At 62.5% G+C, this 57,446-nt stretch carries 48 protein-coding genes and 2 pseudogenes (1 of these 50 running past the window's edge); 12 read left to right on the forward strand and 38 right to left on the reverse strand.

Features of this window, described 5'->3' with window-relative positions; translation table 11 throughout:
• Window positions 1-129 precede the first annotated feature (129 nt).
• Window positions 130-1,296, forward strand: coding sequence for an IS91 family transposase (locus ACQ4W6_RS23085; protein WP_436569584.1), 1,167 nt, complete (start codon window positions 130-132; stop codon window positions 1,294-1,296).
• Window positions 1,297-1,955: 659 nt separating this feature from the next.
• The gene (gene udk, locus ACQ4W6_RS23090) at window positions 1,956-2,597 is read left to right on the forward strand and encodes a uridine kinase (RefSeq protein ID WP_436569511.1); all 642 of its coding nucleotides are present in this window, start codon (window positions 1,956-1,958) and stop codon (window positions 2,595-2,597) included.
• A 256-nt stretch (window positions 2,598-2,853) separates the two neighbouring features.
• Here udk and ACQ4W6_RS23095 read toward each other — a convergent pair whose 3' ends face one another.
• From ACQ4W6_RS23095 to ACQ4W6_RS23150, 12 genes and pseudogenes are all read right to left on the reverse strand, one after another.
• Window positions 2,854-5,010, reverse strand: a complete 2,157-nt coding sequence (locus ACQ4W6_RS23095) for a S46 family peptidase (protein WP_436569512.1) — start codon at window positions 5,008-5,010, stop codon at window positions 2,854-2,856.
• Between the two features lie 87 nt (window positions 5,011-5,097).
• On the reverse strand, window positions 5,098-6,696 hold the full coding sequence (locus ACQ4W6_RS23100; protein WP_436569513.1) for a PAS domain-containing sensor histidine kinase: 1,599 nt from the start codon (window positions 6,694-6,696) through the stop codon (window positions 5,098-5,100).
• Window positions 6,687-6,935: a chemotaxis protein CheB gene (locus tag ACQ4W6_RS23105; RefSeq protein WP_436569514.1), complete on the reverse strand. Its 249-nt coding sequence runs from the start codon at window positions 6,933-6,935 to the stop codon at window positions 6,687-6,689. The genes ACQ4W6_RS23100 and ACQ4W6_RS23105 overlap by 10 nt, the downstream gene beginning before the upstream one ends.
• 144 nt (window positions 6,936-7,079) lie before the next feature.
• On the reverse strand, window positions 7,080-8,510 hold the full coding sequence (locus ACQ4W6_RS23110; RefSeq protein ID WP_436569515.1) for an efflux transporter outer membrane subunit: 1,431 nt from the start codon (window positions 8,508-8,510) through the stop codon (window positions 7,080-7,082).
• Window positions 8,507-11,752: an efflux RND transporter permease subunit gene (locus tag ACQ4W6_RS23115; RefSeq protein WP_436569516.1), complete on the reverse strand. Its 3,246-nt coding sequence runs from the start codon at window positions 11,750-11,752 to the stop codon at window positions 8,507-8,509. The genes ACQ4W6_RS23110 and ACQ4W6_RS23115 overlap by 4 nt, the downstream gene beginning before the upstream one ends.
• Window positions 11,749-14,877, reverse strand: coding sequence for an efflux RND transporter permease subunit (locus tag ACQ4W6_RS23120; RefSeq protein WP_436569517.1), 3,129 nt, complete (start codon window positions 14,875-14,877; stop codon window positions 11,749-11,751). Before ACQ4W6_RS23120 ends, ACQ4W6_RS23115 begins: the two co-directional genes overlap by 4 nt.
• Window positions 14,874-16,247, reverse strand: coding sequence for an efflux RND transporter periplasmic adaptor subunit (locus ACQ4W6_RS23125; protein ID WP_436569518.1), 1,374 nt, complete (start codon window positions 16,245-16,247; stop codon window positions 14,874-14,876). The genes ACQ4W6_RS23120 and ACQ4W6_RS23125 overlap by 4 nt, the downstream gene beginning before the upstream one ends.
• 574 nt (window positions 16,248-16,821) lie before the next feature.
• Window positions 16,822-18,696, reverse strand: coding sequence for a signal peptide peptidase SppA (gene sppA, locus ACQ4W6_RS23130; protein WP_436569519.1), 1,875 nt, complete (start codon window positions 18,694-18,696; stop codon window positions 16,822-16,824).
• 63 nt (window positions 18,697-18,759) lie between these two features.
• The gene (locus ACQ4W6_RS23135; RefSeq protein ID WP_436569520.1) at window positions 18,760-20,238 is read right to left on the reverse strand and encodes a sodium:solute symporter; all 1,479 of its coding nucleotides are present in this window, start codon (window positions 20,236-20,238) and stop codon (window positions 18,760-18,762) included.
• Window positions 20,239-20,308: 70 nt separating this feature from the next.
• Window positions 20,309-21,526, reverse strand: a complete 1,218-nt coding sequence (locus ACQ4W6_RS23140; RefSeq protein ID WP_436569521.1) for a YeeE/YedE family protein — start codon at window positions 21,524-21,526, stop codon at window positions 20,309-20,311.
• 137 nt (window positions 21,527-21,663) lie between these two features.
• Window positions 21,664-21,942 (reverse strand): annotated as a pseudogene (locus tag ACQ4W6_RS23145) (MFS transporter); the annotation flags it as partial.
• A pseudogene (locus ACQ4W6_RS23150) lies at window positions 21,900-22,035 on the reverse strand (MFS transporter); the annotation flags it as partial. The pseudogenes ACQ4W6_RS23145 and ACQ4W6_RS23150, both read right to left, overlap by 43 nt.
• Window positions 22,036-22,178: 143 nt before the next feature.
• On the opposite strand from ACQ4W6_RS23150, the gene ACQ4W6_RS23155 reads away from it, so the two are divergent.
• Window positions 22,179-22,415, forward strand: coding sequence for a DUF3820 family protein (locus ACQ4W6_RS23155; protein ID WP_034749909.1), 237 nt, complete (start codon window positions 22,179-22,181; stop codon window positions 22,413-22,415).
• Window positions 22,416-22,439: 24 nt separating this feature from the next.
• Here ACQ4W6_RS23155 and ACQ4W6_RS23160 read toward each other — a convergent pair whose 3' ends face one another.
• The gene (locus tag ACQ4W6_RS23160; protein WP_436569522.1) at window positions 22,440-22,823 is read right to left on the reverse strand and encodes a glutaredoxin; all 384 of its coding nucleotides are present in this window, start codon (window positions 22,821-22,823) and stop codon (window positions 22,440-22,442) included.
• Window positions 22,824-22,972: 149 nt separating this feature from the next.
• A complete protein-coding gene (locus tag ACQ4W6_RS23165) occupies window positions 22,973-24,064 on the reverse strand; it encodes an NAD(P)H-dependent flavin oxidoreductase (protein WP_436569523.1) in 1,092 nt (363 codons plus the stop codon).
• A gap of 97 nt (window positions 24,065-24,161) precedes the next feature.
• On the opposite strand from ACQ4W6_RS23165, the gene ACQ4W6_RS23170 reads away from it, so the two are divergent.
• A complete protein-coding gene (locus ACQ4W6_RS23170; protein ID WP_436569524.1) occupies window positions 24,162-25,037 on the forward strand; it encodes a LysR substrate-binding domain-containing protein in 876 nt (291 codons plus the stop codon).
• A 48-nt stretch (window positions 25,038-25,085) separates the two neighbouring features.
• Here ACQ4W6_RS23170 and ACQ4W6_RS23175 read toward each other — a convergent pair whose 3' ends face one another.
• Window positions 25,086-25,595, reverse strand: a complete 510-nt coding sequence (locus ACQ4W6_RS23175) for an Lrp/AsnC family transcriptional regulator (RefSeq protein WP_436569525.1) — start codon at window positions 25,593-25,595, stop codon at window positions 25,086-25,088.
• An 83-nt stretch (window positions 25,596-25,678) separates the two neighbouring features.
• On the opposite strand from ACQ4W6_RS23175, the gene ACQ4W6_RS23180 reads away from it, so the two are divergent.
• Window positions 25,679-26,623 carry an EamA family transporter gene (locus ACQ4W6_RS23180; protein ID WP_436569526.1) on the forward strand — a complete coding sequence of 315 codons (945 nt, stop codon included), beginning with the start codon at window positions 25,679-25,681 and terminating at the stop codon, window positions 26,621-26,623.
• 25 nt (window positions 26,624-26,648) lie between these two features.
• On the opposite strand, the gene ACQ4W6_RS23185 is transcribed toward ACQ4W6_RS23180, so the two are convergent.
• Entirely contained in the window at window positions 26,649-28,808 is a 2,160-nt protein-coding gene (locus tag ACQ4W6_RS23185) for a putative bifunctional diguanylate cyclase/phosphodiesterase (protein WP_436569527.1), read from the reverse strand.
• Window positions 28,809-29,008: 200 nt separating this feature from the next.
• The gene (locus tag ACQ4W6_RS23190; RefSeq protein ID WP_436569528.1) at window positions 29,009-29,932 is read right to left on the reverse strand and encodes a LysR family transcriptional regulator; all 924 of its coding nucleotides are present in this window, start codon (window positions 29,930-29,932) and stop codon (window positions 29,009-29,011) included.
• A 167-nt stretch (window positions 29,933-30,099) separates the two neighbouring features.
• Between ACQ4W6_RS23190 and ACQ4W6_RS23195 the strand changes: the two genes are divergently transcribed.
• The 6 genes from ACQ4W6_RS23195 (at window position 30,100) to ACQ4W6_RS23220 (ending at window position 36,943) form a co-directional block, all read left to right on the forward strand.
• Window positions 30,100-30,801, forward strand: a complete 702-nt coding sequence (locus tag ACQ4W6_RS23195) for a pirin family protein (RefSeq protein WP_436569529.1) — start codon at window positions 30,100-30,102, stop codon at window positions 30,799-30,801.
• Window positions 30,802-30,835: 34 nt separating this feature from the next.
• The gene (locus tag ACQ4W6_RS23200) at window positions 30,836-31,222 is read left to right on the forward strand and encodes a DoxX family protein (RefSeq protein WP_436569530.1); all 387 of its coding nucleotides are present in this window, start codon (window positions 30,836-30,838) and stop codon (window positions 31,220-31,222) included.
• 157 nt (window positions 31,223-31,379) lie between these two features.
• Window positions 31,380-33,611 carry a PhoX family protein gene (locus ACQ4W6_RS23205; protein WP_436569531.1) on the forward strand — a complete coding sequence of 744 codons (2,232 nt, stop codon included), beginning with the start codon at window positions 31,380-31,382 and terminating at the stop codon, window positions 33,609-33,611.
• A 251-nt stretch (window positions 33,612-33,862) separates the two neighbouring features.
• Entirely contained in the window at window positions 33,863-34,516 is a 654-nt protein-coding gene (gene ribA / locus ACQ4W6_RS23210; RefSeq protein WP_436569532.1) for a GTP cyclohydrolase II, read from the forward strand.
• A gap of 61 nt (window positions 34,517-34,577) precedes the next feature.
• Complete coding sequence (locus ACQ4W6_RS23215; RefSeq protein WP_436569533.1) at window positions 34,578-35,969, forward strand: S1 family peptidase; 1,392 nt, start codon at window positions 34,578-34,580, stop codon at window positions 35,967-35,969.
• The gene (locus ACQ4W6_RS23220; protein ID WP_436569534.1) at window positions 35,966-36,943 is read left to right on the forward strand and encodes an FHA domain-containing protein; all 978 of its coding nucleotides are present in this window, start codon (window positions 35,966-35,968) and stop codon (window positions 36,941-36,943) included. Before ACQ4W6_RS23215 ends, ACQ4W6_RS23220 begins: the two co-directional genes overlap by 4 nt.
• Before the next feature lie 93 nt (window positions 36,944-37,036).
• Here ACQ4W6_RS23220 and ACQ4W6_RS23225 read toward each other — a convergent pair whose 3' ends face one another.
• Window positions 37,037-37,693, reverse strand: a complete 657-nt coding sequence (locus ACQ4W6_RS23225) for a CCXG family PEP-CTERM protein (RefSeq protein WP_436569535.1) — start codon at window positions 37,691-37,693, stop codon at window positions 37,037-37,039.
• A 524-nt stretch (window positions 37,694-38,217) separates the two neighbouring features.
• On the opposite strand from ACQ4W6_RS23225, the gene ACQ4W6_RS23230 reads away from it, so the two are divergent.
• Window positions 38,218-38,556 carry an MmcQ/YjbR family DNA-binding protein gene (locus ACQ4W6_RS23230; protein ID WP_436569536.1) on the forward strand — a complete coding sequence of 113 codons (339 nt, stop codon included), beginning with the start codon at window positions 38,218-38,220 and terminating at the stop codon, window positions 38,554-38,556.
• Between the two features lie 9 nt (window positions 38,557-38,565).
• Here ACQ4W6_RS23230 and ACQ4W6_RS23235 read toward each other — a convergent pair whose 3' ends face one another.
• From ACQ4W6_RS23235 to ACQ4W6_RS23330, 20 genes are all read right to left on the reverse strand, one after another.
• Window positions 38,566-39,186 (reverse strand): TetR/AcrR family transcriptional regulator, encoded by a 621-nt coding sequence (locus ACQ4W6_RS23235; RefSeq protein ID WP_436569537.1) that lies wholly within the window; start codon window positions 39,184-39,186, stop codon window positions 38,566-38,568.
• A 158-nt stretch (window positions 39,187-39,344) separates the two neighbouring features.
• On the reverse strand, window positions 39,345-39,647 hold the full coding sequence (locus ACQ4W6_RS23240) for a hypothetical protein (RefSeq protein ID WP_436569538.1): 303 nt from the start codon (window positions 39,645-39,647) through the stop codon (window positions 39,345-39,347).
• Between the two features lie 57 nt (window positions 39,648-39,704).
• Window positions 39,705-40,862, reverse strand: a complete 1,158-nt coding sequence (locus ACQ4W6_RS23245) for a PQQ-dependent sugar dehydrogenase (RefSeq protein ID WP_436569539.1) — start codon at window positions 40,860-40,862, stop codon at window positions 39,705-39,707.
• A 63-nt stretch (window positions 40,863-40,925) separates the two neighbouring features.
• Window positions 40,926-41,426 carry a 2-C-methyl-D-erythritol 2,4-cyclodiphosphate synthase gene (gene ispF, locus ACQ4W6_RS23250; RefSeq protein WP_436569540.1) on the reverse strand — a complete coding sequence of 167 codons (501 nt, stop codon included), beginning with the start codon at window positions 41,424-41,426 and terminating at the stop codon, window positions 40,926-40,928.
• Entirely contained in the window at window positions 41,423-42,169 is a 747-nt protein-coding gene (ispD, locus tag ACQ4W6_RS23255) for a 2-C-methyl-D-erythritol 4-phosphate cytidylyltransferase (RefSeq protein WP_436569541.1), read from the reverse strand. The genes ispF and ispD overlap by 4 nt, the downstream gene beginning before the upstream one ends.
• Window positions 42,170-42,181: 12 nt before the next feature.
• Window positions 42,182-42,883, reverse strand: coding sequence for a hypothetical protein (locus ACQ4W6_RS23260; RefSeq protein WP_436569542.1), 702 nt, complete (start codon window positions 42,881-42,883; stop codon window positions 42,182-42,184).
• A 10-nt stretch (window positions 42,884-42,893) separates the two neighbouring features.
• A complete protein-coding gene (locus ACQ4W6_RS23265) occupies window positions 42,894-43,451 on the reverse strand; it encodes an NUDIX domain-containing protein (protein ID WP_436569543.1) in 558 nt (185 codons plus the stop codon).
• Window positions 43,452-43,626: 175 nt separating this feature from the next.
• Entirely contained in the window at window positions 43,627-43,950 is a 324-nt protein-coding gene (locus tag ACQ4W6_RS23270; RefSeq protein WP_436569544.1) for a DUF2818 family protein, read from the reverse strand.
• A gap of 3 nt (window positions 43,951-43,953) precedes the next feature.
• Window positions 43,954-45,456 carry an NADH-quinone oxidoreductase subunit NuoN gene (gene nuoN, locus ACQ4W6_RS23275; protein WP_436569545.1) on the reverse strand — a complete coding sequence of 501 codons (1,503 nt, stop codon included), beginning with the start codon at window positions 45,454-45,456 and terminating at the stop codon, window positions 43,954-43,956.
• A gap of 16 nt (window positions 45,457-45,472) precedes the next feature.
• A complete protein-coding gene (locus ACQ4W6_RS23280; RefSeq protein ID WP_436569546.1) occupies window positions 45,473-46,972 on the reverse strand; it encodes an NADH-quinone oxidoreductase subunit M in 1,500 nt (499 codons plus the stop codon).
• 29 nt (window positions 46,973-47,001) lie between these two features.
• Window positions 47,002-49,080 carry an NADH-quinone oxidoreductase subunit L gene (nuoL, locus tag ACQ4W6_RS23285; protein WP_436569547.1) on the reverse strand — a complete coding sequence of 693 codons (2,079 nt, stop codon included), beginning with the start codon at window positions 49,078-49,080 and terminating at the stop codon, window positions 47,002-47,004.
• Window positions 49,081-49,126: 46 nt separating this feature from the next.
• Window positions 49,127-49,435: an NADH-quinone oxidoreductase subunit NuoK gene (nuoK, locus tag ACQ4W6_RS23290; RefSeq protein ID WP_010399724.1), complete on the reverse strand. Its 309-nt coding sequence runs from the start codon at window positions 49,433-49,435 to the stop codon at window positions 49,127-49,129.
• Window positions 49,432-50,064, reverse strand: a complete 633-nt coding sequence (locus ACQ4W6_RS23295) for an NADH-quinone oxidoreductase subunit J (RefSeq protein WP_436569548.1) — start codon at window positions 50,062-50,064, stop codon at window positions 49,432-49,434. Before ACQ4W6_RS23295 ends, nuoK begins: the two co-directional genes overlap by 4 nt.
• A 66-nt stretch (window positions 50,065-50,130) precedes the next feature.
• Window positions 50,131-50,619, reverse strand: a complete 489-nt coding sequence (gene nuoI, locus ACQ4W6_RS23300) for an NADH-quinone oxidoreductase subunit NuoI (RefSeq protein ID WP_096236664.1) — start codon at window positions 50,617-50,619, stop codon at window positions 50,131-50,133.
• Window positions 50,620-50,633: 14 nt separating this feature from the next.
• Window positions 50,634-51,716 (reverse strand): NADH-quinone oxidoreductase subunit NuoH, encoded by a 1,083-nt coding sequence (gene nuoH, locus ACQ4W6_RS23305; RefSeq protein ID WP_436569549.1) that lies wholly within the window; start codon window positions 51,714-51,716, stop codon window positions 50,634-50,636.
• Window positions 51,716-54,049: an NADH-quinone oxidoreductase subunit NuoG gene (nuoG, locus tag ACQ4W6_RS23310; protein ID WP_436569550.1), complete on the reverse strand. Its 2,334-nt coding sequence runs from the start codon at window positions 54,047-54,049 to the stop codon at window positions 51,716-51,718. Before nuoG ends, nuoH begins: the two co-directional genes overlap by 1 nt.
• A 22-nt stretch (window positions 54,050-54,071) precedes the next feature.
• Complete coding sequence (gene nuoF, locus ACQ4W6_RS23315) at window positions 54,072-55,367, reverse strand: NADH-quinone oxidoreductase subunit NuoF (protein WP_436569551.1); 1,296 nt, start codon at window positions 55,365-55,367, stop codon at window positions 54,072-54,074.
• Entirely contained in the window at window positions 55,364-55,843 is a 480-nt protein-coding gene (gene nuoE, locus ACQ4W6_RS23320) for an NADH-quinone oxidoreductase subunit NuoE (RefSeq protein ID WP_034749989.1), read from the reverse strand. Before nuoE ends, nuoF begins: the two co-directional genes overlap by 4 nt.
• A gap of 12 nt (window positions 55,844-55,855) precedes the next feature.
• Window positions 55,856-57,109, reverse strand: a complete 1,254-nt coding sequence (locus ACQ4W6_RS23325) for an NADH-quinone oxidoreductase subunit D (RefSeq protein ID WP_436569552.1) — start codon at window positions 57,107-57,109, stop codon at window positions 55,856-55,858.
• Window positions 57,109-57,446, reverse strand: the 3' portion of a protein-coding gene (locus ACQ4W6_RS23330) for an NADH-quinone oxidoreductase subunit C (RefSeq protein ID WP_436569553.1). It continues 256 nt past the right edge of the window; only the last 338 of its 594 coding nucleotides appear in the window; its start codon lies off the right edge, out of view; the stop codon is at window positions 57,109-57,111. The genes ACQ4W6_RS23325 and ACQ4W6_RS23330 overlap by 1 nt, the downstream gene beginning before the upstream one ends.

Consider the following 57,446-nt stretch of genomic DNA (forward strand, 5'->3'; position numbering starts at 1 on the left):
GACCAGTTTTACCGCTTCTTCCCGAAGCTCTGGTGTGTATGTTGTTGAGCGTTTCATAAGTTCTCCAGTTGGTGAAGTTTACCAAACAAGAGTGTCCGAAAAAGTCAGGGTACCTCAGAGCGCTTCAGCCTGGAAGTCGCGGACATCTTCCGCGTCCACGGCCCGGCTTGGCGGCACGCACAGCGTGGCCACTTAAGCCTGGGCCAGCTCAAGGTCATGTCGGCCATCGAGCAGTGCCGCAGCGCGGCGCTGGGAGGACACGCGCTGCGCTGCGACGCCTGCGAACACGTCGACATCGCCTACAACTCCTGCCGTAACCGGCACTGCCCAAAGTGCCAGGCCAACGCTGCTCGCCGCTGGCTCGAAGCCCGCCAGAACGAGTTGCTGCCGGTCGAGTACTACCACGTCGTTTTCACCCTGCCGGCACCGGTCGCCGCGCTCGCCTGGTACAACAAGGCGCTCATTTACCGCCTGCTATTCGAGACGGCGGCGCAGACGCTGTGCACCATCGCCGCCGATCCGAAGCACCTGGGCGCCCGCATCGGCGCCACGCTGGTGTTGCACACATGGGGATCGGCACTGACCCACCATCCGCATGTGCACGGGATCGTCCCTGGCGGCGGCCTGTCGCCCGACGGTGCGCGCTGGATCGCCTGCAAACACGGATTCTTCCTGCCGGTGCGGGTGCTCTCGCGCTTGTTCCGGCGCCGCTTTCTGGACGCGCTGGCTACCGCCCATCGCGCCGGCCAGATGCGCTTGTTCGGGGAGTTTTCGGCGCTGGCGCAACCCAGCGCCTTCACGCGTTGGGTGGCTTCGCTGCGGCGCTGCGAGTGGGTGGTCTACGCCAAGCGCCCGTTCGCTGGGCCCGAGGCTGTGCTAGCCTACCTGTCGCGCTACACGCACCGGGTCGCCATCTCGAACCGGCGTCTGGTGGCCATGGACGAACGTGGCGTGACGTTTCGCTGGAAAGACTACCGCGCCAAGGACGCGATGCACAAGACGATGACGCTCGACGTTGGCGAGTTCATGCGCCGCTTCCTGCTGCATGTCCTGCCCACAGGTTTCCACCGGATCCGGCACTACGGGATCTTTGCCAACGCCGGACGCAAGGCCAACCTGGCGCTGACGCGCGCACTGCTGCATGTACCGCCCCCCCCCACCAAGGCACAAGCTACCGGACAGATTGCGCCAACGTTCACCTGCCGGCATTGTGGTGCGCCGGTGGCGATCACCGCCATCTTCTTGCCGATCCACCCGATTCACGCGCCGCCACGACACCAAGGTGCTCCGCCATGAACAACTTCGCATCCACAATTTGTTCGCACGAGCTGCGCCCAGAACGTCGGTCATGGCCGATACGGGGACGCGTTGCCTACCGCATCAAGAAGGCTCGATTGCAAGCGCGTGATCGTGGCCCGGCGCTCATTTCACGATCGTTAAAAGCCACTTGGGCGCTATCGACACCAGATCGGACGCCTCAATCGGCACCTACCAAGGCAACCGCACCATTCAAATCGCCATAGCCGGTGGCACATGCTGACGACAACGATATGGCCCGCGGTTTCCTCCTTCGCGGCTTGCCCAACGCCGGCCGGAGACGCTTGCGTGCATCAGTTCGGGCCTGTGACGGCGGCCGGCATCGGACAACCCTTAACCAAAGCGGAAGCTCACTTCTCCACTAACTTAATCACTCACCATACGACGGCAAGCAGGAAATGAACAGCGGCCCTTCCCTTTGCGCAGCTTGCTCCAGCGCCGGCCCCTCCCACACGCCGCCACAATGATCAAATCAGACAGCATTGCTGATGCAGATGCCTGCTGATTAACATTTCCGATGCCCGCCAGAGGCAGCCGCTCACGGGCAATCATCAGGCAGGCGTCACAGGATTGCCGAATGCTGCATTTTGGATCAGCCGCTCCCTGTCAGTTCGGTCGCGGTTCCGGTATCATTCGGCATGAATAAGATTTCTTTCCAACCGTTTGTCATTGGTGTCGCTGGCGGAAGCGGCAGTGGCAAGTCAACGGTATCCCAGCAAGTGCAAGCGTCGTTTGGCGCTGATATGGTCTCGGTCGTGATGCAGGACGACTACTATTGCGACCAATCCCATCTCACCCCTGAAGTCCGCAGCCAGCAGAATTACGACCATCCGCAGGCTTTCGAGTGGCCATTACTGGTACAGCACGTCCAAGCCTTGTGCAACGGCGAAGCGATCGAGATGCCGGAGTACGACTTCACGCTCCACAATCGCTCCAACAGGACCATTCCAGTCAAGCCAGCCCCGGTTATCGTGATCGAAGGCCTGTTTGCCTTGTATGACGCGGACTTGCGCAACATGATGTCGCTGAAGATCTTTGTCGACACCGCCTCCGACGTCCGCTTCATCCGCCGCATGCAAAGAGATATTACCGAACGCGGCCGCTCGGTAGAAAGCGTCGTCGAGCAGTATCTGGAAACAGTACGCCCGATGCACAAGCAATTCATCGAGCCAACCAAGCGCAATGCCGATGTCATTTTGCCGCATGGCGCCAATGGCCCCGCGGTCGATATGATTACCGCCAAGGTGGCGAGCGTTATCGGCCAGTTGAAGCGGCCCTGATTTTACCCGGTGAGATGCGGCCATACCGGGCCGAGATCAACCGAGCATTGGCAACCGAATCGCAGCTTCGGGGCGAAATTGAAAATTCGCTTCTCTCCTGGCTTAATTACTCACTGCACGACGCCGACCAGGAAATCAGCAGCAATCCTTCCCCTGGCGCAGTTTGATCAGGCGCCTCTTCATCCCACACGCCGCCACAAAAAAGCCGCATCCGCCAGTCAGGCGGATGCGGCTTTGTGCTAGCGCAAAGAAAAACTTACTTCTTGACTGTCTTGGCTGGCTTCGGATACTTGACCGTCATTTCCTGCAGCAAGTTGTCGGCGTGGTCCACTTCCTTCATCACCCACAGCATGTAGCGGATGTCGAGGTGGATGGCGCGCGTGATGGCGGTGTCGAAGTACCAGTCCTTGGTGATCGATTCATAGGTCGAATCGAAGTTCAGGCCGATCAGTTCGCCGCGCTTGTTCATCACGGCCGAGCCGGAATTGCCGCCCGTGGTGTCGGCGCTGGTGAGGAAGTTGACGGGAACGGTGCCCAGCGCCGGATCGCGGAACTGGCCGTAGCGTTTTTCCTTGACGGCGTCGAGCAGCGCTTGCGGTGCCTCGAATGGCGCCTTGCCCGTGACTTTCTCGACGATGCCTTCCACGGTCGTGAATGGCCCCTTGCTCAGCCCATCGCGCGGCGAGTATGGCGCTACCGTGCCGTAGGTTACGCGCAGGGTCGAGTTGGCGTCAGGATACACCGGCTTGCCTTGCGATTTCTTCCAGGCAATCACCGCTTGCATGTATTGCGGAATCACGCGCTCCAGGTTGCCGTCGATTTCCTTGCGGCGCTCTTCCAGCACCAGGTCGACTGGCAGCAAGCTGATGGCCAGCAACATGAAGGCGTCGTCGGACTGGGCCAGTGCAGCCTGGTCCTTTTCCAGCCAGGCCAGGCGCTTGGCCGTGTCAAACAGTTGCGTCTGCTGGTACAGGGCCGCCACGGCACTTGGCGCCGGCAGCAGCGCGTCCAGGCCTTGCGGGTGGCTCTTCGCCGCCAATTGCGCGTAACGCTTCAGGCCAGCCTCAAAACGCGCCTGGTCAACCTTGTTGACGTAGGACTGCTCCAGGCGCGCCAGACGGGCCTTGATGAAGGCCAGGTCGCGCTGCTGGTAGCCCGATTCGCGCTCGGCGTCCGGTTTCTGGCGCTCTTGCGACAAACGGTACAGCGAGCGTGCGCTCTTCAGCAGGTCGCTATTGGTCGCCACCGACCAGGCAAACTCTTCTTCGCTCAAGGCCATGTCGCTGGCGATCGCCGCGTCCAGTTCGGCCAGCAGGGTCGGCGAGACGTTCGGCTGCTTCGCGTACCAGGCGCGGAAGTCGGCATCTTGCACGTCCTTGATGGCGGCGATGTCCTTGCGCGCGAAGCCGTCGAGCAAGCCCTGGGTCTTCTTCAACACGTTATTGATGCTTTTTACCACGCTGGCATAGCGCACGGCGCCGGCAGGGTCGCCATTCGTCGCGTCGGCCATCACGGCCAGGTCTGCTTGCAGTTCTGCCACTTTCAGAGGGAATGCCGAGTCGCGCGCAAAGCGAATTTCCGCTGGCAGCTTGTAGCGGCTGGTGCGGCCGGGGTAGCCCGCCAGCAAGATGCCGTCGCCGGCCTTGATGCCTTCAGCCGATACCACCAGGAAATCTTTCGATTTGTAGGGCACGTTGTCCGGCGACGGGTCGGCCGGACGGCCATCCTTGCCTACGTAGGCGCGCAGGAACGAGTAGTCGCCCGTGTGGCGCGGCCATTCGTAGTTGTCGACGTCGCCGCCGAAGTTGCCGATCTTGTCCGACGGCGCGTACACCAGGCGCACGTCGCGTATCATCATCTGGCGGATGCGGTAGTACTCGAGGCCGCGGTGGAAGGCGGGCACGGAGCAGCGGTACATCTTGTCCGTTTCGCATTCGGCGATCAGGTCCTTGACGCGCTTTTCCACCGCTTCGTGGCGGGCGCGGCCCGTCATGTCGGCCGTCAAGCCTTGCAAGACACGCTCGCTGACGTTTTCCACTTTATCCGTCACATACACCAGGCTGTTCGGACCGCCCGGCAGCTCTGCGGCGCGCGTCTTGGCCAGGAAGCCGTTGGTGATGTAATTATGTTCCGGCGTCGAATTGCGCTGCACGGCGCCATACGCGCAGTGGTGGTTCGTCACCACCAGGCCCGCGTCGGACACAAACGCGGCCGAGCAGCCGCCCAGCGAGACGATGGCGCTCATCGGGTGCTTGCTCAGGTCTGCCAGTTTCTCGGCAGGAATTTCGATGCCCACGCGCTTCAATTCGGCTTTCAGCTGTGGCAGTTGGTGTGGTTGCCACTGCCCTTCGTCGGCGTGTGCGCCGGCGAACGCGCCCATCAAGGCGACTGGTAGTACGATTGTCTTGAACAAGATTTGCTCCTCCATAAAAAGCAGGCGAAAGTATAGCCTGTCCAGGCCGGCCGGGTCGGCAAAAATTATCCTGCTGCAACAGTTATCTCAGGCGGCCGGGCGTGGCGGCACCCGCAGGGGGATTTGCAAGGCCAGCCGGCAACCGGCGCCCGACGGCGGCGTACCCACCGCGAAGTGGCCACCCAGCGCCGTCACCCGCTCGGCGATGCCGATCAGGCCAAAGCAATGCTTCTTGTGCTGCTGCGGCGGCGTGATGCCGATGCCGTTGTCGCTGATGGCCACATGCACGGCGTAGGCGTCCGAACTGAATTCGATCTCCACCTGGCTGGCCTGGGCATGGCGCAGGACGTTGCTGAGCGCTTCCTGCACGATGCGAAACAGCACGATCTCGACCTTGCTGCCGATGGCGGCGAACAGCGCCTCGTCGCGTATCAGCAGGTGGCAAACGATGCCGCTGCGCTTGCGGAAGTCGCCCACCTGCCATTCGATGGCGGCCTGCAAGCCCAGGTCCAGCGCCATCGGACGTAGTTCGTTCATGATGCCGCGCACGCTCTTGATGGTGGTGTCGACATTGCTGAGTACGGCACCGACTCTGCGGTGCAGGCGTGGATGGGAACCCTCGGTGCGCGCACTGAGCATGGAAATATCGATGCGCAGCGCCAGCAGGTTTTGCCCCAGCTCATCGTGGATATCGCGCGAAATGCGCTTGCGCTCGTCTTCCTTGGCCGTTTCCAGGTGCAGCGCCAGCTGGCGCAGCTGGGCGTGCGACTGGCGCAGCGCGCCATCCATCAGCTTGCGCTCGGTGATATCCGTATGCGCCACCACCACGCGCAGCGGCCCTTCGCCACGGAAACGGCTGACCCTGGCCTGCGACCAGCGCGGGCCTGCGCGCGTACCAAATTCGTATTCCAGCGCAAACACGTCGATGCTGCCAGCGATGACGGCGCGGATGCCGGCGGCCAGCTCGTTGCCTGCACTGCGCTGCCAGCGCGCGTCCGTCTCGCAATACTCCAGGTAATGCAGCGGCCTGGGCGCTTGCCCGACAAAGGCCAGGCACGCCTGGTTGGCATGCACCACGCTGCCCGCCTGGTCCAGCACCAGCACCCGGTCCGTCAAGGAATCGATGGTGGCGTGAAAGAAGCGCTCGGCGTCGCGCAAGGCTTCCTGCGCCTGCTTGCGCTGCTGCACTTCCAGCTGCAGGTGCAAGTTGGCCCTCTCCAGCTCGGCCGTGCGCTCGATGACCCGCTGGTCCAGTTCGCGGTGCAGCTCGCGCCGCGCCGCCTCGGCCAGCTTGCGCTCGGTGATATCGGAAAACACGCCGACAAAATGGCCGATGGCGCCGTCCGGGGCGCGCATGGGCGTGATCGACAGCGATTCGACGAAGCGTTCGCCATTCTTGCGCCGGTTCACCAGTTCGCCACACCAGCTGCCGTCCTGGTGCAGGCTGCGCCACATGGCGGCATAAAACTGCGGCAGATGCGTGCCGCCGCCGAGGAAGGACGGGTCGCGCCCGATGGCCTCTTCCGCCTGGTAGCCCGTGATGGCCGTGAAGGCGGGGTTGACGGAAATGATGCGGTTGGCACTATCGGTGACCAGCACGCCTTCGCCAATGGTGTCGAGGATGACGAAGGCGCGCCGCAAGGCCGATGCGTGCGCCAGTTCGTCGCCCATATCCGTCACCAGCATGCGCGCCGTGGCGCCCGTGATGACGCCTGGTGCGTGATTTCCGTGACGGGGAAGCTGGTGGCGCGCTGCAGCAGTTCGGGCAGCATGGCCTTTTGCGCAGGATCAAGGTGCAAGGTCACCCCATGGGCGATGCCGCTTTCCTGTGGCACATTGGCCAGGCAAGCACCGATGGCCGCCACGGGGAAAAAGATGGCGGCCGCTTCAGGAACGGGAGCTTTGCTGTGTTTGCTGCGTGTCATCGTCTGCAAGAAACCAACCCGGGCTGGGCCATACGGCTGGCGGATGGATAATCTTGCATTCTAGCACTCAAGGCGCGCGGCAAAACGCGAATTTGGCGCAGGATTCGCACCCTGCGCACCTGCGCACCTGCCCGCCTACTGTGCCTACTGCGCCTGCGGCGTATGCCAGCCGCCGCCCAGGGCCTGGATCAGCGCCACGGCCGTGGTCTGGCGGTCCGCCTGCGCCTGCACCAGCGAGCGGCGCGCCGACAGCGCCGTCACTTGCGCCGTCACTACGTCCGTGTAGCCGACCTGGCCCGCGTTGTAGCGGTTCAGCATTTGCTGCTCGACCTGGTCGGCGGCCGACGATGCCTGCTTGCGCAAGGCGAGCTGCTCGGCCAGCGCGCGCGTGGCCGAGAGCTGGTCTTCCACGGCGCCAAAGGCGGACAGCACCGTCTGGCGGTAGCGCGCCACGGCCGCCTCATGCCCCGCCCTGGCCGCATCCACGCTGGCCGTGGTGGCGCCCGCGTTGAACAGCGTTTGCGCGGCCGACACGCCCAAGGACCACAGGCTGGACGATGCGTTGAACAGGTCCCCGACACGGCTGGCGCCGGAACCGTAGGACCCCGTCAGGTTCAGACTCGGGTAGTACGCCGAGCGGGCGATGCCGATCTGCTCGTTGGCCACGGCCACGCGGCGCTCGGCGGCGGCGATGTCGGGGCGGCGCTGCAGCAGGGTCGACGGCACGCCCAGTGGCACGTCGGGCACGGTCAGGGTCCATGGCGCCACGGCCAGGCTGAAGTCCGATGGCGCGCGGCCCAGCAAGATGGCGATCGCGTGTTCCAGCTGGGCGCGCTGACGCGTCAGGCTGGAGAGATCGATTTGCGCATTGGCCAGCTGCGTCTGCGCCTGCAGCAAGTCGGACTTGGCGGCGATGCCCGCATTAAAGCGGTTGCTGGTGATGTCGAGCACGCGCTGGTAGCCGGCGATGGTGGCATTCAAGAGCGCAATTTGCGCATCGCTCTGGCGCAGCGAAAAGTAATTCGTCGCCAGTTCGCCCTGCGCCGACAGGCGCGCTGCGGCCAGGTCGGCCGCGCTGGCGCTGGCACTGGCGTCCGCACCCGTCACGCCGGCGCGCAAGCGGCCCCAGATGTCCGGCTCCCACGAGGCGCCGATGGCGGCCTTGAAGTTGTTGTTCGTCTGCTGCTCGCCACCGCCGCCCGCGCGGGCGCCGCTGCCTGTCAGGCTCACGGTAGGAAACAGCGACGCGCGCTGTTCGCGCACCAGCGCGCGCGCCTGCTCGTACGAGGCGATGGCTTCTGCCACGTTCTGGTTCGATACTTCGATGCTGTCGGCCAGCAGATTCAATTGTGCGTCGCCGAACAAGGTCCACCATGGCCCCCGCTCCAGCGTATCGGCCGGCACGGCGGGCTGCCAGCCGGCTGCTTCCTTGAACGTTTGCGGCGCGGCGGCCGTGGGCACGTCATACGCGGGACTGACGGCGCAGCCGGCCAGGAGTACAAAGGCGGCGCTGGCGGCCAGCGCCAGCAGGCGGCGTGCAGGGACGGCGGAGTGGATGTGTTTTACTTGCTTCATGATTGTGTGCTCGGGTTATCTGGCCCAGGAATGCGGCTCAATTGCTGTTCGTCGGCGCTACGCGTGCGCAGCTTGTCGAGCAGGATGTAGACCACCGGGGTGGTCAGCAATGTGAGTAACTGGCTGGCAATCAGGCCGCCGATGATGGCAACCCCCAGGGGCTGGCGTAGCTCGGAGCCTTCGCCGAAACCGATCGCCAGCGGCAAGGCGCCAAGCGCCGCCGCCAGGGTGGTCATCAGGATGGGACGGAAACGCAGCAAACAAGCCTCGCGCACCGCTTCCACCGCGCTCAAGCCGCGCGAACGCTCGGCTTCCAGCGCGAAGTCGATGATCAATATGGCATTTTTCTTCACGATGCCGATCAACAGGAACACGCCGATCAGGGCGATGATGGAAAACTCCATGCCGAACAGCAGCAGCGCCAGCACGGCGCCCACACCCGCCGAGGGCAGGGTCGACAGCACGGTGATCGGATGGATCAGGCTTTCGTACAAGATGCCCAGCACGATATAGATCACCACGATGGCCGCCAGGATCAAGAGCGGCTGCTCCTTGTTGCTGTCCTGCGCGCTCTTCGCCGACCCCTGAAAGCTGCCGCGCACATTCACCGGCATGCCAATTTCCGACTCCGCCTGGGCCACGGCGGCTTGCCCGTCGCTGAGCGGATAGCCGTCGCTGAGGTTGAACGACACGGTGGTCGCCAGTTCGCCGCCCTGGTGGTTGATGGAGGTGGCCGTCGAACTTTCGGCAAAAGTGCTGAACGACGACAGCGGCACCATGCTCGCCAGGGTGGTGGACAGCGCCGAGCCGCTCGACGGGTCGCGCGCCGCCGTGTTGGCGCTGGACGCAGTGACGGTGGTAGTGGCCGTGGTGGCCGTGGTGGATCTGGTAGCGGCGACGGCGGCCGCGTTGGAGGCCGGCACATACACGGAGCGCAGCGCTTCCGGGCTTTGCGCATAACGGGGCGCCACTTCCATGATCACGTGGTACTGGTTCAGCTCACTGTAGATGGTCGCCACCTGGCGCTGGCCGAAGCTGTTGTAGAGCGCATTGTCGATATCCTTCACCTGCACGCCCAGTTGCGTGGCGCGGTCCTTGTCGATGGTGACAAAGGTTTCCACGCCGTTTTCCGCCTGGTCCGTGTCCACGTCGATCAGGGCCGGCTGCATCTTCATCTGGTCGGCCAGTTTCGCCGCCCATTTTTTCAGGTCCGCCTGGTTGTCGCTGATCAAGGTGTACTGGTAGGTCGAATTGCTGGAACGCCCGCCCATGCGCAAATCCTGCACCGGGTTGAGGAACAGCGAAATGCCCGTCACTTTGGCCAACTGCGGGCGCAATCGCGCGATCACGGCCTGTCCCTTGTCGGTGCGCTGCGAGGCCGGCTTCAGGTCGATGAACATGAAGCCGCCCCCTGCCCGTCCACCACCCGTGAAGCCAACGACGGTGGCGACCGCCGGATCATCCTTGATGATGTTGACCAGCTGGCGCAATTTGCCCTGCATGGCCTGGAACGAGATGCTCTGGTCGGCGCGCATGCCGCCGTTGATCTGGCCCGTATCCTGCTGCGGAAAGAAGCCCTTCGGCGCGGCCGCGAACAGGTACACGTTCAGGCCGACGACAAACACCAGGATCGTCATCACCAGCGCGGCGCTGGACAAGGCCCAGTCCAGGCAGTGCTCGTACACCTTCAGCATGCGCTCGAAACCCCGCTCGAACCAGCGCGCCACAAAACCCGGTGGTTTCTGCTGCGCGCCGCTTTTCAGCAGCCAGGCGCACATCATCGGCGTGGTGGTGAGCGAGATGACGAGCGAAATCATCACGGCGGCCGACAGGGTCACGGCAAATTCGCGGAACAGGCGCCCCACCTGCCCGCCCATGAACAGCAGCGGGATGAAGACGGCCACCAGCGACAGGCTGATCGACAGCACGGTAAAGCCCACTTCGCGCGCGCCCAGCAGGGCTGCCTTGAAGCGGTCCATGCCGGCCTCGATGTGGCGCTGCGTATTTTCCAGCACCACGATGGCATCATCGACGACAAAGCCGGTGGCCACCGTGAGCGCCATCAGGGAAAGGTTATTCAGGCTGAAACCGAGCATGTACATCACGCCAAAAGTGCCCAGCAGCGAGACGATGGTGGCCACCGCCGGGATGATGGTGGCGCGCACGCTGCGCAGGAAGGCGCTGACCACCAGCACCACCAGCACGATGGAGAGGATCAGGGTGAATTCGATCTCGTGCAAGGAGGAGCGGATGGAGTTGGTGCTGTCGGACGCCACTTGCAGCTTGATGTCGCCGGGCAGCTGCGCCTGCAATTGCGGCAGCAGCGCGCGCACGCCGTCCACCGTGGCGATCACGTTGGCGCCGGGCTGGCGCGTGATCAGCACGATGACGGCCGGTTCACCGTTGAACAGGCCCAGGGTATTGTTGTTTTCCACGCCGTCGACCACTTCGGCCACGTCGTCGAGACGGATGGCGGCGCCATCGCGCCAGGCCACCACCAGGCTGCGGTAGTCGGCAGCACTGCGCCCGCCCGACGCCGTATCGGCGCCCGAATAAATCTGCAGGCTGCGTTCGTCGCCGGAGATCGCCCCCTTGGGCCGGTTGGCGTTGCTGGCCTGGATGGCCGCGCGCACGTCTTCCATCGACACAGCGTATTGATTGAGCTGGTAAGGCAGCAGTTCCACGCGCACGGCCGGCAGCGAGCCGCCGCCCAGTTCCACGTCGCCCACGCCTTTGACTTGCGCCACTTTCTGCTGCACCAGGTTCGATACCGCGTCATAGATCTGGCCAGGCGTGCGCGTTTTCGACGTCAGCGCCAGGATGATCACGGGCGCGTCCGACGGATTGGCCTTGCGGTAGGTGGGGTTGCTGCGCAAGGTGGCCGGCAAGTCCACGCGCGAGGCGGAAATGGCCGCCTGTACTTCGCGCGCGGCCGCATCGATCTTGCGGTTCAGGTCAAACTGCAAATTGATGCGCGTCGAGCCCGTGCCCGAGGACGAGGTCATTTCATTCACCCCGGAAATGACTCCCAGGCGCCGTTCCAGCGGCGTGGCCACCGAAGTGGCCATGGTGGCGGGGCTGGCGCCGGGCAGGCTGGCGCTGACGGAAATAGTTGGATAGTCGACTTGCGGCAGCGGCGAGACGGGCAGCACGAAGAAGGCGCCGACGCCCGCCAGCGCGATGCCGATGGTCAGCAGCACGGTGGCAATGGGGCGCTTGACGAACGGTTCTGACAGGTTCACGCGGCGCTCCCAGGCTGAGGATGGTCGCCGGGCTTGTCCAGGCTCATGGCGCCGCCGGTCTTGCCGCCGAAGCGCTGTCCCAGGCGGTCGAAAGCCAGGTAGATGACGGGCGTGGTAAACAGGGTCAGCACCTGGCTGACGATCAGGCCACCGAAGATGGCCAGGCCCAGCGGACGGCGCAACTCGGCGCCCTCGCCCCAGCCCAGCATCAGCGGCACGGCCGCGAACAGGGCCGCCAGGGTGGTCATCAAAATCGGTCGGAAACGCAGCAGCGCCGCCTGGTGGATGGCTTCCTGCGGGCTTTTTCCTTCGTCGCGCTCGGCCTCGATGGCGAAGTCGATCATCATGATGGCGTTCTTCTTGACGATGCCGATCAACAGGATGATGCCGATGATGCCGATCACGCCCAGGTCCTGCCCGGACAGCATCAGCGCCAGCAAGGCGCCCACGCCGGCCGACGGCAAGGTCGACAGGATCGTCAGCGGGTGGACATAGCTTTCGTACAGCACGCCCAGCACGATATACACGCAGACGACGGCGGCGAGAATGAGCCACAGCTGGTTCGACAGCGAATTTTCATACGCGCCGGCCGCGCCGAGGAAGGTGAGCGTGACGGAAGACGGCAAGGCGATGTCCTTCGCCGCCGCGCGGATGGCGTCGACGGCGCTGCCCAGCGCCACGCCTTGCGTCGTATCAAAGCCCAGGGTGGTGGCCGGGTATTGCGCCACGTGCGTGATCTGCAGCGGCGCCTGTTTTTCGCTGACGCTGGCAAAGGCCGACAATGGCGTCGATTTTCCAGAACCCGTGCGCACCTGCAGGTCGGACAGGTCGGCTGGCGTGGTGACCATGCCCGGCTGCGCTTCGAGGATCACGCGGTACTGGTTGGTTTCCGTGAAGATCGTCGAGATGATGCGCTGGCCGAAGGCGTTGTACAGCGCGTCGTCGACGGTGGCGGTGGTGATCGACATGCGCGCGGCGCTGTCGCGGTCGATGGCCACGCTGACGGCGGCGCCCGTGGCGCCCGCATCCGTGACCACGTTGCGCAGCTGCGATTTTTCACGCATGCGCGCCGCCAGCTTGCCGGCCCACTCGGTGACGGTGGCCGTGTCGGCGCCTTCGAGCGAGACGCGGTACTGCGTGGGCCCCGATTCCGCATCGATGGTCAAGTCCTGCGTCGGCTGCAAGTACAGCGTCACGCCAGCCACCTTGGCCACGCGGCCGCGCAAACGCTCCATGATGTCATCCTGATTGCCGCTGCGCGGACGCTTGAGATTGATCAGCATGCTACCCGTGTGCAGCATGGTATTGTTGGCCGCGTCGACGCCCACCAAAGAACTCAGGGTATCGACAGCGGGGTCTTCCAGCAGCGCGGCAGCAGCCGCCTGCTGCAAGGTGGCCATGCGCTCATACGACACGGCTTGCGAGGTTTCGATGCGCGCCTGCAGCTGGCCCGTGTCCTGCGTGGGGAACAGGCCTTTCGGGATCGTGATGTACAGGATGACGGTGAGCACGAGGGTGGCCAGGGCGACGAGCAGGGTCAGGCCTTGGCGCTTCAGCACCCATACCAGCGCGTGGTCGTACTGCACGATGACACGGTCGAGGAAAGCCTGGATGCGCTGGCCCGTGGCGCTGACCTTTTCATCGGCGTGGCTTTTCAGCCAGCGCGCCGACATCATCGGCACCAGCGTCAGCGAGACGACCCCGGAAATCAGGATCGTGATGGCCAGCGTCATGGCAAATTCGCGGAACAAGCGGCCCACCACGTCGCCCATGAACAGCAGCGGGATCAGCACGGCGATCAGCGAGACCGTCAGCGAGATGATGGTAAAGCCGATCTGCGAGGCGCCTTTCAAGGCGGCCGCCATTGGCGTTTCGCCCTCTTCGATGTAGCGGGCGATGTTTTCGATCATGACGATGGCGTCATCGACGACGAAACCGGTGGCGATCGTCAGCGCCATCAAGGACAGGTTGTTCAAGCTGTAGCCGAGCAAATACATGGCGCCACAGGCGCCGATCAGCGAAATGGGCACGGACAGGCTGGCAATCACGGTGGCGCGCAGGCTGTGCAAAAAGGCGAAGATCACCAGCACCACCAGCAGCACGGACAGCAGCAATTCCATTTCCACGTGCTCGACCGAGGCGCGGATACCCGTGGTGCGGTCGCTCAGCACGTCGAGCTTCATGGCCGCCGGCAGGCTGGCCTGCAAGTCCGGCAGCAGGGCCTTGATGGCGTCAACCGTCTTGATGACGTTGGCGCCGGGCTGGCGCTGCACGTTCAGGATGATGGCCGGCTGCTTGCCCGACCAGGCGCCAAGGCGCGTATTTTCCGCGCTGTCGACCACGTTGGCCACGTCGGACAGCCGCACGGGCGCGCCATTTTTATAGGTGATGATCAGGCGCTTGTAGTCTTCCGCCGTGACCAGCTGGTCATTTGCATTGATGGTGAATGAGCGCGTGGGGCCGTCGAAACTGCCCTTGGCGCTGTTGACGTTGGCCGCCGCGATGGCCGTGCGCAGGCTGTCGAGGCCCAGGCCATACGAGGCCAGCAATTTGGTGTCGCCCTGGATGCGCACGGCAGGGCGCTGGCCGCCCGAGAGCGACACCAGGCCCACGCCGTTGACCTGGCTGATTTTCAGCGCCAAACGCGTGTTGACGATGTTTTGCACTTGCGTCAGCGGCATCGTGTCGGACGTAATGGCCAGCGTCAGCACGGGCGCATCGGCCGGGTTGATCTTGGCGTACACGGGCGGCGCCGGCAAGTCGGTGGGCAGCAGGGAGCCGCCCGCGTTAATCGCTGCCTGCACTTCCTGCTCGGCCACGTCCAGCGTCTGACCCAGGGTGAATTGCAGGGTGATCATGGAAACGCCGGCCGCGCTGGTGGAACTCATGCGCTGCAAGCCCGACATTTGCCCGAACTGGCGCTCCAGCGGCGCCGTCACGGTCTGCCCCATGACTTCAGGGCTGGCGCCCGGGTACAGTGTCTGCACCTGGATGGTGGGGAAGTCCACCTGCGGCAAGGCGGCCAGCGGCAGGAACTTGAAGCCGACCAGCCCCGCCAGCACGATGGCCAGCATCAGCAGCGCCGTGGCGACGGGGCGCTTGATGAAGGGAGTCGATGGACTCATTGCGCTGCGCCCTTCGCTGGCGCCGGTGCACTGGCTGGCGTGGATGCCGCCGCCGATGCTGCCGATGCGCCGGCCGCGCCGTCAACCTGCTGGCGGCGGTGGCGGCGTTCGCCACCGGCTGCGCCGGCACCACCGGCACCCGCAGCAGGCTTGTCGCCGGCCAGCGTGACTTTCGCGCCTTCCTTCAGGCGGTCGGCGCCTTCCGTGATGACTTGCTCGCCCGCTTCCAGGCCGGCGCGAATTTCCACCATGTCGGTGGTGGCCTGGCCGCGCGTGACGATCCGCACGGTGACGGTTTTATCGGCTTTCAGCACGTACACGAAATCGCCGTTATTGCTGTGGCGCAAGGCCGTCACGGGCACCAGCACGGCGCCCGTGATATTGCCCAGTTCCAGGCGCACGTTGACAAACTGGCTGGGGAACAGCGCCATCTTGTCATTCGTATAGCGGGCCTTGGCGCGCACAGTGCCCGTCTGCACGTCGACCTGGTTGTCCAGCGCCGTCAAGCTGCCCTTGTCCAGCGTATGCGTGCGCGTGCGGTCCAGCGCCAGCGCCGCCAGGGCCGAGCCGGAGTTCAGGCGCTCCTGGATGGTCTGCACCTTGTCCTGCGGCACGGCAAACTCCACGTCGATGGGCGAGAGCTGCGTCACCACCACCACGCCGCCCGTGTCGCTGGTGCTCACCAGGTTGCCGATATCGACCACTTTCAAGCCCGCGCGGCCACTGATCGGCGAGACCACCCTGGTGTAGCCCAGGTTCAGTTTTGCCGTGCCTTCGGCGGCGCGGTCCGTCAGCACCGTGCCTTCGAGCTGTTTCACCAATGCGGCCTGCGTATCGACGTCCTGGCGCGCGATGGAATCCTGGCCCAGCAAGGTTTGATAGCGTTTCAGGGTCAGGCGCGCGTTTTCCAGCTGCGCTTCGTCGCGCTGGCGCTGGCCCGTGGCCTGCATCAGCGCCATCTCGAATTGCGCCGGATCAATCTGCGCCACCACCTGGCCCGCCTTGACCATGCCGCCTTCCTTGAACTTCAATTCCTTCAAGATGCCCGACACTTGCGGGCGCACCGTCACCGTGGACGCCGCCGTCACCGTGCCCAGCGCATCGAGCACCACCGGCAAGTCCGACTTCACGGCCGTGGCCACGCCCACCGTAGTCGATGGCGCACCCCGGCGTCCGCCAGGGCCACCAGGGCCACCAGGGCCGCCCGGCCCGCCGGGGCCAGCCGCGCCAGCCGGCGCACTGGCGCCCGAATGGGTCAGGTACCAGGCACCGCCGCCCAGCGCGGCCATCACGGCCAGTGCGATGACGCTGCCGACGATTTTCGAACGGCGGCTGCGCCGTGGGGTATTGGGTGCTGTCTGCGAATCCATCGCTTATCCTTTTATAGGCCGCTGGCACGGCGAGTCTGTGGCGCCGGCCGAGGTGGAACACACTCTGGCCGGACGACCGTTTTTCGGGGTTATGTATCAAGCCGCAGGAAATCAAGAGCTGAAGATCAGCTGAAAAAACATCGTTTCCTAACGTGAAACGACTCTAGCATAGTCATGTATCTGTTTCATTTCCACTTGAAACAATTCGCCATGCCTGCGCCAGCGCCAGCTGGCCACCGGCACGGGCAGCGGCATGGGCGCGCAGGAAAATACTGGAAAAATCAGGCTTGGCGGACTGCGCAAGGCCGCCGCAGGGTGCTGCGGGCGACTGGCATGTCGATACAAACTCGCTACAAAATTCCCGCCAGCCGCCTTGACCGGGGCCGGCGCAGCGTATATTGAGCGAAAAACGGCAATACATCTTTACCTGGCTTTACAGGGGGAAATGACCAAAGCCGCCATGCCCTGCTCCTGAATGAAAACAAGCCGGGCGAAGCCGGCTTGGGTATTTACTGGTCCGTCATCTTAAAAACGGCGCACCTTACTTGCTGCTTACTTGCTGCTTACTTGCCGCTTACTTGCCGCCCAGTGGCACTTCGCACAGGCAGTGCGTGAGCGCCATGAAGGGTTTCCGCTCACGCGTGATGCCGGACAGCCAGCTCAGGTCCTGCGCCATGCCCAGCGCCGCATCGGCTGGCAAGCCCGTGCTGGCCAGACCCAGTTTCACATGCTCGCCCAGCCCCAGCGAGGCCATGGCCTTGGAACCAAACATGCCGATCAGGCGGTCCACGTTCGACGTTTCCTGCTCCAGGTAGGTGACGCGGTAGCCGGCGCCCAGTTTTGCGCGCTTTGCGGCGGACGCCAGCGCGTCGCCATAGCTGCCGATGCGGTCGACCAGGTTGCGCTCTTTCGCCTGCAGGCCGGTCCAGACACGGCCCTGCGCCACTTCATTGATTTTCTCCGGCGTGGTCTTGCGCGCCTTGGCGGCCAGGTTGAGGAAATCGCCATATACGTGGTTGATCGAGCCCTGGATCACTTGCGCAAAGCGCGGGTCGAGCGGACGCAATGGATTGCCCGCGTCGGCCAGCCAGGTGGTCGGCGAGCCGGCCGTGTGGATGCCCAGCTTTTCGACCACCTTGTCGGCCGTCGGCAGGATGGCGAACACGCCGATGGAGCCGGTAATGGTGGCCGCGTCGGCGATCACTTCATCGGACGAGGTGCTGATCCAGTAGCCGCCGGAAGCGGCCACGTTACCCATCGAGACGACTACCGGCTTGCCGGCGGCGCGCGTCAGTTCCAGTTCGCGGCGGATCAGTTCCGAGCCGAAGGCGCTGCCGCCCGGCGAATCGATGCGCAGCACGACAGCCTTGATCGACTTGTCTTCGCGTGCCTGGCGGATCAGGCGCGAGGTGGACAGGCCGCCGATGGCGCCTGGAGGCGCGATGCCGTCGCCGATTTCGCCCGAGGCGATGACCACGCCGACGGCGTCGCCAATATGCACGGGACGCAGGCGCGCCAGGTAGTCGCTGTAGTTAATCTGGCGGAAGTTCGTCCCTTCCGTGTTTTTGGCGCCGCGCGCCATGATGAACTGGCGCAGTTCATCGCGCGTTTTCAGGCCGTCGACCAGCTTGGCGTCGAGCGACAGCTTGGCCAGGTCGCCGCCGGCGGCCGTCATCAGCGCAGGCAGCGCATCGATCGACTGCATGATGGCGCCAGCGGGCAGCTTGCGCGCCTTTTCGACGTCGCTGGTATAGGTGCTCCACAGGCCGTTATTCAGGTAGCGGTCCGCTTCGGCCGCCGCTTCGGACGGGCCATTGGCGATGAAAGGCTCGGCTGCGCTCTTGTACGTGCCCACTTTGAGCAAGTTGACCGTCACGCCCACCTTGTCGAGCGCGTCGCGATAATAATTGCGGTAGCGGCCAAAGCCTTCGAGCATGACGCCGCCCATCGGGTGCACGAACACTTCGTCGGCCTTGGCCGCCACCAGGTACTGGCGCTGGTTATAGCTCGAACCCCAAGCCGTCACCTTCTTGCCCGTGGCGCGGAAGCGTTCCACGCCAGCGGCCACTTCGCGCAGCGACGCCAGGCCGCCGCTCTGCAACTCATCGAGCAGGATGACCATCGAGCCGATATTGCTGTCCTTGGACGCCGTGTCGAGCACCGCCAGTACGTCGCGCAGCTGCACGCTCTTCTTGACTTCGCCGCTGACATTGGCCAGCACCGCTTCGCGCACGCCGCCCGGGGTTTCTTCCACCAGCGGGCCTTGCAAGTCCAGCACCAGCGTGGTCTTGTCGGCCAGGGGCTTGACGCCGCCGCCGAAGATGGCGATCAGGATGGCGATGACGATGAGCAGGAAAATCAGATTGAATACCGCGCGGCGGGTGGCGTCCAGCGTGCGCCAGAATACGCCAAAACTGCGGCGCAGCGGCGGGAACGGGTTGAGTGACATGAAAGCTCCGTGAGGTGATTGACCTAAAGGAAACCAATATAACTGAAAAGCGCCCGAATCGTCTTATTTTGACAACGCTACAGTCCCCTTCCCATCCCCCGATGCTGGCGTGGAAATGAGGAACAGGCCGGCCAGCACCAGGCCACCGTTGAGTATCAGCAATTCCAGGCCGATGCGGTAATGTTCAAACAGCAGCGCCTGCTCCTGCTCGATCAGCGCGCACAGCAGCGGGCCGGCCACGGCCACCAAAGGCACCCAGCGGTCGCGCACGCCGCGCTGGCTCAATAATCCGAAGGAAAACAGGCCCAGCAGCGGGCCATAGGTGTAGCTAGCCAGTTTGAGGATCACGCCGATCATGCTGGGGTCGTCGAGCCACTTGAAGACCATGATCAGGATCAGGAATAGTGCGGAAAAACCCAGGTGCACGCGGCGGCGCCAGCGCACCTGCGCCTGTGGGCTTAGTTCCGGCCTGCGCTGCAGGCCCAAAATGTCGATGCAGAAGGTGGACGTCAGGGCCGTCAGGGCCCCATCGACGCTGGGAAACAGGGCCGAAATCAAGGCAATGAAGAAGATCAGCTGCACCACGGCCGGGAAATGCCCGAGCACCACGGCGGGGAACAGCTTGTCGCCCGTGGCCGTCACACCCGCCTGCGGCGCATACAGGTGCAGCAGGCCGCCCAAAAACAGGAACAGCAGCAGCACGCTGGTGAGCACCACCGTCAGGCTCAGCATGTTCTTTTGCGAATCGCGCAAGGTGCGCACGGAAATGTTCTTTTGCATCATTTCCTGGTCCATGCCCGTCATGGCGATGGTGATGAACATGCCGGCGATGATGTGCTTCCACACATAGGCGGGGCTGTCCGGGTCCGTGGTGAAGATGCGCGTGAGTCCCTGCGCGCGCATGCGTTCCAGGCTGTCGACGATGGACAGGTCCATTTCGCGCAGCAAAAACACGCTGCAGATGACGAGTCCCGCCAGCATGCACGCCGTTTGCAGGGTATCGGTCCAGACGATGGTCTTCACGCCCCCTTCATAGGTGTACAGCACGATCAGCAGCAGCACCACGCACGCCGTCAGCCAGAATGGCACGCCCAGGCTGTCGAGTATCGTTGCCTGCAGAATATTGACCACCAGATACAGCCGCGCCGTGGCGCCCAGCAGGCGCGACAGGATGAAAAATGCCGCCCCGCTCTGGTAGGAACGCCGCCCCAGGCGCAGTTCCAGGTAGCGGTAGATGGAAGTGAGCTGCAGCCGGTAGTACAGCGGCAGCAAGATGAAGGTGATGGCCAGGTAGCCCAGCACATAGCCGAGCATCAGCTGGATGTAGCCGAAGCCGTCGCGCCCCACGGCGCCCGGTACGCTGATGAAGGTGACGCCCGTCAGTGTGGTGCCCACCATGCCGAAGGCCACCAGCATCCAGTTGCTATCCTTGTTGCCGATAAAAAAGCTGTCATTGGTGGCATGGCGCGACGTCCGCCAGGCCACGCCCAGCAGGATCAGGAAATACGCGAGGACGACGGCAAACAGGATGGAGGGCGACATGGACGGCGCGCGGGCGGCAAAGATGAACAGGGGCAAGAATATACAGCAAAGTGCCCCATGCTAGCCGGCGTCAGCAGCCCGTCGGCTTCACGCGCTCCACTTCCAGGCCGAACCACGGGCGCAATCGCGTGCCGAGGACGTTGCCCAGGAAGGCGCAGACCAGCCACAGCCAGCCGTGCAAGCTGCCCGAGATGATGCCGCTGAAATACGCGCCGATGTTGCAGCCGTACGCCAGGCGCGCGCCATAGCCGAGCAGCAAGCCGCCCACGACGGCAGCAATGAGCGAGCGCTGCGGGATGCGCCACACGGGCGCATAGCGGCCAGCCAGCGCCGCCGCCAGCATGGCGCCCAGCACGATGCCGATATCCATTACCGACGTCTTGTCTTGCGTAATCGGCGCGGCCAGGGCGGCAGCGTTCGCTTTCGTGGACCAGTAGGCCCAGCTGGCCGTATCGACACCGATCAGCGACGCAGCCTTCGCGCCCCACAGGGCGAAGGCCGACGTCACGCCCCACGGACGGCCAGACAGCGCCAGGGTGGCAAAGTTGAGCACGACCAGCGCGATGGCGCCCGCCACCAGCGGCCACGGCCCATGCAGCCACGGCGACACGTGCGCAGGGCGCAGCGGCGCGGCGATGAGCTTTCCATGGCGGCGCTTTTCAACCAGCACGGTGATACCCGCGATCAGCGCAAAGACGGCCCAGTTCAGCGCCAGCGCGGGCGCCAGGCCCAGCGTGGTGACGAGGGAAATGGGTTTCAGTTGCGGCAGCGAGGTCCAGAAGGGCATGTGCGCCGTGCCGATCACCGAGCCGATGATGAAGGCGACCAGGGTGACAATCATGCGCGTGCTGCCCCCACCGATTGTATACAAGGTGCCGGATGCGCAGCCGCCACCGAGCTGCATGCCGATGCCGAAGATGAAGGCGCCGACGATGACGGAGGTGCCGGCCGGCGAGACGAGGCCCGCCACGGGCGTGCCGAACAAGGTGCCGGCCGACAGCACGGGGAAGAACAGCGCCACGCCGACGGCCAGCATGAGCATTTGCGCGCGCAGGCCGTCGCCGCGGCCATCGGCAATGAAGACGCGCCACGCGGAGGTGAAACCGAACGCCGCGTGATACAAAGTGACGCCAAGCAAGGCGCCGACCACGTACAGCGCGGCCTGGTTGATGCCGACGGTTTGCGCCAGATACCACGCACCGAGCAAAATGAGCAAAAGCGCAACGCCTAGCGGTTTCGGATTGATATCGGCCCGAAGGCGAAGGGAAGACGATGCTGAATCAGACATTGTGTGAGAGAGTGAGAAGAAGGGAAGCACTATTCTCCCCCGTTTTGTTGTTTTCTGCCAGGGAGTCGCCTTGCCGGCCAGGGCCGACGAGGAAGGCTACGCGCTACGCAGCTCTCCAGGCCGGCCCATCGAACATCTTAATGCCCTACCGCATGGATCGATTTCTCGCCGCCAGTGCGTACCAGGATCGGCTTCAAGCGGTCCAGGCGGCCACTCATGGCCGTCAATCCAAACGCACCGAGCACGACCAAGGCACCGATCCAGCCCGTGTGCACCAGGCCCAGGTGCTCGACGATCAGGCCGCCACCCCATGCGCCGCCGGCGATGCCCAGGTTGAAGGCGGCGATGTTCAGGCCCGAGGCCACGTCGACGGCAGGCTGACCAGCAGGCCGGCCGACGGCAAGTTGACGCCCAGGTCCGCAGCGATGGTGGGCAAGCCCGACAATGACAAACTCGGTGGTTCCGATGGCAAATGCGCTGAGGGTCAGTGCGAGCAAGGCAATGGGCATGAAAAACTCCGATAAAAGATGATGACATGCAGTATCGGGGTTTTCATTGTTTCGAAAAATAGCTCTACAGACAGAAGATAGTTGCGCACGGATCAATAATGCAGCAGTCTGCTACACTGCTTCGCTCAACACGAGGTTCAAGCATGAATTCAGAGAAACTGGCGCTGCTGGTCACGCGCGAAATGCCGTACGGAAAGTATCAGGGCCGCCTGCTGGCCGACTTGCCCGGCCATTACCTGGGCTGGTTCGCGCGCGAGGGGTTTCCCTCGGGCGAACTGGGCAGCCTGATCGCGCTGATGTACGAGCTCGACCACAATGATTTGCGCAGCCTGCTCGACCCCTTGCGCACGCGCAAGTCGCCGTGGCGGCCGGGAGAGTAACGCCGCTGGCGAAGGCAAGAGCGTTTAAAACTCGCGCACTTTCTTTGCCAGCATGGCGCTGAACTCGCCATTTTCCACCAGCTTTTGCAGCTCGCTGGCGCCACCGATCAGCACGCCATTGACAAAAATCATGGGAAACGTGGGCCAGCCCGTCCACATCTTGAGGGCATTGCGGCGGTGCCACTGGTTCAGATAACTGCCGTACTGCAAGTATTGATACGGCGTGCCCAGCACATCGAGGATCTTGCGCGCCTTGCGGGGAAACGGATTGAGCGCCATGCCAACGACGACGACTTGATGCGCGGCAATGGCCGCCTGCACTTCGCGCACGATAGCGCCATGCTTGCTGCCGATCAAAGGGCGGGCGGCGGGATGGATCTGGGCTTCGTCGAGAATGGCGCGGGTCATGAAAGTCCTGTCATCAGTAACACATGGGCACACGGGGTGCGGATCACGCATTGTGCCATGCCACGCCTGAAAGTGGCCCGGCGCCTGCTGCCAGCAGCAGCGCTGCCCTGTCCCTTCGGCCGCGCGCACAGGCGCGCCCCTTCCTGCGATCACATACTGGCGCCCTGGCGGGCCGTGCCGGGCACGCGCATCTCTTCTACCAGCCTGGCCACCAGGTCCGCTGCTGGCATATCGCGCACCAGGGGCGCGCCCTGGCCCGCCCAGTGGGCGGCAAAGCCATGGTTGCCAGCCTTGGCGGCGGCCGCGTGCAGTTGCTTGGCAGCATCGTAGGCCACCGGGTAAGCGGCGGGCGGCGGACTGCCTGGCGCGTCGCCGTGCTCGATCAATTGGTTCACGATGCCGCGCGCGAGGCGTCCCGACAGCGATGCCGTCAAGCGCGTGTGCTGCGCGCGGTCGCTTTGCAAATTTTCGCGGTAGGCGGCATTCGCTGCCGATTCCGGGCACAGGATGAACGCCGTGCCCAGCTGCGCGCCAGCCGCGCCCAAGTCGAGGGCGGCGCGGATGCCGGCCCCGTCCATGATGCCGCCGGCGGCAATGACGGGCAAGGTGCTGCGCTTGACGAGCAAACGCACCAGCACGGCCATGCTCAAGGCGTCATCCTGCGCCTCGGGATCGAACACGCCACGGTGGCCGCCCGCCTCCACGCCCTGGGCGACGATGGCATCGATGCCCGCCTGCTCGATCAGCACGGCTTCCTGCACGCTGGTGGCCGTCGCCATCGTGCGGATGCCCGCCTGGCGCAGCGCGGCCAGCTGTTCTGCCGGTGGCAGGCCGAAATGGAAACTGACGACGGCGGGACGCAGTGCCAGCAGCATGCGCAAGGCTTCCTCGTCATGCTTGAAGCTCGGGTAGATTTCCGCAAGCGCTGCCGGCACGGCGGTGCCAGCCTGCGCAAACAGGGGCGCCAGATGGGCCAGCCAGGCTGCTTCGCGGGCCGCATCGCGCCGCGCCGGCGCATGGCAAAACACATTCACATTGAAGCTCTTGCCTGTCAGGGCGCGCGTCTCTTCTATCATCTGGCGCGCCTGCGCCGGTGTGCTGGCGCCGATGCCGAGCGAACCCAGCGCACCGGCATTGGACACGGCGGCAACCAGGCGCGGCGTGGCTACGCCCGCCATCGGCGCCTGCACCAGTGGATGCTGTACGGACAACTGTTCAAAGAAATTCCGGGATGGGGACATGGTCTTTTCCTTCCAGTGACGATCATCGTTACTCTTAAACATCGTTATTCTCAAATTAAGAATCAATATATAATATCATTCTCACCAGGGAAATGATATGGATACAGAATCACTCAATATCTTTTGCACCGTCGCTGCAGAACTGAGCATGACCAACGCGGCCGCGCGGCTGGGACGGGTGCCGTCGAATGTCACCACGCGCATCCAGCAACTGGAAGCGGACATGGGCGTCGAGCTGTTCGTGCGCATGGGCAAGCGGATCGCCCTGTCCGGCGCCGGCGAGCGCTTTCTCGACTATGCCAGGCGCATGCTGGCGCTGGAAGAGGAAGCGCGCCACGTGGTGACGGGCGGACGCGACGGCGGCACGCTGCGCATCGGCAGCATGGAAAGCACAGCTGCCAGCCGCTTGCCGGCCGTGCTGGCCGCCTACCATGCGCAGCATCCGGCTACCCGGCTGGAACTGCAGACGGGGCCATCGCGCCAATTGATCGGGCAAGTGCGCACGGGCAAGCTGGATTGTGCCTTCGCCGCGCTGCCGCCAGGCACGGATGGCTTCGCTGACCTGGGCGACATGGGCTTGCAGGCCAGGGCCATCTGGACGGAAGAATTGCTGCTGCTACTGCCAGCTGGAAAGCCGGCGGTGGATACTGCGGGCGACATCGAGCCACGCTCGCTGGCCGCCTTCCCGCAAGGATGCACCTATCGCAGCGCGGCCGAGCACTGGCTGGGCATTGCCGGCAGCGGCGACTGGCAGATCCAGGAAATGAGCTCCTACCACGCCATGATCGCCTGCGTGGCCGCCGGCGCCAGCGTCACCGTGCTGCCAGCCAGCGTGCTGCAGTTGAGCGCCGCGACCACGGCACTACGGACCATTGCGCTGGGGCAAATGGACACCTGCCTGGTCTGGCGCCATGGCTTCGACGTGCCCGCGTTCCGGAACCTCGCCGGACAGCTGTGGCAGGCGCCAGCCTGACGCTTTGGCTGGCTCTGGCTGGCTTAGGCGACATCAGCACGGTAGCTACTAGCCACCCAGCGGCACGTGCAGGCCCATCTTGAGGCAGGTCAATGCCACCGAGGTGCGGTAGCGGCGGATATTGTCGTCGCCGCCGAACAGGCGCTCCGTCAGCGCCTCGTACTCGGCCATGGTGCTGGCCGTGATCACCAGCAAGTAATCGGCCTCACCCGTGATGCCATAGCACTGCTGGATGGCTGGCTCGGCCATGATGCGCGCGCGCATGCCAGCCGTGCGCAGCGGGTGTTCGTCGTGCAGATGCACTTCCACCGTCAGTGTCAGGGGCCGGCCCAGCCGGCTAGCGTCGAGCACAGCCACCTCGGCGCGGATCACGCCGCTCTCGCGCAGGCGCCGGATGCGCCGCTGCACGGCCGGCGCCGACAGGTGCACGGCGCGGGCGATCTCGCGCTGCGAGGTCGTGTTGTCACGCTGCAGTATCTCGAGGATGGCCAGGTCAAAGGCGTCGAGCGCGATGGCTGGCGTGGTGGATGCGGAATTGGTGAGCGAAAGTTGCGTCATGATGGCCAAAATGGAGTGCAAATACCGGATCAAACACAATAAACTTTCATGATTCCGATATCAAGCCCTTTCAAACCCTCACCATGTCATTGCACCGCTATTCCTCGTTTATTCCCTTGCTGGCCATCCTCGGCTCCGTCACCTGCCTGGGACTGGGCACCTCGTGGGCCAAGCACAGCCTGTTCCCGCTGGTGGGCGCACAGGGCACGACGGCCGTGCGCGTGGGCTTTTCAGCCCTCTTGCTGCTGCTGTTCTGGCGCCCCTGGCGCTGGCAGCTGAGCCGCGCTGACGTGCGCGCGGTGGCCCTGTATGGCGCGGCCCTGGGCTTGACCAACCTGAGTTTTTACATGGCCCTGCGCACGATTCCATTCGGCATCGCCGTGGCGATCGAGTTTTCCGGCCCGCTGGCCGTGGCGCTGCTGGCGTCGCGCCGTCCGCTCGACTTCGTCTGGGTGATCCTGGCCGTGGCGGGACTGGCGCTGCTGCTGCCGCTGGGGCACGACGTCAGCAATCTGGATCCGGCCGGCGTGCTGTTCGCGCTAGCGGCCGCCGTGTGCTGGGCCACGTATATCGTCTTCGGCAAGCGCGCCAGCCATTTGCATGCGGGCCATTCCGTGTCTTTGGGGCTGGCCATGGCCGCGCTGGTGGTAGTGCCCGTGGGCGTGGCGCATGCGGGCGCCGGCTTGCTCTCGCCCACTGTCCTGGCCGTCGGCCTGGGCGTGGCGCTCATTTCCAGCGCCATTCCCATCTCGCTGGAAATGGTGGCCCTGAAACGTTTGACGCCGCAGGCGTTCGGCATCATGAGCAGCATGGAGCCGGCCGTGGCCGCCATGCTGGCCTACATCCTGCTCGATGAACGCCTGGATGCGGCGCAATGGCTGGCCATCGCCATGATCATGGCGGCCTCGATGGGCAGCGCGTATATGGCGCAGCGGATGAAGGGCTCGGCCGTGGGCAGCATGCCGGCCCGCGTGCGCGTGATGCTCGATTATTTGCTGGAAAAGGTGAAACTTTCCCAGCGGGGCTAGTCCCTTCGGGTTTGCCCCCGGCTGGCTAGCAAACCGACTCTTCCAGCAATAAGCGCTTGCCCTCGCCCAGCATCAGCTCGAACTCGGCCGCCGGCACGGCCGGGCTGAACAGATAGCCTTGCAGCTGGTCGCAGCCGAGTTCGCGCAAGAAACGCATCTGCTCGGCCGTTTCCACGCCTTCGGCGACGATTTCCTGGCGCAGTTGCTGCGCCATGGTGACGATGGCGCGGGCGATGGCGCAATCGTTTTCCTCGAACGGCAAGCCGATGACGAACGAGCGGTCGATTTTCAGGGTAGTGATGGGGAATTTCTTTAAATACGCCAGGCTGGAATAGCCGGTGCCGAAATCGTCGAGCGCCAGCGCCAGGCCCATGGCCACCAGCTGGTTCATGATGTCGATCACCTTGTCGGCGCCGCGCATCAACAGGCTTTCCGTGATTTCCAGCATGATCTGCTCGGGCCGCACACCATAGCGCGCCAGCACGGCCGCTATGCGCGCCGGCAACTGTTCATCGAACTGGCGCGCCGACAAGTTGACGGCGATGGCCGGCATCTGCAGGCCCCGGTCTTCCCAGCTGCGGATCTGGCGGCACGCCTCGTCCAGCACCCAGGTGCCCAGCTCCAGGATCAAACTGGTTTCCTCGGCAACGGGAATGAAGACGCCGGGCGAGACCATGCCGCGCATCGGATGCTTCCAGCGCAGCAAGGCTTCCGCGCCCACGATGCGCCCGCTGGCCAGGCTCACTTTCGGCTGGTAATGCAGCTCCAGCTCCTTGTCGCCCAGCGCCAAGCGCATTTCGCTTTCCAGGCGCAAATGCTCCTTGGCGCGCTGGTTCATGTCTTCGCGGTAAAACAAAAAAGTCGATTCGATCGTCTGCGCCGCCTTGGCCACGGCCACGTCGGCAAAGCGGAACAGGGCCGGCGCTTCCAAACCGTCTTCCGGATACACGGTGATGCCGATGCTGGCGCCCACGTGCAGCGCGTGGGTGTCGATATTGATCGGCGCCTCGAGCAGATGGAGGAGTTTTTGCGCCACATTTGCCGCATGTTCGCGCTTTTCGATATGCAACAGGGCGACGACGAATTTGCTATTGTCGACACGCGCCAGGATGTCGGCGTCGCGCAGGGCGCCACGGAACAGCTGGCCGATGGCGATTACCAGCTGGTCGCCCACTTCGTGCCCCAGGGTATCGCTGATGGAACCGATGCGGCTGATGTCGATGACCATCAAGGCGCCATGCGTGTCCTGCCGCTTCGCTTCGGCCAGGCCCTGGTCCACCAGCTGGTTCAGCAGGCAGCGGTTGGGCAAGCCCGTCAGGCTGTCGTAGTTGGCCATGCGCTGCATACGCGCCTCGGCATCCTTGTGCACGCTGATGTCGGAAAACAGGGAAAACACATGGCTGATCTCGCCAAATTCGTCACGCACGACGCTGATGGTGACGTCTTGCGGGAACAGTTCGCCATTCTTGCGCCTGCCGATGATTTCGCCGCGCCAGGAACCGTGGCCGCGCATGGCGGCGCGCACCTTGGCGCGAAAATCAGGGTCGTGCACGCCCGAGCGCAGCAGGTCCGGCGTGCGGCCGATGGCCTCGGCAGGCGAATAACCGGTGATGCGGGAAAACGAACTGTTGACCGAGACGATGCGCTCTTCCGCATCCGTGATCAGGACAGCCTGCTCACTGTCTTCGATGATGCGTGCGTGCAACTTTACCTTGTCCACGTCGGACAGCGGTTCGCTCATGGCAGACAGGCGCACGGCCATGCCGCAAGCCTTGCCCGCCTTGTCGTGGATCACGTGGCGGTGCATGCGCAGCCACGTCACCATGCCCGACTTCTTGCGCCGGCGCACATCGGTGGCCACGTCGCCGGGGCCGGCATGCAGTTCCAGCACGCTCGCTTCCGCGTCGTCTTCCGGGTACAAGAACAGGATGTGCTGGCCCAGCGCTTCCAGTTCGGCATAGCCGAACATCTGTTCGGCGCCATGGTTCCAGCCAATCAGGAAACCATCGGCATCGATTTCCAGCAAGGCGTCCGCTGGCGCCACGCGCACCACGGGCCGGCTGGCGCCGCGCAGCCGCTCCAGCTCCTCTTGCAGGCGCGCCAGGGTAGCGACCTGCTGCGGCCCCGCCTGCGCACGGGCTTCCTCGGCTAAGCGCAGGCACAGCGCGATTTTCGCCTCAAGCACGGCAACTCCGCGCAGGAGGCAATTCAGGGGAACAAATCAGGGGCGCTGCGGTCTGTGTAATCATCAAAATCCCACTACGGGGCAGGGAGGTCGGGCCAGAAATACGATCGATATACTATGAATATGGTAACTTAAAAATGTTGACGTATGTCAACATTTTGCAAGCATGACAGAATGACACAAGGCCCTGCACTCTCCCTTCAGGCGCGGCCCGGCAGATGCTCGGCCAGACGGGCAAACACTTGCGCATCGCGCATGCGCGCCAGCCACCAGCGCAATGCGGCGCCATCCTCGCCCACGCGCCATGCCAGGTAGAACGTTTCCGCCGGTTTCGGCTCTTCCACGGCCTTTTCCACCAGCAGGCCGCGGGCGATGGCGGCGCGCGCACACGGCCCCGGCAGGAAGCCAAAGCCCAGTCCCAGTACTTGGTAATCGAACTTGACCTGCATGTTCGGTACGCTCAAAGCATCTTGTCCCAGCAGCAAACCCACCGTGCGCGGCGCCATCTGGCGCGCCGAATCGGCCACCACCACGGCGCGGTGCTGCTGCAGGTCGCCACGCGACAACGGTCCGGGCAGCTGCGCCAGCGCATGCGTGGGCGCCACGGCAAAGACAAAGTCGAGCACGCCGATCGGCTGCGAAATATAACCGCCACCTGCCGGCCCGTCGCCAGGCGCGCCCACCAGCAAGTCGACCCGGCGTTCCAGCAGCGCTTCCCAGGTGCCCGACAAGGCATCTTGCGCCAGGCGCAAGCGCGTCTGTTGCGCCACGTCATAAAACGCGCGCACGTCGTCAGCCAGGGCCACGGCGGAAAACATGGAATCGAGGCCAATCGCCAGTTCCGTTTCCCAACCCGATGCCACGCGGCGCACGCGGTGCTCGAGGTCTTGCGCCGCCTTCAGCAAATAGCGGCCCTCTTTCAGCAATTCCTGCCCCGCCGCCGTCAGCATGACTTTCGGGCCGTTGCGCAGGAACACCTGCACGCCCAGGTCGTCTTCCAGCTTGGCCACCGTATAGGAAATGGTCGACGGTACTTTATGCAACTCCTTGCCGGCCGATGAAAAAGATCCGCGGCGGTCGATGGCGTCGACAATTTGCAAGGCTTCCAGGCTCAGTCTTAACATTCGATTTTTTCGATCATAGGTCGCAAGATTTTCCGTTTTTCTTTCTTCCCTGGCCGGCCTATACTTTCTTCATCGTACAGCGAAGGGCAGAACAGGCGCCACGGCAACTGCCAGGCAACGGCCCTTCGAAATTATCGCACATTCACCTCATCGAAATGGAGTCCACCATGTTACAGATTCGTCATAGCGAAGAACGCGGCGCCGCCAACCACGGCTGGCTCAATTCCCACCACAGCTTTTCCTTCGGCAGCTACCACGATGCCAATCACATGGGCTTTGGTCCCTTGCTGGTGATCAATGAAGACCGCGTCACGCCGGGCCAGGGTTTTGGCACGCACGGCCACCGCGACATGGAGATCATCTCGTATGTGCTCGACGGCGCGCTCGAACACAAGGACAGCATGGGTACCGGTTCCGTCCTGCACTACGGCGATGTGCAGCGCATGAGCGCCGGCAACGGCGTGCGCCATAGCGAGTTCAACCATTCCGCCACGGACGGCCTGCATTTCCTGCAGATCTGGATCCAGCCAAACGTGACGGGCATTGCCCCCAGCTATGAAGAGAAGCACTTCACGCCGGACAGCAAACGCGGCAAATTGCGCCTGATCGCCTCCGGTGACGGCCGCCAGGGTTCCGTGCTGATCCACCAGGACGCGGCCATCTACGCCAGCATCATGCAGGAAGGCGAGCAGATCGAACATGTGCTGAGCGAAGGCCGCAGCGCTTATGTGCACCTGATCCGCGGCAGCCTGGTAGTCAACGGCGTGCCGCTGAAAACAGGCGATGCGCTGAAGCTGACGCACGAGGCGGCCGTGACGTTAACGCAGGCGGAAGACGCCGAGTTCCTGCTGTTCGACCTGCCTAAATAATTTAATTGATCAATATAAAGAAAAGGAAATAATCATGGAAAACAAAACTACCCTGCTGCTGCCCATCGGCCGCGCCGCCCTTGGCGTGCTGTTCTTTGTCTCGGGCTTGCTGAAGATCAGTGGCTTTGCCGGCGTGGCCGGCTACATGTCCAGCATGGGCTTGCCGCTGGCGAACATCTTGCTGGTGGGCGTCATCGCGCTGGAAGTGGGCGGCGGCTTGCTCTTGATTACAGGCTGGCAGGCGCGCTGGGCGGCGCTGGCACTGGCGCTGTTTTTGATCCCCACCAGCGTCGTCTTCCACGCCTTCTGGAGCGCCGATGCGGCCCAGTTCCAGAACCAGCTGACCAACTTCCTGAAGAACCTGTCCATCTTCGGCGGCATGCTGTTGCTGGTCGAGCGCGGTTTTCGCAAGGTCAAATAAGGCCGAGGGCTGCCTGAGCGAACGGGCCCGTTACGCACGCGGTCCGCCCGGTCGGCAGCCTATCACCGTTTTGTCATCAAGCTGACATCGCGCGGTCACATACACTGACTATCATGCGGTTGCCATTTGATCACGCAACCACAGGACATCGCAGCCCATGAACAAGCTCAACGATCTGGCCATCAGCGCCACCGATCTGAACGACATTGATAGCAACGCGTCCCAAGACAACCATTTCAACAGCATCCTGAACGCCCGCCTAAGCCGCCGCAACTGGCTGCGCGGCAGCGCCGTCACGGCCGCTACCGCCGTCATGGGTTCGATGGGCCTGTCCGCTTGCGGCGGCGGCAGCGATGCGGCCGCCGTCACGCCGACACCCGAAAAACTGCTGGCCTTCACCGCCGTGCCGAAAAGCCTGGCCGACGTCGTGTCGGTGCCGGCCGGCTACACGGCCACCGCCCTGTATGCGCTGGGCGACTCGCTGCGCGCAGCCACGCCAGCCTACAAGAACGACGGCAGCGATACCGATTTCGATAACCGCGCCGGCGACCACCACGACGGCATGGAATACTACGGTCTATCCGCCGCCGGCGCGCCGCTGGCGTCCGGCGCCGAACGGGGCTTGCTGGCGATGAACCACGAAGCGACCACCGACGAAAAACTGTCCTCGCACTTCCTGCACGTGAATGGCGGCACCACCTCGCTGCCACGCCCCGCCGCCGAAGTCGACAAGGAAGTGGCCGTCCACGGCCTGAGCGTGGTTGAAGTCAAAAAGACGGGCAGCGCCTGGGCCACCGTCAACAATTCCGTTTTCAACCGCCGCGTCACGCCGCTGACGGACATCGAGATTGCGGGCCCAGTACGCGGCAACGCCCTCGTGGTGACCAAGTATTCGCCAACCGGCACCAAGACGCGCGGCACCATCAACAACTGCGGCACGGGCAAATCACCATGGGGCAGCTACCTCTCCGGCGAAGAAAACTGGGCCGGCTACTTCACCCGCTCGGCCACCGACAATGCGGCGCGCGGCGACAAGTCCGTGGCTTCGCTGAACCGCTATGGCCGCAGCCAGGGCGGCGCCTCGCGCCACGGCTGGGAAACGGGCGGCAGCGACGACAAGTACGCACGCTGGAACCTGAGCAAGATTGGCGCATCAAACAACGGCAGCGACGACTACCGCAATGAATTGAATGGCATGGGCTACATCGTCGAGATGGACCCGTACGACAAGACCCGCGCCATCAGCAAGCGCACGGCGCTGGGCCGCTACGCGCACGAAAGCGCCGCCTTCAGCGTACCGACCGTGGGCCAGCAGCTGGCCGTCTACATGGGCGACGATTCGCGCAACGAATACATCTACAAGTTCGTCACGACCGCCGTCTGGGCCGCCGCGGACGCCAACCCGGCCGACCGCATGGCCACCGGCGACAAATACCTCGATTCGGGCAAGCTGTACGTGGCCAAGCTGGCCGCCGACGGCACGGGCCAGTGGATCGAGCTGGCCATGTCGAACGCGCTGATCCAGGCTTACAGCGCCTACAAGTTCGCCGACCTGGCCGATGTGCTGGTCAATGCCCGCCTGGCGGCCGACGCCGTGGGCGCGACGAAGATGGACCGTCCGGAATGGTGCTCGGTCAACCCGGCCAATGGCGAGATCTACTACACGCTGACCAATAACTCGAACCGCACCGTCAATCCGAGCGGCTCGTCGCAGCTGGCGCCGGACAGCGCCAATCCGCGCGCCTACACGGACATGAAAGGCAGCAGCGCGCAGAACGGCAATCCGAACGGCCACATCATCCGCTTCAAGGAAGGCACAGGCGCGGCCGCGGCCACCAGTTTTACCTGGGATGTCTACCTGTTTGGCGCCGAGAGCGGCGCCGACGCCAGCAAGATCAACCTGTCGAACCTGACGGCCGACCAGGATTTCTCGAGCCCGGACGGCCTGGCCTTCAGCCCCTACACGGGCATCTGCTGGATCCAGACCGACGATGGCGCGTACACGGATGTGACCAACTGCATGATGCTAGCGGCCATCCCCGGCAAGGTCGGCGACGGCGCCAAGTCCACCCTGAACTACGCCACGGCGGCCGGCGGCAACCTGGCGGTCGACACCTTCATCGGCAAGAAACCCACCGCCGACACGCTCAAGCGCTTCCTGGTGGGACCGGTCGGCTCGGAAATCACGGGCATCAGCGAAACGCCCGATGGCAAGACCATGTTCATCAACATCCAGCATCCGGGCGAAAACACCGCGCTAGCCAATATCGGCGACCCGTCCAAATACACGAGCCAGTGGCCGGCCAACACCGGTTATGGCGCCGGCAAGCGTCCCCGCTCGGCCACCATCGTGATCACCAAGAACGACGGCGGACGCATCGGCAGCTGATGACCCGTAGCTGTCGACGCCGCCATTGTGCCTTGCGCGCACTGGCGGCGGCATTCGGCAGATAAAGCCAGCAATTCACCTTGTAAAAGGAGGAAGTGTCCCTAAGTAAGACTTATCACCAGACATTGCAACGACCGAATGGCAACCAGGGAAAACGTTTCCCTGGTTTTTGGTATGATGGCAAGGCGCGCCGGCACCGGAGTGGTGTCGCGCGCCTTTTATTTTTGATAATTACTTATATGAGCACAACCATGCAAAGCGGCGCAGACATCCTGGCGACAGGCGAATTGGATTACACGACTTCCTGCGCTCTGCCGACGCCGTGGGCCCAGTTCACCTTGCACGCCTTTGTCGAACACGCCACGGGCAAGGAACACCTGGCCATGGTGCTGGGCGATATTGGCAACGGCGAAGCGGTGCTGGCGCGCGTGCATTCCGAGTGCCTGACGGGCGACGTGCTGTTTTCGCAGCGCTGCGACTGCGGTGCCCAGCTCGAAGGCGCCCTGAAGCGCATCGCCGAGGAAGGCCGCGGCATCTTGCTGTACTTGCGCCAGGAAGGACGCGGCATCGGCCTGATCAACAAGATCCGCGCCTACCGCCTGCAGGAAGCGGGCGCCGACACGGTGCAGGCGAACGAGCAGCTGGGCTTCAAGGCCGACGCGCGCAACTACACGCTGTGCAAGCCCATGTTTGCGCAATTCGGCGTGCAAAGCCTGCGCTTGATGACCAACAATCCGCGCAAGATCGCGGCCATGGAAGCGCTGGGCATCCCGGTGGCCGAACGGGTGCCGCTGCTGGTCAACCGCAACGCCTTCAACCAGCACTACCTGAATACCAAGCAAAGCAAGCTGGGCCATATGATGACGCCGGACACGGCGCCGGCGCTGGAAGACGGCGCCCTGTAATCTCCCCGGGCTGCCACGGCGGCCCGCGCCAGCTGCGCTCCTGCTCAAGCACAAAGGATGCATGAAATTATCTAACTTCGCCTTCTTGCTGGCCAGCCTGTGCGCTGCCGCAGGCGCACACGCGGCCCCGGTCGCATCCACCGCCGCAGCCTCCCCTTCATCGACGCCCCCCGCCAAGCCGCCGCAGGCCACCGCCGCGCCCGCCGCTACCGAGCATGCGGCCCTGCCGCCGCCGTCCTCGGCCGCGCAAAAGCTGTACACGGCGGCGCGCGCCGACATCCTGCAAGTGCGCGTGCTGCTGAAAAACGGCCGCACGCAGTCGTCCGTGGGCTCGGGCTTCCTGATCGGCACGGGCGACCTGGTGGTCAGCAACTATCATGTGGTGTCGCAATTCGCGCTCGACCCGGATACCTATGTGGGCGAATGGGTCGACACCAGCGGCCAGCGCGGCAATGTGGAATTGCTGGCCGTCGACGTGCTGCACGACCTGGCCGTGCTGCGCGTGAACCGCCACGGCACGGGCTTTTTCAAGATGCCGGAGCAATTGGCGCCCCTGACGCAAGGGCAATACCTGTATTCGATGGGCAATCCGCTGGACCTCGGCTTCGCCATCTCGGAAGGTTCGTACAACGGCGTCGTCACGCGCAGTTTTTACGATCAACTGATGTTTACGGGGCCGATCAATGCCGGCATGAGCGGCGGCCCCAGTGTGACGGCCAGCGGCGACGTAGCCGGCATCAATGTCTCGAAACGCCTCGATGGCGAGCTGGTCAGCTTTCTCGTGCCGGCCCGCTACGCCCAGCAATTGCTGGACAAGGTAGGCACGCAGGGCAAGCCACCGAAGGACTTCAAGCCGCTGGTGACGGCGCAGCTGCTGGCGCACCAGGAAGTGATGCTGGCGCGCCTGCTGGACTCGCCCCTGAGCCTGAAAGCCATGGGCCCATACCGCGTGCCCGTGCGCGAATCGGACCAGATGCGCTGCTGGGGCCGCTCCAACGTGAAGTCCGACAAGCCCTACACGATCGACAACACCAGTTGCGCCATGGAGTCCGCCATCTTCATTTCCGGCGCCCTGCAGACGGGGCAAGTGTCGATGCGCCACGAGTTCCTGCGCAGCAGCGAACTGGGCGCCCTGCGCTTTTCCGAGCTGGCCAGCGCCTCGTTCAAGAATGAAAGCTTCGGCAGCTACAAGAGCACCAACCTGACGGGCCCCCATTGCATCGAACAGTTCGTCAAGAACAAGAGCCTGCCCCTGCGCGCCGTCATGTGCGTGCGCGCCTACCGCAAATTTACCGGCCTGTACGATTTTGCCCTGCTGGCCGCCAGCACCGATGAACCACTGATGAACCTGCAAAGCCGCATCGATGCGCGCGGCGTGTCCTACGCCAACGGCATGCGCGTGAGCCGCACCTTCCTCGAAGCGCTGTCGCGGGAAAGTGCCAAAAAGCCATGAAAGCGCCCTATTACATTGAAATCGTGACCGAGAATGGCGAAGTGCAGCAGCGCCAGCGCATCGCTGCCTTGCCGATCCGCATCGGCCGCGGCTACGACAACGACTTCATCCTCGACGACGCGCACACGGCCGCAGCGCACGCCATCGTCGAGGACGACGGCGCAGGCGGCCTGCTGCTGCGCGACCTGGGCAGCCATAACGGCGTGATCCACGCCGGCCAGCGCCAGGCGCAAGTGGCATTAAGCGGCAACAGCATCGTGCGCCTGGGCCACACGCGCTTGCGCGTGCGTGCCAGCGACCATCCGGTGGCGCCCGAACTGAGCGACACGACCATGCACAACTGGGAAGGCTTGCGCCCTGCCACCGCTGGCCTGGCCATGATCGGCATCTCGGCCGCCTTCAGCAACTGGCTGGGTGACGCGGAAGCGTTCGAGCCCATTTCCTACCTGATCCTCATCGCGTATGCGCTCGGCGGCGGCCTCGTGTGGGCGTCGATCTGGGCCGTGGCGAACCGCCTGTTCGGCCACACGGCGCGCTTCGGCCGCCATGTGTTCATCATCGGCTGCGGCTTGCTGGCCATGGAAGCATGGGAACTGGGCAGCAATGTGCTGGCGTATGCACTATCGCTGGAAGTGCTGACGCGCTACGGACGGCATATGTTCATCGTCATTGTAGGCTGCATGATCTACTACCATTTGTGCACGATCAAGCCGCAGCATCCGCGCCGCTTCGCCCTCGTTGCCATGCTGCTGGCCATCATCGGCTCGACCTTGATTTTGCTGAGCAACTTGCAGATCAGTGGCCGCCTGGCTGACGAACCGTATATGTCGGTGATCTACCCGCCGGCACTGCGTTTGAGCCCGAACCACACGACGGACGCCTTCTTGCGCGAGGCGGCCGCCCTGCAACGTGGCGTCGATGCCGAGCGCGGCAAGGCTGCCAAAGGGGACGCCGCCGACGACAGCGACGAGTAGGCAAAGCGCCTGACGTGAAAAGCCCGCCGTGTCCTTGCAGACCGGCGGGCTTTTTAGCCTGCGCCTTCAGGCGCGGAGACGTCGTCAATCAAATCAGAACTTGACGTCCTGCTTGCGCCGTGCGGTGAGGCCCAGCAGGCCCAGACCGATCAGCAGCATGGCATAAGTCGACGGTTCCGGCACGGCCGACACCAGGCCATCGGTGCTGGCAAAGCTGGTGAAATTGCTGTTGCCCGCCTTGAACTGCACTTGCTGGCCGCCGTCGCAGCAGCCTTCCAGGCCGAAGATGCTCAGGGTATGATTGCCGGCCGACAAGGTGCTCGAACCGCCGAGGAACTGGCTGCTGCTATTGTAGTTGCCAGCCCACCACAGGTCGCTGCTCTTGAAGTCCAGCGCCACGCCGTCGAGGAACAGGGCGCCGCCCTTGCCGAAATCAACGCCGCTGCGGAAGCTCCAGGCGCCCGCATCGGCCGCGCTGACACCAAAATTGATTACCGACTTGAAGGCGATGTTCGTGCCGCTGCCGAACAGGCTGCTATTGTCGACGTTGTTATAGCTGGCGATGCTCGTCGAGCCATAGCCGGCGCCCGGCGTGGCCACGGCGGCATTTACCACCGTCTGGTAGGCGGCGGCAGACGTTTGCGCGCCTGCGTTCGAGTAGCCGGTGGAGAGGGTGATGGTGCTGGCGTTCGCGTGGGCAAACACACCGGCAGCGATCAGCGACAGGGCGATTTTAGGCAAGTTTTTCATGATGGTATCGAGTCCAATAAGTATTCAGTAGGCGCAACAGGCGTGCGGGCGCTTGAGCTCAATACACGCTGCATTGAGGCGTGTAGGCGAAGCGCTAGGAAATTGCAAGGATGAGCGGTCGGGGATGGCTTTCCGCGCAACATCGCGGACTTGCAGCGCGCCATGGCGGCACTGCAAGCATCCTGGAAAGGGTTCGGGTTCCCGGGACAAAACCAGACAATTGACGGGTCAGGCAAAACGTTGAAGCTATTTTAGCTTAATTTCCCCGCAAGAAATTATTTTTTATCATCAAAGATATTTTTCTGGCAATAATATGCCTAACGAGAGAAAACCCCCGCCACAGCCCTGCGGCGCGGGCGCTGCGGCACTGGCGGTAGCCTGGAAGGTGTCGCGCAAGCACCACAAACGGCGCCGCCACTGTCGCATCTTGCGTATTTCTTTTCGCGCACGGCTACACCACGGGGCGAAACAGCATGGCAAAATGCAGTTACGCTACTATCTATCCGATGAGGAGGTAAGAGGAAATGGTCGACCTGGAAGAACTACGCTATCTGGCACTGTCGTTTCCCGACGCCACAGAGGAAGAACACCACGACCGTCCGGCGTTCCGCGTGGGCGGGAAGATCTTTGCCACCCTGCCCGACGACGAGCACATCAACGTGCTGCTCGATGCGGAAGCGGCGCATATCGCCACCGTCATCACGCCCACCTGCTGCGAGAAACTCTGGTGGGGCGAGCGCCTGGCGGGCATCACGGTGCGCCTGGCGGACGCCGAACTGGACATGCTGGCCGCCACCCTGACGGCCGCGTGGCGGCGCAAGGCGCCCAGCGACCTGGCCAAGAGCATCGACCAGGCAGGGTAAAACGCGACGCTACAACGGCCAGTTGCGCAGCAGCAGCGCCACCATTTGCTGCAACTGCTCTCGCGACACGCCAGCGGCGGCCTGTATCGCCATGCCCTGCGATAAGGTCACGACAAAGCGCGCCTGCTGCTCGGGGCAGGAATCGGGCGGCAAATCGCCCTCGTCCCTGGCGCGGCGCAGCCGGTCGCGCAGCTTGATCTCGCCGCGCAGGCGGCGCGCAAACAATTCATCGCGGATCGGCAAGGCATCGTCGCTGCAGGCCAGCGCCGCATTCACGCCCATGCAGCCGTGCGGGCCGTCGGGCATGGTTTGCGCATCGACATATTGCGTCAGCAACGCTTCGACCACCTGGCGCGCCGTCGGCTGCTCCAGCGCCGCATCGAAAAAGCACATGCGCGTGTCACTGTAGCGCTCCAGCGCCTTGTGGAATAATTGCTCCTTGTTGCCGAAGACGGCATACAGGCTGGGCCGGTTCATGCCCATGGCTTTCGTCAGCTCGGGCAGGGAACTGCCTTCATAGCCCTTTTCCCAGAACACCTTCATGGCGCAATCGAGCGCCTCGTCCGCATCAAAAGTGCGCGGCCGGCCCGTTTTTGCCTTGCCTGTCTCAGCTGTTTTTTCTTGTTTCATGCCGACCGGTAAAAATGATTGACAACGATATCTGCCTGCAGCAATTGTATACGGACCGGTTAAAAACACTGGCCCAGTCTTTCAGGAATGCCATCATGCCCCTGACGGCCTTGCTGGCCCCCTGCTGATCGCGCCGAACCTCTTACATCAAAAAACGTTCAGATGCGGCCGCGGCGAAATTCGCCCAGGAATTTCTTCACCTCGGCCGGCGTCATCGGCACGTCCGCATCGGCGTGATACGCATACAAGAATGGCGTACCGCCCAGGCGGTCCGTCAGCTTGGCGAACAGCAAAAAGCGGCTGCCCAAGCGATAGCGCTGCACGTCGACCAGGCGGCGCGAACACTGCACGGCCAGCTCGGGCGAAAACGCCTGGCCCGGCACGGGGCGCATTTCTACACGGCCATTAATCGCGCGCGATTCAACGGCGACATGCCGGTATGCATAAGTGTCACGAGTCATGCCGCCACCTCTTTCTGAGCAAAGGCGCCATCTTAAGCGAAGATGGCGCCCGGCGTGCTACTGCGCCACGATGCGCAGCAAGCGCCCATTCTCTTCATCGGTCAGCGCATACAGGTAGCCATCCGGCCCCTGGCGCACGTCGCGCACGCGCGCACCGATGGCCAGCCGATCCTGCCCTGTCACCTTGCCATTTGCATCGACGGCGACGCGGCGGATGTCCTTGGCCGCCAGGCCGCCGCTGAAAACGCTGCCGCGCCAGGCGGCAATCTTGTCGCCAGTGTAGACGGCCAGCCCCGACGGCGCCGGCGATGGCACCCAGGCCACGCTTGGATTGAGCATGCCGGCCACCTCGTGCCTGCCGACGGGTTCATGCGTCTTGTAGTCGGCGCCATAACTTTGCAGCGGCCAGCCATAGTTGCCGCCCGCCACCACCAGGTTCAGTTCGTCGCCCCCATACGGGCCGTGCTCCGTGGCCCACACGCGGCCGGAAACAGGGTCGAGCGCCAGGCCCTGCACGTTGCGGTGGCCCATCGACCAGATTTCCGGCAAGGCGCCCCTGGCGGCCAAAGGATTGCCGGGCGCAGGCTTGCCCTCGTCCGACAGGCGCAGGATGGAACCCTGATGCGTGGCCAGGTTTTGCGCCTGCTCGCGCGCCAGGCGGTCACCGATGCGCAGCGGCGGATTGCCGCCATCGGCCACGCTCATCAGCAAAGTGCCGTCCGGCAGCCACAGCAGGCGCGAACCGAAATGCTGGCCGCCGCTCTTGTCGGTCGATACCTTGAACAGGGTCTGGATGCCCGTCACCTTCTTGCCGTCGAACACGCCGCGCACCAGGGTCGTGCGGTTGGCGTCATTGTTGCCTGTAGAGACCGTCATGTACACGCGCGGCGTCGCCTTGCCCGCATCTTGCGGGTGGATCACGATATCGAGCAAGCCGCCCTGCCCGCCCGTAAAGACGGCGGGCATGCCTTCCAGCGCCACGTCCTCGAATTTCTTGCCATTGAGCAGATGCAAGGTGCCCTGCTTGCTGGTGACCAGTGCACGGCCCTCGCCCAGCCAGGCGATGCCCCATGGCTGGCGCACGCCTTCGGCCACGGTGACGGCGCGCCAGCCCTGTTTTGCGGCAGCCGGCTCGCCGCTCGCGGCCAGTTCGGCGTGGGCGAATGGCGTGGTGGAAAATGCCAGAGCAAGCAAGATGCTGATTGGGCGTCGCATGAATTGGTGTCTCCTGTCAGTGGTTGCTACGATGGTCAGTGGTCAATGCTCAGTGCTCAGTGCTCAGGCGCGCAGCAGCAAGGCCACCGCTTCGGCCGCGATGCCTTCCTCGCGGCCCAGGTAGCCCAGCTTTTCATTCGTCTTGGCCTTGATGTTGACCTGCCCGACCGATACACCCAGGTCTTCGGCCACGTTGGCGCACATGGCGGCGATGTGCGGCGCCATCTTCGGGCGCTGGGCGATGATGGTGGCGTCGATATTGCCGATCACATAACCGGTAGCTTGCACGCGGCGCACGGCTTCGCGCAGCAGCGTGCGTGAATCGGCGCCCTTGAATTGCGCGTCCGTGTCGGGGAAGTGGCGGCCGATGTCGCCCAGCGCGGCCGCGCCGAACAGTGCGTCCGTGATGGCGTGCAGCAGCACGTCGGCGTCGGAGTGACCCAGCAAGCCCAGGTGATGGGGGATTTTCACGCCGCCGATGATCAGGTCGCGGTGCTCCACCAGCGCGTGGCAGTCATAGCCCTGGCCGATACGGAAGGGAAGTACGGGTGTGCTTGTGCTCATGTGTCTCTTTCAAATGCTGGGATGGGCCAAGAATTGGCCAAATACAGCTCGGCCGTGTGGATGTCGCGCGGCAGGGTCACTTTCAGGTTGCGCGGGTGGCCCTCGATCAGTCTTGGCGCCAGGCCCAGCGCTTCGACGGCGCTGGCGTCGTCCGTGATGGCTTGCGGATCGGGCGCTTGCGCCAGGGCTCGCAGCAGCAAGGCATAGCTGAACATTTGTGGCGTCTGCGCCAGCCACAGGCCATCGCGCGGCACCGTCTGCGCCGACAAGTTGCCTGACCCCGCACCTTGCCCTGCCCGTTTGACGGTATCGACCACGGGCAAGGCCAGCAAGCCACCGGCCGGATGCTCGCCCACCCCGGTGATGAGTTTTTCGATCAGCGCCGGCGTCAGGCCGGGCCGGGCCGCGTCGTGCACCAGTACCTGGTCGTGCGCGGCGATGCTGCCCTGCAGCGCCTGCAGGGCATTCAAAATGGTTTCCATGCGCGTGGCGCCGCCGCAGCGCAGCACCGTCACATCTTGATCTGGCACAAGGCCATCGATCAGGCCATCGTCGGGACTGACGACGATATACGTATGCGCGATCAGGGGGCAGGCGATAAAAGCGTCGAGTGCGTGGCGCAGCATGGGTTTGCCGGCGATGGGCAAGTATTGCTTGGGACTGCCCGCCTCCATGCGCGCGCCCACGCCGGCGGCGGGGATCAGCGCAAAGTATCGGACGGTGTTCGGTGCTGCTACTGTCATGCCATTCCTTGTCTAGTTGGCGGGCGCTGCCTTGCCCGCCAGGATGTTCTGGATCTCGCCGTTGCAAGCCTTGCCCAGGCGCGCATATTCTTGCGCAGAATCAATGGCTGCCTGCAAGGTTTCCACCTTGCGCATTTCTGCCTTGATATACGGCAACCAGCCCGTATCGATCTCACGCGCCAGCGCCGCCTTGGCCGTGCCGCTGGGCGCGTACAGGGGCCGGGCCTCGAAGCGCTTGGCCAGCGCAGCGCGCACGGTCTTTTCCACTCTGGGCAAATGCTGCATATAAGTCTGCATGTGCCGCAACTCATGCGCGAGTATCACATCATACGCGCAGCTGCCGGGCGCGAACTCGCGTCCGATATAGATCACCACGGGCGCATACGTGAGCGACACGGTAATCTGCGGCGCCACGCATTCATAGCCGCTGGCTGGGTCTTGCAGCATGGGGCCGGCCAGGGCAATGGCGACACGCGAATCGGTCTTGGTCAGGCCCAGCACCCAGGTGTTCTGGCGCGCTACGCCCTTCATGACGGTCAGCGCCCTGTAGGGCAGATGCGTGTCGATGCTGTAACCGTTCTGCTGCGCCGTCAGGACGGACACCGTCTTGTTAATGGTGTCTTCGCAGCGCACCTGGAACGGCGTACGCGCCTGCGCCTGTGCCTGCACACCCAGGGCGGCACTGGCTAACAGCAGGAAGATCGGCAGGCGCATGCGTGTAATATTAGTCTACTTGCCAGGCGCCGCTGGTAATCTTGTCGAGCCAGAAGATGCCGATGACGGTCTTCACGTCGGTGATCGTACCATCCTTGACCCACTCCAGCAGTTGCGGCACGGTGGCCGTGAAAGTTTCCAGGAATTCGCCGTCGTCGAGCTGGCGTTCACCGGCCACCAGGCCGCGTGCCAGGAACAGTTCCAAATGCTCGTCCGAATAGGCGATGGCGTTGTGGATGGTGGATACAAATTGCCAGTGCGTCGCCGTGTAGCCCGTCTCTTCGAGCAATTCGCGCTGGGCGCAGGCGAGGTGATCCTCACCCGCATCGATCTTGCCAGCAGGGAATTCAATAAACACGCGGTCCAGCGGATAGCGGAACTGGCGTTCCATCAGCACCGTGCCGTCGTCCAGCAGCGGCAGGATGACGACGGCGCCCGGGTGCAGGATGAATTCGCGCGCCGTGATCTTACCGTCAGGCAAGGTGACGCGGTCGCGCTGCACCTGCAGGAAGCCGCCGCTGTAGACGATCTCGCCGTCCACCTTGGTTTCATTCAGATTCATATCCATGCATTTCCTTGGTTGAATAAAAAAACGGCGCCAGAGGCGCCGCTTTCGGTAGGTAGAACACTGACAAAACCGTAGCGAGCGGCAGTGATTTGTGGCTGAGAAGCGGAACTGTGCTTGAGTACAGTGAGCATCGGAGGCCGCAAATCGCGACGCGCAGTAGGTTTGGTCAGGCGTTCTAGCGGTGCTTGCGCAGGTAGCGTGCGACAAAGCCCGGGAAGGCCAGCACCAGGAACAGGCAGCCGGTGATGGCGTAGAACTCCCAGGTTTGCGGGAAACCGTTGCCGATGCGCGCTTCGAGCGCGAACGCCACGGCGCCGACGATGAAATACAGTATCACCATCTCCAGCAGGCGCAGTGCCAGCGGCTTGCGCCAGCGCTGCCCTTCCGGCGCAACCTTTTTCAAGGGCACGGCGGCAAACAGCTTCTCGTTAAAGAATGGCAGGTTGGCGCCCAGGATAGCCAGGGCGATCACTAGCCAGCTCGAGACGGTGACATCCATCGATCAAGACGCCAGAGTCTTGCTGATGGCCGAAGCGCAGGCAGCCAGGATGCTGTTAGGCATCACGCCCAGGGCCAGGACAAACACGCCGTTCAGTGCCAGCGCCACGCGCATGTCGCCGTGCACGACCAGGGCATTGCTGTCCGTTGGCTCGTCAAACCACATCATTTTCACGACGCGCAGGTAGTAGAAGGCGCCGATCAGCGAAAACAGCACGGCAGCGATGGTCAGCCACAGCTGGCCCGTCGCCATCACGGAAGCAAGCACCGAGTACTTGGCCATGAAGCCCATCAGCGGCGGTACGCCGGCCAGCGAGAACATGAACAGGGTCATGACCAGCGCGAAGATCGGGCTGCGTTTGCCCAGGCCCTTGAAGTCGGCCAGTTCTTCTGCTTCGAAACCATTACGTGCCAGCAACATGATCACGCCAAAGGTACCCAGCGTGGTAAACACGTAGGTGATGACGTAGTACATCGAAGCGCCATAGGCGGTGGCCGCGCCAGCCGCGTTCAGGGTGTTGGCCGGACCATCAACGGTACCGGACAGCAGACCCAGCAGAACGAAGCCCATTTGCGCGATGGTCGAGTATGCCAGCATGCGCTTCAAGTTGGTTTGCGCGATCGCAGTGAAGTTGCCGATCGCCAGCGACATCACGGCCAGTACCAGCAGCATTTGCTGCCAGTCATGCGCCATCGGCAGCAAGCCCTCGCCCAGCAAACGCAGGCAGATGGCAAACGCAGCCAGTTTCGGCGCGCCGCCCAGCAGCAACGTCACGGCCGTTGGCGAACCTTGATACACGTCAGGCACCCACATGTGGAATGGCACGACGCCCAGTTTGAAGGCCAGGCCGGCAACCAGGAATACCAGGCCGAAGACCATGATGGTGCCGTTGGTCTTGCCGTTTTCCAGCGCCACGCGCAGTTCGCCCAGGTCCAGCGTACCGGAAGCGCCGTACAGCATCGAGATACCGTACAACATGAAACCGGAGGCCAGCGCGCCCAGGATGAAGTATTTCATGGCCGCTTCCGTCGCCTTGGCGTTATCACGGCGCAGCGCAATCAGCGCGTACAGCGACAGCGACATCAATTCCAGACCCAGGTAGATGATCAGGAAGTTATTGGCCGAGATCATGATCATCTGGCCCAGCAGTGCAAACAGGGCCAGCACGTAGAACTCGCCGCCCAGGTTGCCCGACAGCATGTTGCGGTCGGTGGCATAGGCACGCGAGTAGATCAGGGTCAGCGCCACGGCGCCGTACGAGAACAGTTTCAGCAGCTGCGACATCGGGTCCGACACGAACATATTGTGGAACGTGTAGACGGTGGTGCCCGCGTTGAAGTCGCCCACGGTCAGCAAGGCGCAGCCGGCCAGGGTCAGCAAGGACAGCGCGTAGGTGATCGAACGCTTCGCCGCAGGCAAGAACATATCGATCAGCAAAAGCGCCGACGTGGCGATCAGCAGAAAGATTTCCGCGTACAGCGGTACCAGATTAGGTGCATTAGTCATGTTATCGGTCTTCTATTTAAGGCAACTTGCTGATGGCGACATGCTGCAGCAGGTCGGCAACCGAAGTTTGCATCGTGTCGGTGAACGGGGCTGGGTACAGACCCATCACGAGCACGGCGATGGCCAGCACAGCAAGCATGAAGAATTCACGTTTGTTGATGTCGGTCAATTCGGCCACATGCTTGTTCGTGATCTTGCCGAACACCACGCGCTTGGCCATCCACAGCGAATACGCCGCGCCCCAGATCAGTGCCGTTGCAGCCAGCAAGCCAATCCAGAAGTTGTATTGCACCGCGCCCAGGATCACCATGAACTCGCCGACGAAGCCGGAGGTCGCTGGCAAGCCGCAATTGGCCATCGAGAACAGCACGAAGAAGGCGGCAAACTTAGGCATGCGGTTCACGACGCCGCCGTAGTCGGCGATGTTGCGGGTATGCATACGGTCATACAGCACGCCGATGCACAGGAACATCGCGCCGGAGATAAAGCCGTGCGACACCATCTGCACGATACCGCCCTGCACCGAGATGTCGTTGAACATGAAGAAGCCCAGGGTGACGAAACCCATGTGCGCGATCGACGAATAGGCGACCAGTTTTTTCATGTCCGTTTGCACCAGGGCAACCAGACCGATGTAGATCACGGCGATCAGCGACAAGGTGATCATGAAGCCCGACAGGTAGTGGCTGGCGTCTGGCGTGATTGGCAGCGAAAAACGCAGGAAACCATACGCGCCCAGTTTCAGCATGATGGCGGCCAGCACGGCGGAGCCGCCCGTAGGCGCTTCCACGTGGACGTCCGGCAGCCATGTATGGACCGGGAACATCGGCACTTTCACCGCGAAAGCCATCAGGAAGGCCAGGAAGATGAAGATCTGCTCGTTCATCGACAGCTTGAACTGATGCCAAGCCAGGATGTCGAAGGTGCCCGACACGTTGCGCAGGTAGATGATGGCAACGAGGGTCAGCAGCGAACCGAAGAAGGTGTACAGGAAGAACTTGAACGACGCGTACACGCGGTTCGAGCCGCCCCAGATACCGATGATGATGAACATCGGTATCAGGGTCGCTTCAAAGAAGAAGTAGAACAGCAAGCCGTCGAGCGCGCAGAACACGCCGATCATCAGGCCCGACAGGATCAAAAAGGCACCCATGTACTGGGCGATGCGCTTCTCGATCACTTGCCAAGCGGAAATAACGACGATGACCGTGATGAACGCCGTCAGTGGAATGAACCACAGCGACAGGCCGTCGATACCCAGCGAGTACCAGATATTGAAGGTTTCAATCCACGGTGCCTTTTCGACGAATTGCATGCCGTGCGCGGCGTTGTCGAAATGCTGGATCAGCGGCAAGGTGCACAGCATGCTGAGCACCGCGCCAGCCAGTGACAGCCAGCGGGTAAAGCCCGCTTTGCTGTCACGGCCGAGAGCCAAGACCAGGACGCCGCAAATAATCGGCACCCAGATCGACAGACTCAGGTAAGGAGGTAGTGTAGAAATCGTAGACTGCATCATGGTTCTCAGTATTCTTTTATCAGGTCAGCTTACTTAGCGGGCCAGAATGGCAGGAAATAGATCAGGAAGCCCAGCACGCCCAGGATCATCACGAATGCATAGTGATAGATGTAGCCGGTCTGCAAGCCTCGCGACAGCGAGGACAGCCAGGCGACGACCTTGGCGCTACCGTTGACCAGCAGGCCATCGATCAGCTTCTTGTCACCGAAGTTCCACAGGCCATTGCCCAGCAAGCGGGCACCGCCGGCGAACACGACTTCATTGAACTTGTCCATGTAGTACTTGTTGTCGAGCAAGGTGTGGATCGCGTGGAACTTGGCAAAGAACCAAGCTGGTACGCGCGGGTTGACCATGTAGCAGTAGTAGGCTGCCACCACGCCGGACAATGCCAGCCAGAACGGTGCCGTCGACAGGCCGTGGATCGCCATCGCCATCGCGCCGTGGAACTCATGCGACAACTCTTCCATTGCTGGATGATTTTCGCCGACGAAGATCACGCCCTTGAAGAAATCGCCATGCAGCATCGGGCCGATGGTGAAGTAACCGATGACCAGCGAAGGAATCGCCAGCATGACCAGCGGGAACCACACCACGAATGGGGATTCATGCGGCTTCTGGCCAGGTTCCAGGCCGTGGTGGCCATGGTCTTCTTCTTCGTCGTGTGCGTCGGAATCATGCTTGGCAGCAGGCGCGTGATGGTCGTCGTGACCATGCGCATGTGGCTGGCCGAAACGTTCCTTGCCGTGGAAGACGAGGAAATACATGCGGAACGAGTAGAACGCAGTGACGAACACGCCCGCCAGCACGGCGAACTGGGCAAAGCCAGCGCCCCAGATGTGCGTCGCTTCGACGGCTTCGATGATGCTGTCCTTCGAGTAGAAACCGGAGAACAGCGGCGTGCCGATCAGGGCCAGCGAACCGACCAGTGACGTGATCCAGGTAATTGGCATGTACTTGCGCAGGCCGCCCATGTTGCGGATGTCCTGGTCATGGTGCATGCCGATGATGACCGAACCGGCACCCAGGAACAGCAGTGCCTTGAAGAATGCGTGCGTCATCAGGTGGAACACGGCTACCGAGTACGCGGACGAGCCCAGTGCGACGGTCATGTAGCCCAGCTGCGACAGCGTCGAGTAAGCGACGACGCGCTTGATGTCATTCTGGATGATGCCCAAAAATCCCATGAACAGTGCCGTGATGGAACCGATCACCAGGATGAAGGACAGTGCCGTGTCGGACAGTTCGAACAGCGGCGACATGCGCGAGACCATGAAGATACCGGCCGTCACCATCGTCGCGGCGTGAATCAGTGCCGAGATCGGGGTAGGACCTTCCATCGAATCAGGCAGCCACACGTGCAGCGGGAACTGCGCCGATTTGCCCATCGCGCCGATGAACAGGCAGATGCAGGCAACCGTCAGCAGGGCCCAGTCGGTACCCGGCAAGCTTAGCAGCGCCAGTTCGTCTTTCTTGGCAAACACTTCCTGGTAGTTCATGGTGCCGGCATACGCCAGCAGCAGGCCGATGCCCAGGATGAAGCCGAAGTCGCCCACGCGGTTGACCAGGAAAGCCTTCATGTTGGCCACGATGGCCGTCGGACGCTGGTACCAGAAACCGATCAGCAGGTAAGACACCAGGCCCACGGCTTCCCAACCGAAGAACAGTTGCAGGAAGTTGTTGGCCATGACCAGCATCAACATCGAGAAGGTGAACAGCGAGATGTAGGAGAAGAAGCGGTTGTAGCCTTCATCGTCCTTCATGTAGCCGATCGTATAGATGTGCACCATCAATGACACGAAGGTGACCACGCACATCATCATCGCCGACAGCGAATCGATCTGGAAGCCCACTTCCATCTTCAGGGTGCCGATCGTCATCCAGTTATAGATGGTGCCATTGAACGTCGCGCCATCCATCACTGCCAGCAACGTGTGCACGGACAGGATGAACGCTATCAGTACGCCCAGGATCGTCGCGGTATGCGACGTCTTGCGTCCGACCAAATTACCCAGGAACTGGGTGCCTAGCAAACCTGCAATCGCGGCACCGGCCAGCGGCGCCAGCGGTACGGCAAGAAGGAGGTTAGGGTTGAGGAGTTGCCCCGCCATGATGAACCTTAATCGTTATTATTCGAGAGATCGAGTCTGAAAAACATCAGCCTTTGAGGCTGTCCAGGTCTTCGACGTTGATGGTATCCAGATTACGGAACATCACCACCAGAATAGCCAGACCGATAGCCGACTCAGCGGCGGCAACCGTCAGGATGAAGAAAACGAAGATCTGACCGGCCGCGTCACCCATGAAATGGGAGAACGCGATGAAATTCATATTCACCGCCAGCAGCATCAATTCGATTGCCATCAGCAATACGATGATGTTCTTGCGGTTCAGGAAAATACCGACGATCGAGATTGCGAACAGGATCGCGCCCAGGACCAGAAAATGTGTGAGCGATAATGTCATGGTGCCTCCTTAACGTCCGGCTCAGCCGCAGGACGCTCGACGACCGCGTCCATCTTGATGATCTTCAGGCGGTCGTTACGCTTGACGCGCACAGCCATGCCCGGATCGAAATGCTTGGTGTCCTTGCGTTTGCGCAAGGTCAATGCGACAGCGGCAACGATGGCCACCAGCAGCACGACGGCAGCGATCTCGAAAGCGAACACATACGTCGTGTAGATCAGCATGCCCAGTTCCTTGGTGCCGCCCAGGTTGACGTTCACCGGCGCGATGCTCGGCGTAAAGTTGCGGAAACCGTGCCACAGGACGGCAGCCATTTCCAGCACGATGATTGCGCCCACCGTCACCGACAATGGCAGGTAGCCCCAGAAGCCTTCGCGCATGCGGTCGATATTGATATCGAGCATCATGACCACGAAGAGGAACAGCACCATCACGGCGCCGACATAGACCAGTACCAGCACGATGGCCAGGAATTCAGCTTGCAGCAGCATCCAGATGCCCGCTGCGGAGAAGAAGGACAGTACCAGGAACAGTACTGCGTGGACCGGATTACGGGCCGTGATGACGCGCGTCGCTGCCAGAATCAAGATCAGCGCGAAGGCGTAAAACAAAATTGTTTTAAAGTCCATAAAAAACCCAATAGACGTACAGATGAACGAGGGGCGCGCCGCAGCTTGTCAGCTGCGGCGCATCCATCAGCGATAAGGTGCGTCGGCGGCGCGCGCAGCGGCGATGTCATTTTCATAACGGTCACCCACGGCCAGCAACATCTCTTTCGTGTAGTACAAATCCCCGCGTTTCTCGCCGTGGTATTCCAGGATTTGCGTCTCGACGATCGAATCGACCGGGCAGGACTCTTCGCAGAAACCGCAGAAGATGCACTTGGTCAAGTCGATATCGTAACGCGTGGTGCGGCGCGAACCGTCGTCACGCTGTTCCGATTCGATCGTGATGGCCATCGCCGGGCAAACTGCTTCGCACAGTTTGCAGGCGATGCAACGTTCCTCGCCGTTCGGGTAGCGGCGCAGCGCGTGCAAGCCACGGAAACGCGGCGAGATCGGTGTCTTCTCTTCCGGGAATTGCACCGTGATCTTGCGCGAAAACATGTACTTGCCTGTCAGCGCCATGCCCTTGATCAGCTCGCCCAACAACAGGCTGCTGAGGAAATCTTTTACCTTATCCATTCGTATGCACTCTCTTACTTCCAAATATTCCAGGATGTCTGCATCCAGGCAGCGACGAAGACCAGGTAGACCAGCGTCAACGGGATAAACACTTTCCAACCGAGGCGCATGATCTGGTCATAACGGTAGCGAGGGAAAGTACCGCGCACCCAGATGAACACCGACACGATGAAGAAGGTTTTCGCAAACAGCCAGAAGAAGCCGCCGAAACCGCCCCAGAATTCGAGGAAGGCAAACGGTGCAGACCAGCCGCCGAGGAACATGATCGCAGCCAGGGCGCCGATCAGGATCATGTTGGCGTATTCGGCCAGCATGAACATGGCGTAGGCCATGCCCGAGTACTCGACCATGTGGCCGGCGACGATTTCCGACTCGCCTTCGACGACGTCGAATGGATGGCGGTTGGCTTCAGCCAGGCCCGACACCAGGTAAATGACGAACATCGGCAGCAGCGGCAGCCAGTTCCACGACATGAAGTTGACGCCCTTGTCGGCGAAGTAGCCGATTTGCTGGCCGCCGACGATGTCGATGAAGTTCAGGCTGCCCGAGACCATCAGCACGATGACCATCACGAAGCCCATCGGGATTTCATACGAAATCATCTGTGCCGAAGCGCGCATGGCGCCCATGAACGAGTACTTCGAGTTCGAGGCCCAGCCGGCGATGATGATGCCGTAGACTTCCATCGAGGTAATCGCCAGCAGCAGCAGCAAGCCCGCGTTGACGTTGGCCAGCACCGCTTCCGGACCGAACGGTACGACCGACCAGGCGGCCAGGGCCGGCATGATGGTCATGATCGGACCGATCACGAACAGGCCCTTGGCGGCCTTGGCCGGGATGATGATCTCTTTGAACAAGAGTTTCAGCGCATCGGCGATCGGCTGCAGCAAGCCCAGCGGACCGACGCGGTTCGGGCCGACGCGGATCTGGATCCAGCCGATCAGCTTGCGTTCCCACAAGGTCGCGTAGGCAACCAGACCCATCAGCGGCAGCAGCACGCACAGGATCTTGATCAGGGTCCAGAAGAAAGGCCACGCACCGCCCAGCAAATCCTGGCCGCTACTGTTGATGACGTTTACAAATTCAGGCAGAGCCATCAGATTTTCCCCTCTGCTGTTTCAACTGTGATGTCACCAAACATGCCGCCCAGGCTAGCTGTCGAGGCATGCGCCGCCGACACTTTCACCACATTGGCTGGCAGGCCGGCATGGATGGCCGCCACCAGGATGGCGCTGCCGGAGCCTTGCGCCACTTTGACTTTGTCGCCAGCCTTGATGCCCAGCTTTTCAGCCAGTGCCACGGACAGGTGCGCTTGCGGCGCGGCGCCATCGACCGTGCGCTGCAAAGGTTCGGCGCGGCGTACCAGGGCGTCGGCAAAGTAGATCGGCACGTCGGCGATGCGTTGCAGCGCAGGCGACGCCGGGGCGTACGATGCCGCTACCGGTGCGTTCTTGGCGATATTGTTCAGCTGTGCCGACAGATCGGTCACATCTAAGCCAAACGCTTCGTCGCGGATCGCTTCGGAAGTGTCGTAGTCGAAACCGGCCAGGCCCAGGATGTTGCCCAGGACGCGCAGCACTTTCCAGGCTGGACGGGTTTCGGCCAGCGGCTTGACGCTGCCGTTGAAACTTTGCGCGCGGCCTTCGCAATTGACGAAGGTGCCCGAGGTTTCAGCGAACGGGGCGACCGGCAGCAAGACATCGGCGTAATCCATGCCGTGCTTGAAGGCCGACATCGCCACGACCATCTCGGCGCCGTCCAGGGCGGCGCGGGCCGCTTGTGGATTGGCAGCATCGAGTTCCGGCTCGGCGTGCAGCAGCACGTAAGCTTTCTTCGGTACGGCAAAGGCAGCTTGCACGTTGGCGCGTGGTTTTGCAACCAGGTGTGCGCCCACGGTGTTGGCAGCTTCCGTCAGGTAGCCCAGCTTGGCGCCCGTCTGTTCGGCGATCCATTGCGCGGCAGCATGCAGTTGCGACGCTTGCGGGTGTTGCGTTGCCGCATTACCCAGCAGGATGGCGCCGTTGTCGCCGGCCATCAGGCTGGCAGCGATGGCAACAGCCACGCCGGAAGCGTTGACAGCGTCGAAGCCGGCAGGCGCTGCAATTTCTTTCGCCTTGGCAACAGCTGCGACCACTTCGGACAAGGCCGCCAGCCAATCATTCGGCGCGACGATCATTTTGTTGGCGATGGTGATCAATTGATCATCGTCGGATGCGTGCAGGATCGACAGCTTGGCGCCGCCCTTGACGGACGCGCGCAGACGCGTTGCCAGCAATGGGTGGTCCTTGCGCAGGAACGAGCCGATGACGAAGGCGCGCTTGATCTGGCCAAATTCGGTGATCGGCATGCCCAGCCATGGCTTGACGTTCGCGTCCAGCGCAAAGTCAGTCTGGCGCAGGCGGAAGTCGACGTTCTCGCTACCGAGGCCGTGGGCAACTTTTTGCAGCAGAACCAGCTCTTCGACGGTCGAATGGGGCGTCGCCAGCGCGGCGATGGCGTCAGCGCCATGCTCGTGCTTGATATTTTTCAAACCGTGCGCCACGTATTCCAGCGCCGTTTGCCAATCGACTTCTTTCCACTCGTTGCCCTGTTTCAGCATCGGGGAAGTCAGGCGTTCGGCACTATCGAGCGCCTCGTACGAGAAACGGTCCTTGTCCGAGATCCAGCACTCGTTGACGGCATCGTTTTCCAGCGGCAATACGCGCTTGACCTTGCCAGCTTTCACTTGCACGATCAGGTTTGCGCCCAGGCCGTCATGCGGGCTGACCGATTTGCGGCGCGACAGTTCCCACGTACGGGCGCTGTAGCGGAATGGCTTCGACGTCAGTGCGCCGACCGGGCACAGGTCGATCATGTTGCCCGACAATTCGGAGTCGACCGTCTGGCCGACAAACGACACGATTTCCGAGTGTTCGCCGCGGCCGATCATGCCCAGTTCCATCACGCCGGCCACTTCCTGGCCAAAACGCACGCAACGGGTGCACTGGATGCAGCGCGACATTTCTTGCATGGACACCAGCGGACCGGCTTCCTTCGGCGTGACGACGCGCTTGTCTTCCTTGTAGCGCGATTCGCTCTTGCCGTAGCCCACTGCCAAGTCTTGCAACTGGCATTCGCCGCCCTGATCGCAGATAGGGCAATCGAGCGGGTGGTTAATTAACAAGAATTCCATGACCGACTTTTGCGCCTGCACAGCTTTATCGCTGGCGGAGCGCACGATCATGCCGGCACTGACCGGGGTCGCACAAGCGGGCAAAGGCTTGGGCGCCTTTTCCACTTCGACCAGGCACATGCGGCAATTCGCTGCGATCGACAATTTCTTGTGATAGCAGAAGTGCGGAATGTAGGTTCCCAATTTGTTGGCGGCGTCCATCACCATGCTACCAGCAGGGACTTCGACTTTTTTGCCGTCTATTTCGATTTCAACCATGGTGATCGTTACCTGACGCAGCTTAGATATATGCGGGCACTAAGCAATGCTTGTGCTCGATATGATATTCAAATTCTTCACGGAAATTCTTAATGAAGGCCCGTACCGGCATGGCAGCCGCATCGCCCAGCGCGCAAATGGTGCGGCCCTGGATGTTGTCGGCGATCGAGTTGAGCATATCCAGGTCGTCTGGACGACCCTGCCCCTGCTCGATGCGGTGCACCATGCGGTACATCCAGCCTGTGCCTTCACGGCAAGGCGTACACTGGCCGCACGATTCTTCAAAGTAGAAGTAGGACAGGCGTTCCAGCGCCTTTACCATGCAGCGTGTTTCGTCCATCACGATGACAGCGCCCGAACCCAACATCGAACCGGCTTTCGCGATCGAGTCGTAGTCCAGGTCGGTCTGCATCATGATGTCGCCGCGAATCACGGGCGAGGACGAACCGCCTGGGATCACAGCCTTGATCTTTTTGCCACCGCGCATGCCGCCTGCCAGTTCCAGCAGTTTGGCGAACGGCGTGCCGAGCGGCACTTCGTAGTTGCCCGGCAATTCCACGTCGCCCGAGATCGAGAAGATCTTCGAGCCGCCATTGTTCGGCTTGCCCATCGCCAGGTATTTCTCTGGACCAATGTTGAGCACGAATGGCACGGCCGCGAAAGTTTCCGTGTTGTTGATCGTCGTCGGCTTGCCGTACAGGCCAAACGAGGCAGGGAAAGGCGGCTTGAAGCGCGGCTGGCCTTTCTTGCCTTCCAGCGACTCCAGCAGCGCCGTTTCTTCGCCGCAGATGTAGGCGCCATAACCATGGTGCGCATGCAACTGGAACGAGAATTCGCTGCCCATGATCTTGTCGCCCAGGAAACCGGCGGCGCGCGCCTCTTCCAGCGCTTCTTCGAAACGGGCGTACTCGGCCCAGATTTCACCGTGGATATAGTTATAGCCGACGGTGATGCCCATCGCATACGCGCCAATGGCCATGCCTTCGATCAGCGCATGGGGATTGTAACGAATGATGTCACGGTCCTTGAAAGTACCCGGTTCGCCTTCATCTGTATTGCAGACGAGGTATTTTTGACCCGGGAACTGGCGCGGCATGAAGCTCCACTTCAGGCCGGTAGGGAAACCCGCGCCGCCACGGCCGCGCAAGGACGAAGCCTTGAGGTCGGCGATGATCTGTTCCGGCGTGATTTTCTCTTCCAGGATACGCCGCAGGGCGCTGTAGCCGCCGCGGTTCACATAATCTTGCAAATGCCAGTTCTTGCCATCCAGATCTTTCAGGATCAATGGATCGATATGGCGGTTGTGGAGTGACGTCATTTCTTGAGTTCCTCCAGCATGGCGTCGATTTTCTCGTTCGACATCCAGCTGCACATGGTTTTATTGCTAACCAGCAAGACAGGCGCATCGCCGCAAGCACCCATGCACTCGCCTTCAACCAGGGTGAACTGGCCGTCTGCGGTGGTTTCGCGGAAATCGATGCCCAGCTTCTGCTTCAGGTAGTCTGCTGCGCGCACGCCGCCCGACAGGGCGCATGGCAGGTTGGTGCACACGGTGATCTTGTGCTTGCCCACGGGCTTGACGTTGTACATATTGTAGAACGTGGCCACTTCCTGCACGGCAATGGCCGGCATGCCGATGTAATCGGCCAGTTCCTTCATGGTTTCCGGCGCCAGCCAGCCTAGTTCATCCTGGGCGTGGGCCAGCGCAGCCATGACGGCGGATTGACGCTGGTCAGCCGGGTACTTGGCCAACTCGCGGTCAATTTTTTTATAGCATTGTTCTGATAACAACATACTTTTTGCCTCTTAGCGGTCAATACTGCCGAACACGATATCTTGCGTACCGATGATGGTCACGGCGTCGGCAAGCATGTGCCCACGCGCCATCTCATCGAGCGACTGCAAGTGGGCGTAGTCTGGCGCGCGCAGTTTCATGCGGTACGGCTTGTTGGCGCCATCGGACACCAGGTACACGCCGAACTCGCCTTTCGGATGTTCCACGGCGCTGTAGGCCTCGCCTGGCGGCACGTGGAAACCTTCGGTAAACAGTTTGAAGTGGTGAATCAACGATTCCATGTTGGTCTTCATGTCGACCCGGCCCGGAGGCGCCACCTTGCGGTTGCTGGTCATGACAGGACCGTCATTGTTGCGCAGCCACTCCACGCATTGCTTGATGATGCGGTTCGACTGGCGCAACTCTTCCACGCGCACCAGGTAGCGGTCGTAGCAATCGCCGTTGGTGCCGATAGGAATGTCGAAATCCATCAAGTCGTACACTTCGTACGGCTGTTTCTTGCGCAAGTCCCACTGCACGCCCGAGCCGCGCAGCATGGCGCCCGTAAAGCCCATGGCCAGCGCATCTTCCGGCGAAACCACGCCGATGCCGACGGTCCGTTGCTTCCAGATTCGATTATCGGTCAACAACGTTTCGTACTCGTCCACCGAATTGGGGAAACGGCGCGCGAAGTCTTCGATGAAGTCCAGCACGGAACCCTGGCGGTTTTCATTGAGCCGGTTGATCGCCTTGGCGTTGCGGATGATCGACGCCTTGTGCTGCGGCATCGCATTCGGCAAGTCGCGGTAGACGCCGCCCGGACGGTAGTAGGCTGCGTGCATGCGCGCGCCCGATACCGCCTCGTAGACGTCGAACAAGTCTTCGCGGTCGCGGAAGCAATACAGGAACGGGCCCATGGCGCCGACGTCCAACGCGTGGGTACCGAGCCACATCAGGTGATTCAGGATACGCGTGATCTCGTCGAACATGACGCGGATGTATTGCGCGCGCAGCGGCACTTCCAGGCCCAGCATCTTTTCGATCGCCATCACGTACGCATGTTCATTGCACATCATCGACACATAGTCGAGACGGTCCATGTACGGCACGGATTGCAGATAGGTCTTTTGCTCGGCCAGCTTCTCGGTGGCGCGGTGCAGCAGGCCGATATGCGGGTCGGCACGCTGGATGACTTCGCCATCCATCTCCAGCACCAGGCGCAGCACACCGTGCGCGGCCGGATGCTGTGGCCCAAAGTTCAGGGTGTAGTTCTTAATCTCAGCCATTATTTCATCCCGTAATGTTCTTCGCGGATCACGCGCGGCACGTTTTCCCGCGGCTCGATCGTCACGGGCTGGTAAATCACGCGCTTTTGTTCCGGATCGTAACGCATCTCGACATAGCCGGAGACGGGGAAGTCCTTGCGGAACGGATGGCCGATGAAACCGTAATCGGTCAGCAGGCGGCGCAAGTCGTTATGCCCTTCGAAGAGGATGCCCAGCAAGTCGAATGCTTCGCGCTCGTACCAGTTGACGGAGCGCCAGATGCCCACCACGGAGGGCAGCAGCGGCATGTCGTCGTCGGGTGCGAACACGCGCACGCGCACGCGCCAGTTGTGCTTGA

It is taken from the genome of Janthinobacterium woesei (genome assembly GCF_051380875.1).
In the GTDB taxonomy this organism is placed as follows: domain Bacteria; phylum Pseudomonadota; class Gammaproteobacteria; order Burkholderiales; family Burkholderiaceae_D; genus Janthinobacterium.

What these genes read in the sequence shown, in the direction of transcription:
- ACQ4W6_RS23325 (WP_436569552.1), bottom strand. Translation starts at nt 57,109, where the DNA reads ATGGCTGAGATTAAGAACTACACCCTGAACTTTGGGCCACAGCATCCG.
- ACQ4W6_RS23195 (WP_436569529.1), top strand. Translation starts at nt 30,100, where the DNA reads ATGTTACAGATTCGTCATAGCGAAGAACGCGGCGCCGCCAACCACGGC.
- ispF (WP_436569540.1), bottom strand. Translation starts at nt 41,426, where the DNA reads ATGAGCACAAGCACACCCGTACTTCCCTTCCGTATCGGCCAGGGCTAT.
- ACQ4W6_RS23160 (WP_436569522.1), bottom strand. Translation starts at nt 22,823, where the DNA reads ATGACCCGCGCCATTCTCGACGAAGCCCAGATCCATCCCGCCGCCCGC.
- ACQ4W6_RS23180 (WP_436569526.1), top strand. Translation starts at nt 25,679, where the DNA reads ATGTCATTGCACCGCTATTCCTCGTTTATTCCCTTGCTGGCCATCCTC.
- ACQ4W6_RS23225 (WP_436569535.1), bottom strand. Translation starts at nt 37,693, where the DNA reads ATGAAAAACTTGCCTAAAATCGCCCTGTCGCTGATCGCTGCCGGTGTG.
- ACQ4W6_RS23200 (WP_436569530.1), top strand. Translation starts at nt 30,836, where the DNA reads ATGGAAAACAAAACTACCCTGCTGCTGCCCATCGGCCGCGCCGCCCTT.
- ACQ4W6_RS23265 (WP_436569543.1), bottom strand. Translation starts at nt 43,451, where the DNA reads ATGGATATGAATCTGAATGAAACCAAGGTGGACGGCGAGATCGTCTAC.
- ACQ4W6_RS23245 (WP_436569539.1), bottom strand. Translation starts at nt 40,862, where the DNA reads ATGCGACGCCCAATCAGCATCTTGCTTGCTCTGGCATTTTCCACCACG.
- ACQ4W6_RS23165 (WP_436569523.1), bottom strand. Translation starts at nt 24,064, where the DNA reads ATGTCCCCATCCCGGAATTTCTTTGAACAGTTGTCCGTACAGCATCCA.
- nuoL (WP_436569547.1), bottom strand. Translation starts at nt 49,080, where the DNA reads ATGGCGGGGCAACTCCTCAACCCTAACCTCCTTCTTGCCGTACCGCTG.
- nuoF (WP_436569551.1), bottom strand. Translation starts at nt 55,367, where the DNA reads ATGACGTCACTCCACAACCGCCATATCGATCCATTGATCCTGAAAGAT.
- ribA (WP_436569532.1), top strand. Translation starts at nt 33,863, where the DNA reads ATGCAAAGCGGCGCAGACATCCTGGCGACAGGCGAATTGGATTACACG.
- nuoE (WP_034749989.1), bottom strand. Translation starts at nt 55,843, where the DNA reads ATGTTGTTATCAGAACAATGCTATAAAAAAATTGACCGCGAGTTGGCC.
- ACQ4W6_RS23295 (WP_436569548.1), bottom strand. Translation starts at nt 50,064, where the DNA reads ATGGACTTTAAAACAATTTTGTTTTACGCCTTCGCGCTGATCTTGATT.
- ACQ4W6_RS23135 (WP_436569520.1), bottom strand. Translation starts at nt 20,238, where the DNA reads ATGTCGCCCTCCATCCTGTTTGCCGTCGTCCTCGCGTATTTCCTGATC.
- nuoI (WP_096236664.1), bottom strand. Translation starts at nt 50,619, where the DNA reads ATGGATAAGGTAAAAGATTTCCTCAGCAGCCTGTTGTTGGGCGAGCTG.
- ACQ4W6_RS23215 (WP_436569533.1), top strand. Translation starts at nt 34,578, where the DNA reads ATGAAATTATCTAACTTCGCCTTCTTGCTGGCCAGCCTGTGCGCTGCC.
- ACQ4W6_RS23155 (WP_034749909.1), top strand. Translation starts at nt 22,179, where the DNA reads ATGAATTCAGAGAAACTGGCGCTGCTGGTCACGCGCGAAATGCCGTAC.
- ACQ4W6_RS23205 (WP_436569531.1), top strand. Translation starts at nt 31,380, where the DNA reads ATGAACAAGCTCAACGATCTGGCCATCAGCGCCACCGATCTGAACGAC.
- ispD (WP_436569541.1), bottom strand. Translation starts at nt 42,169, where the DNA reads ATGACAGTAGCAGCACCGAACACCGTCCGATACTTTGCGCTGATCCCC.
- ACQ4W6_RS23260 (WP_436569542.1), bottom strand. Translation starts at nt 42,883, where the DNA reads ATGCGCCTGCCGATCTTCCTGCTGTTAGCCAGTGCCGCCCTGGGTGTG.
- ACQ4W6_RS23240 (WP_436569538.1), bottom strand. Translation starts at nt 39,647, where the DNA reads ATGACTCGTGACACTTATGCATACCGGCATGTCGCCGTTGAATCGCGC.
- ACQ4W6_RS23190 (WP_436569528.1), bottom strand. Translation starts at nt 29,932, where the DNA reads ATGTTAAGACTGAGCCTGGAAGCCTTGCAAATTGTCGACGCCATCGAC.
- ACQ4W6_RS23110 (WP_436569515.1), bottom strand. Translation starts at nt 8,510, where the DNA reads ATGAAGCAAGTAAAACACATCCACTCCGCCGTCCCTGCACGCCGCCTG.
- ACQ4W6_RS23105 (WP_436569514.1), bottom strand. Translation starts at nt 6,935, where the DNA reads ATGACACGCAGCAAACACAGCAAAGCTCCCGTTCCTGAAGCGGCCGCC.
- nuoG (WP_436569550.1), bottom strand. Translation starts at nt 54,049, where the DNA reads ATGGTTGAAATCGAAATAGACGGCAAAAAAGTCGAAGTCCCTGCTGGT.
- sppA (WP_436569519.1), bottom strand. Translation starts at nt 18,696, where the DNA reads ATGTCACTCAACCCGTTCCCGCCGCTGCGCCGCAGTTTTGGCGTATTC.
- ACQ4W6_RS23120 (WP_436569517.1), bottom strand. Translation starts at nt 14,877, where the DNA reads ATGAGTCCATCGACTCCCTTCATCAAGCGCCCCGTCGCCACGGCGCTG.
- ACQ4W6_RS23175 (WP_436569525.1), bottom strand. Translation starts at nt 25,595, where the DNA reads ATGACGCAACTTTCGCTCACCAATTCCGCATCCACCACGCCAGCCATC.
- nuoN (WP_436569545.1), bottom strand. Translation starts at nt 45,456, where the DNA reads ATGACTAATGCACCTAATCTGGTACCGCTGTACGCGGAAATCTTTCTG.
- ACQ4W6_RS23230 (WP_436569536.1), top strand. Translation starts at nt 38,218, where the DNA reads ATGGTCGACCTGGAAGAACTACGCTATCTGGCACTGTCGTTTCCCGAC.
- nuoH (WP_436569549.1), bottom strand. Translation starts at nt 51,716, where the DNA reads ATGGCTCTGCCTGAATTTGTAAACGTCATCAACAGTAGCGGCCAGGAT.
- ACQ4W6_RS23140 (WP_436569521.1), bottom strand. Translation starts at nt 21,526, where the DNA reads ATGTCTGATTCAGCATCGTCTTCCCTTCGCCTTCGGGCCGATATCAAT.
- udk (WP_436569511.1), top strand. Translation starts at nt 1,956, where the DNA reads ATGAATAAGATTTCTTTCCAACCGTTTGTCATTGGTGTCGCTGGCGGA.
- ACQ4W6_RS23100 (WP_436569513.1), bottom strand. Translation starts at nt 6,696, where the DNA reads ATGCTGGTGACGGATATGGGCGACGAACTGGCGCACGCATCGGCCTTG.
- ACQ4W6_RS23220 (WP_436569534.1), top strand. Translation starts at nt 35,966, where the DNA reads ATGAAAGCGCCCTATTACATTGAAATCGTGACCGAGAATGGCGAAGTG.
- nuoK (WP_010399724.1), bottom strand. Translation starts at nt 49,435, where the DNA reads ATGACATTATCGCTCACACATTTTCTGGTCCTGGGCGCGATCCTGTTC.
- ACQ4W6_RS23280 (WP_436569546.1), bottom strand. Translation starts at nt 46,972, where the DNA reads ATGATGCAGTCTACGATTTCTACACTACCTCCTTACCTGAGTCTGTCG.
- ACQ4W6_RS23235 (WP_436569537.1), bottom strand. Translation starts at nt 39,186, where the DNA reads ATGAAACAAGAAAAAACAGCTGAGACAGGCAAGGCAAAAACGGGCCGG.
- ACQ4W6_RS23125 (WP_436569518.1), bottom strand. Translation starts at nt 16,247, where the DNA reads ATGGATTCGCAGACAGCACCCAATACCCCACGGCGCAGCCGCCGTTCG.
- ACQ4W6_RS23170 (WP_436569524.1), top strand. Translation starts at nt 24,162, where the DNA reads ATGGATACAGAATCACTCAATATCTTTTGCACCGTCGCTGCAGAACTG.
- ACQ4W6_RS23270 (WP_436569544.1), bottom strand. Translation starts at nt 43,950, where the DNA reads ATGGATGTCACCGTCTCGAGCTGGCTAGTGATCGCCCTGGCTATCCTG.